At 40.5% G+C, this 57,671-nt stretch carries 52 protein-coding genes (1 of these 52 cut by a window edge); 21 read left to right on the top strand and 31 right to left on the bottom strand.

All coding sequences use genetic code 11. The features are described 5' to 3' along the window. Positions 1 to 120: 120 nt before the first annotated feature. Both GLIP_RS14960 and GLIP_RS14955 read left to right on the top strand, forming a co-directional pair. Positions 121 to 2,079, top strand: coding sequence for a putative bifunctional diguanylate cyclase/phosphodiesterase (locus GLIP_RS14960; protein ID WP_008845502.1), 1,959 nt, complete (start codon positions 121 to 123; stop codon positions 2,077 to 2,079). 74 nt (positions 2,080 to 2,153) lie between these two features. After that, entirely contained in the window at positions 2,154 to 2,729 is a 576-nt protein-coding gene (locus tag GLIP_RS14955; protein ID WP_008845501.1) for a thymidine kinase, read from the top strand. 77 nt (positions 2,730 to 2,806) lie between these two features. Here the strand turns inward: GLIP_RS14955 and prsR are convergent, their stop codons facing one another. From prsR to GLIP_RS14890, 13 genes are all read right to left on the bottom strand, one after another. Then, a complete protein-coding gene (prsR, locus tag GLIP_RS14950) occupies positions 2,807 to 4,168 on the bottom strand; it encodes a PEP-CTERM-box response regulator transcription factor (protein ID WP_008845500.1) in 1,362 nt (453 codons plus the stop codon). 26 nt (positions 4,169 to 4,194) lie between these two features. After that, positions 4,195 to 6,219 carry an XrtA/PEP-CTERM system histidine kinase PrsK gene (gene prsK / locus GLIP_RS14945; protein WP_008845499.1) on the bottom strand — a complete coding sequence of 675 codons (2,025 nt, stop codon included), beginning with the start codon at positions 6,217 to 6,219 and terminating at the stop codon, positions 4,195 to 4,197. Positions 6,220 to 6,310: 91 nt separating this feature from the next. Beyond that, entirely contained in the window at positions 6,311 to 7,435 is a 1,125-nt protein-coding gene (locus GLIP_RS14940) for a beta-ketoacyl-ACP synthase III (RefSeq protein ID WP_008845498.1), read from the bottom strand. Between the two features lie 169 nt (positions 7,436 to 7,604). Next, the gene (locus tag GLIP_RS14935) at positions 7,605 to 8,561 is read right to left on the bottom strand and encodes a hypothetical protein (RefSeq protein WP_008845497.1); all 957 of its coding nucleotides are present in this window, start codon (positions 8,559 to 8,561) and stop codon (positions 7,605 to 7,607) included. 13 nt (positions 8,562 to 8,574) lie between these two features. Further along, positions 8,575 to 9,243 carry a hypothetical protein gene (locus tag GLIP_RS14930; RefSeq protein ID WP_008845496.1) on the bottom strand — a complete coding sequence of 223 codons (669 nt, stop codon included), beginning with the start codon at positions 9,241 to 9,243 and terminating at the stop codon, positions 8,575 to 8,577. Beyond that, on the bottom strand, positions 9,236 to 9,778 hold the full coding sequence (locus tag GLIP_RS14925; RefSeq protein WP_008845495.1) for an RNA polymerase sigma factor: 543 nt from the start codon (positions 9,776 to 9,778) through the stop codon (positions 9,236 to 9,238). Before GLIP_RS14925 ends, GLIP_RS14930 begins: the two co-directional genes overlap by 8 nt. A gap of 78 nt (positions 9,779 to 9,856) precedes the next feature. Further along, complete coding sequence (locus GLIP_RS14920) at positions 9,857 to 10,762, bottom strand: hydrogen peroxide-inducible genes activator (RefSeq protein WP_008845494.1); 906 nt, start codon at positions 10,760 to 10,762, stop codon at positions 9,857 to 9,859. Between the two features lie 123 nt (positions 10,763 to 10,885). Beyond that, positions 10,886 to 12,154 carry an inorganic phosphate transporter gene (locus GLIP_RS14915; RefSeq protein WP_008845493.1) on the bottom strand — a complete coding sequence of 423 codons (1,269 nt, stop codon included), beginning with the start codon at positions 12,152 to 12,154 and terminating at the stop codon, positions 10,886 to 10,888. A gap of 17 nt (positions 12,155 to 12,171) precedes the next feature. Then, complete coding sequence (locus GLIP_RS14910) at positions 12,172 to 12,849, bottom strand: TIGR00153 family protein (RefSeq protein ID WP_008845492.1); 678 nt, start codon at positions 12,847 to 12,849, stop codon at positions 12,172 to 12,174. A 191-nt stretch (positions 12,850 to 13,040) separates the two neighbouring features. After that, positions 13,041 to 13,718, bottom strand: coding sequence for a phosphate signaling complex protein PhoU (phoU, locus tag GLIP_RS14905; RefSeq protein WP_008845491.1), 678 nt, complete (start codon positions 13,716 to 13,718; stop codon positions 13,041 to 13,043). Positions 13,719 to 13,724: 6 nt separating this feature from the next. After that, positions 13,725 to 14,531: a phosphate ABC transporter ATP-binding protein PstB gene (gene pstB, locus GLIP_RS14900; protein ID WP_008845490.1), complete on the bottom strand. Its 807-nt coding sequence runs from the start codon at positions 14,529 to 14,531 to the stop codon at positions 13,725 to 13,727. 13 nt (positions 14,532 to 14,544) lie between these two features. Next, positions 14,545 to 16,104 (bottom strand): phosphate ABC transporter permease PstA, encoded by a 1,560-nt coding sequence (pstA, locus tag GLIP_RS14895; protein ID WP_008845489.1) that lies wholly within the window; start codon positions 16,102 to 16,104, stop codon positions 14,545 to 14,547. Continuing rightward, the gene (locus GLIP_RS14890; protein ID WP_008845488.1) at positions 16,097 to 18,154 is read right to left on the bottom strand and encodes an ABC transporter permease subunit; all 2,058 of its coding nucleotides are present in this window, start codon (positions 18,152 to 18,154) and stop codon (positions 16,097 to 16,099) included. The genes pstA and GLIP_RS14890 overlap by 8 nt, the downstream gene beginning before the upstream one ends. A gap of 346 nt (positions 18,155 to 18,500) precedes the next feature. On the opposite strand from GLIP_RS14890, the gene GLIP_RS14885 reads away from it, so the two are divergent. From GLIP_RS14885 to ppx, 3 genes are all read left to right on the top strand, one after another. Then, the gene (locus tag GLIP_RS14885) at positions 18,501 to 19,004 is read left to right on the top strand and encodes a glycine cleavage system protein R (protein ID WP_040523156.1); all 504 of its coding nucleotides are present in this window, start codon (positions 18,501 to 18,503) and stop codon (positions 19,002 to 19,004) included. A gap of 96 nt (positions 19,005 to 19,100) precedes the next feature. Continuing rightward, complete coding sequence (ppk1, locus tag GLIP_RS14880) at positions 19,101 to 21,164, top strand: polyphosphate kinase 1 (protein ID WP_008845486.1); 2,064 nt, start codon at positions 19,101 to 19,103, stop codon at positions 21,162 to 21,164. 46 nt (positions 21,165 to 21,210) lie between these two features. Then, on the top strand, positions 21,211 to 22,737 hold the full coding sequence (ppx, locus tag GLIP_RS14875; RefSeq protein ID WP_008845485.1) for an exopolyphosphatase: 1,527 nt from the start codon (positions 21,211 to 21,213) through the stop codon (positions 22,735 to 22,737). 23 nt (positions 22,738 to 22,760) lie between these two features. Here ppx and GLIP_RS14870 read toward each other — a convergent pair whose 3' ends face one another. The 5 genes from GLIP_RS14870 to tkt form a co-directional block, all read right to left on the bottom strand. Beyond that, positions 22,761 to 23,099: a hypothetical protein gene (locus GLIP_RS14870; protein WP_008845484.1), complete on the bottom strand. Its 339-nt coding sequence runs from the start codon at positions 23,097 to 23,099 to the stop codon at positions 22,761 to 22,763. An 80-nt stretch (positions 23,100 to 23,179) separates the two neighbouring features. Then, positions 23,180 to 24,079 carry a fructose bisphosphate aldolase gene (locus tag GLIP_RS14865; RefSeq protein ID WP_008845483.1) on the bottom strand — a complete coding sequence of 300 codons (900 nt, stop codon included), beginning with the start codon at positions 24,077 to 24,079 and terminating at the stop codon, positions 23,180 to 23,182. 86 nt (positions 24,080 to 24,165) lie between these two features. Then, positions 24,166 to 25,347, bottom strand: coding sequence for a phosphoglycerate kinase (locus GLIP_RS14860; RefSeq protein ID WP_008845482.1), 1,182 nt, complete (start codon positions 25,345 to 25,347; stop codon positions 24,166 to 24,168). A gap of 80 nt (positions 25,348 to 25,427) precedes the next feature. After that, positions 25,428 to 26,435, bottom strand: a complete 1,008-nt coding sequence (epd, locus tag GLIP_RS14855) for an erythrose-4-phosphate dehydrogenase (protein ID WP_008845481.1) — start codon at positions 26,433 to 26,435, stop codon at positions 25,428 to 25,430. Between the two features lie 111 nt (positions 26,436 to 26,546). Further along, complete coding sequence (gene tkt, locus GLIP_RS14850) at positions 26,547 to 28,538, bottom strand: transketolase (protein WP_008845480.1); 1,992 nt, start codon at positions 28,536 to 28,538, stop codon at positions 26,547 to 26,549. A 362-nt stretch (positions 28,539 to 28,900) separates the two neighbouring features. Between tkt and metK the strand changes: the two genes are divergently transcribed. Then, the gene (gene metK, locus GLIP_RS14845; protein WP_008845479.1) at positions 28,901 to 30,046 is read left to right on the top strand and encodes a methionine adenosyltransferase; all 1,146 of its coding nucleotides are present in this window, start codon (positions 28,901 to 28,903) and stop codon (positions 30,044 to 30,046) included. Between the two features lie 39 nt (positions 30,047 to 30,085). Here the strand turns inward: metK and GLIP_RS14840 are convergent, their stop codons facing one another. Then, a complete protein-coding gene (locus GLIP_RS14840) occupies positions 30,086 to 30,556 on the bottom strand; it encodes a hypothetical protein (protein ID WP_008845478.1) in 471 nt (156 codons plus the stop codon). 105 nt (positions 30,557 to 30,661) lie between these two features. On the opposite strand from GLIP_RS14840, the gene GLIP_RS14835 reads away from it, so the two are divergent. Then, on the top strand, positions 30,662 to 31,468 hold the full coding sequence (locus tag GLIP_RS14835; protein WP_008845477.1) for a M48 family metallopeptidase: 807 nt from the start codon (positions 30,662 to 30,664) through the stop codon (positions 31,466 to 31,468). Between the two features lie 84 nt (positions 31,469 to 31,552). Here GLIP_RS14835 and GLIP_RS14830 read toward each other — a convergent pair whose 3' ends face one another. Then, positions 31,553 to 32,374 (bottom strand): mechanosensitive ion channel family protein, encoded by an 822-nt coding sequence (locus GLIP_RS14830; protein ID WP_008845476.1) that lies wholly within the window; start codon positions 32,372 to 32,374, stop codon positions 31,553 to 31,555. A gap of 897 nt (positions 32,375 to 33,271) precedes the next feature. Here GLIP_RS14830 and GLIP_RS14825 point away from each other — a divergent pair. Beyond that, complete coding sequence (locus GLIP_RS14825; protein ID WP_008845474.1) at positions 33,272 to 34,000, top strand: 16S rRNA (uracil(1498)-N(3))-methyltransferase; 729 nt, start codon at positions 33,272 to 33,274, stop codon at positions 33,998 to 34,000. A gap of 92 nt (positions 34,001 to 34,092) precedes the next feature. After that, positions 34,093 to 35,562, top strand: coding sequence for a GAF domain-containing sensor histidine kinase (locus GLIP_RS14820; RefSeq protein ID WP_008845473.1), 1,470 nt, complete (start codon positions 34,093 to 34,095; stop codon positions 35,560 to 35,562). Here GLIP_RS14820 and GLIP_RS14815 read toward each other — a convergent pair. From GLIP_RS14815 to GLIP_RS14805, 3 genes are all read right to left on the bottom strand, one after another. Next, the gene (locus tag GLIP_RS14815) at positions 35,533 to 36,183 is read right to left on the bottom strand and encodes a response regulator transcription factor (protein ID WP_040523088.1); all 651 of its coding nucleotides are present in this window, start codon (positions 36,181 to 36,183) and stop codon (positions 35,533 to 35,535) included. The genes GLIP_RS14820 and GLIP_RS14815 overlap by 30 nt on opposite strands. Beyond that, positions 36,180 to 37,319 carry a sensor histidine kinase gene (locus GLIP_RS14810; RefSeq protein WP_008845471.1) on the bottom strand — a complete coding sequence of 380 codons (1,140 nt, stop codon included), beginning with the start codon at positions 37,317 to 37,319 and terminating at the stop codon, positions 36,180 to 36,182. Before GLIP_RS14810 ends, GLIP_RS14815 begins: the two co-directional genes overlap by 4 nt. Positions 37,320 to 37,445: 126 nt before the next feature. Continuing rightward, the gene (locus GLIP_RS14805) at positions 37,446 to 38,621 is read right to left on the bottom strand and encodes a XylR family transcriptional regulator (RefSeq protein WP_008845470.1); all 1,176 of its coding nucleotides are present in this window, start codon (positions 38,619 to 38,621) and stop codon (positions 37,446 to 37,448) included. A gap of 184 nt (positions 38,622 to 38,805) precedes the next feature. On the opposite strand from GLIP_RS14805, the gene xylB reads away from it, so the two are divergent. Together xylB and xylA are read left to right on the top strand one after the other, a co-directional pair. Next, the gene (xylB, locus tag GLIP_RS14800; RefSeq protein WP_008845469.1) at positions 38,806 to 40,260 is read left to right on the top strand and encodes a xylulokinase; all 1,455 of its coding nucleotides are present in this window, start codon (positions 38,806 to 38,808) and stop codon (positions 40,258 to 40,260) included. Positions 40,261 to 40,413: 153 nt separating this feature from the next. Then, positions 40,414 to 41,733 (top strand): xylose isomerase, encoded by a 1,320-nt coding sequence (xylA, locus tag GLIP_RS14795; protein ID WP_008845468.1) that lies wholly within the window; start codon positions 40,414 to 40,416, stop codon positions 41,731 to 41,733. 60 nt (positions 41,734 to 41,793) lie between these two features. Here xylA and GLIP_RS14790 read toward each other — a convergent pair whose 3' ends face one another. Next, on the bottom strand, positions 41,794 to 42,567 hold the full coding sequence (locus GLIP_RS14790; RefSeq protein ID WP_008845467.1) for a ThuA domain-containing protein: 774 nt from the start codon (positions 42,565 to 42,567) through the stop codon (positions 41,794 to 41,796). Positions 42,568 to 42,793: 226 nt separating this feature from the next. After that, positions 42,794 to 43,246, bottom strand: a complete 453-nt coding sequence (locus GLIP_RS14785) for an Lrp/AsnC family transcriptional regulator (RefSeq protein WP_008845466.1) — start codon at positions 43,244 to 43,246, stop codon at positions 42,794 to 42,796. A 123-nt stretch (positions 43,247 to 43,369) separates the two neighbouring features. Here GLIP_RS14785 and cysK point away from each other — a divergent pair, with 123 nt between their 5' ends. Then, positions 43,370 to 44,350 carry a cysteine synthase A gene (gene cysK / locus GLIP_RS14780; protein WP_008845465.1) on the top strand — a complete coding sequence of 327 codons (981 nt, stop codon included), beginning with the start codon at positions 43,370 to 43,372 and terminating at the stop codon, positions 44,348 to 44,350. A 61-nt stretch (positions 44,351 to 44,411) separates the two neighbouring features. Here cysK and GLIP_RS14775 read toward each other — a convergent pair whose 3' ends face one another. Next, positions 44,412 to 44,936, bottom strand: coding sequence for a GNAT family N-acetyltransferase (locus GLIP_RS14775; RefSeq protein WP_008845464.1), 525 nt, complete (start codon positions 44,934 to 44,936; stop codon positions 44,412 to 44,414). Positions 44,937 to 45,065: 129 nt separating this feature from the next. Between GLIP_RS14775 and gshB the strand changes: the two genes are divergently transcribed. Genes gshB through ruvX form a run of 3 tightly spaced genes read left to right on the top strand, consistent with a single transcriptional unit; the run spans position 45,066 to position 47,014 of the window. Beyond that, on the top strand, positions 45,066 to 46,031 hold the full coding sequence (gshB, locus tag GLIP_RS14770) for a glutathione synthase (RefSeq protein WP_040523085.1): 966 nt from the start codon (positions 45,066 to 45,068) through the stop codon (positions 46,029 to 46,031). Continuing rightward, on the top strand, positions 46,018 to 46,575 hold the full coding sequence (locus tag GLIP_RS14765) for a YqgE/AlgH family protein (protein WP_008845462.1): 558 nt from the start codon (positions 46,018 to 46,020) through the stop codon (positions 46,573 to 46,575). The genes gshB and GLIP_RS14765 overlap by 14 nt, the downstream gene beginning before the upstream one ends. A 16-nt stretch (positions 46,576 to 46,591) precedes the next feature. Beyond that, positions 46,592 to 47,014: a Holliday junction resolvase RuvX gene (gene ruvX / locus GLIP_RS14760; RefSeq protein WP_008845461.1), complete on the top strand. Its 423-nt coding sequence runs from the start codon at positions 46,592 to 46,594 to the stop codon at positions 47,012 to 47,014. Here the strand turns inward: ruvX and GLIP_RS14755 are convergent. From GLIP_RS14755 to GLIP_RS14745, 3 genes are read right to left on the bottom strand one after another with little or no spacing between them, the layout of a single operon-like run. Then, the gene (locus GLIP_RS14755; RefSeq protein WP_008845460.1) at positions 46,998 to 47,333 is read right to left on the bottom strand and encodes a putative signal transducing protein; all 336 of its coding nucleotides are present in this window, start codon (positions 47,331 to 47,333) and stop codon (positions 46,998 to 47,000) included. The two genes, ruvX and GLIP_RS14755, sit on opposite strands and share 17 nt — an antisense overlap. Positions 47,334 to 47,346: 13 nt before the next feature. Further along, entirely contained in the window at positions 47,347 to 48,459 is a 1,113-nt protein-coding gene (locus GLIP_RS14750; RefSeq protein ID WP_008845459.1) for a PilT/PilU family type 4a pilus ATPase, read from the bottom strand. A gap of 9 nt (positions 48,460 to 48,468) precedes the next feature. Further along, positions 48,469 to 49,512, bottom strand: a complete 1,044-nt coding sequence (locus GLIP_RS14745) for a type IV pilus twitching motility protein PilT (protein WP_008845458.1) — start codon at positions 49,510 to 49,512, stop codon at positions 48,469 to 48,471. Positions 49,513 to 49,541: 29 nt separating this feature from the next. On the opposite strand from GLIP_RS14745, the gene GLIP_RS14740 reads away from it, so the two are divergent. The 6 genes from GLIP_RS14740 (at position 49,542) to GLIP_RS14715 (ending at position 56,152) form a co-directional block, all read left to right on the top strand. Continuing rightward, the gene (locus tag GLIP_RS14740) at positions 49,542 to 50,234 is read left to right on the top strand and encodes a YggS family pyridoxal phosphate-dependent enzyme (protein ID WP_008845457.1); all 693 of its coding nucleotides are present in this window, start codon (positions 49,542 to 49,544) and stop codon (positions 50,232 to 50,234) included. Positions 50,235 to 50,247: 13 nt separating this feature from the next. After that, on the top strand, positions 50,248 to 51,069 hold the full coding sequence (gene proC / locus GLIP_RS14735; RefSeq protein WP_008845456.1) for a pyrroline-5-carboxylate reductase: 822 nt from the start codon (positions 50,248 to 50,250) through the stop codon (positions 51,067 to 51,069). 14 nt (positions 51,070 to 51,083) lie between these two features. Next, positions 51,084 to 51,605, top strand: coding sequence for a YggT family protein (locus GLIP_RS14730; protein ID WP_008845455.1), 522 nt, complete (start codon positions 51,084 to 51,086; stop codon positions 51,603 to 51,605). Between the two features lie 9 nt (positions 51,606 to 51,614). Continuing rightward, positions 51,615 to 52,037 (top strand): DUF4426 domain-containing protein, encoded by a 423-nt coding sequence (locus GLIP_RS14725; protein WP_008845454.1) that lies wholly within the window; start codon positions 51,615 to 51,617, stop codon positions 52,035 to 52,037. Between the two features lie 100 nt (positions 52,038 to 52,137). Then, on the top strand, positions 52,138 to 53,421 hold the full coding sequence (locus GLIP_RS14720) for an ABC transporter substrate-binding protein (protein WP_008845453.1): 1,284 nt from the start codon (positions 52,138 to 52,140) through the stop codon (positions 53,419 to 53,421). Between the two features lie 22 nt (positions 53,422 to 53,443). Next, complete coding sequence (locus tag GLIP_RS14715; protein WP_008845452.1) at positions 53,444 to 56,152, top strand: ATP-binding protein; 2,709 nt, start codon at positions 53,444 to 53,446, stop codon at positions 56,150 to 56,152. Positions 56,153 to 56,191: 39 nt separating this feature from the next. Here the strand turns inward: GLIP_RS14715 and GLIP_RS14710 are convergent, their stop codons facing one another. Together GLIP_RS14710 and GLIP_RS14705 are read right to left on the bottom strand one after the other, a co-directional pair. Beyond that, on the bottom strand, positions 56,192 to 56,587 hold the full coding sequence (locus tag GLIP_RS14710) for a DUF3718 domain-containing protein (RefSeq protein ID WP_008845451.1): 396 nt from the start codon (positions 56,585 to 56,587) through the stop codon (positions 56,192 to 56,194). Positions 56,588 to 56,746: 159 nt separating this feature from the next. Continuing rightward, positions 56,747 to 57,671, bottom strand: partial view of a lytic murein transglycosylase gene (locus GLIP_RS14705; protein ID WP_008845450.1) — the 3' portion only. The gene runs 326 nt beyond the window's last position; only the last 925 of its 1,251 coding nucleotides appear in the window; the start codon falls outside the window, past its right edge; it ends in the stop codon at positions 56,747 to 56,749.

Raw genomic sequence — 57,671 nt, 5'->3', positions numbered from 1 at the left:
CAAATGCCGTGCAGTTTCGAGATGTTAAGTTGATATATTACAAGGGGTTCTACTATTAAAAAGGTTTTTGAGATCACCCAAGCAAACTTACGTGATAAAACTGATTTAATTTACAGAAACGTGCTATTTGGTTTATTTGGTAGTTTTTGTACTGCCGCTTTTTTGGTTTTTGCTTTAGAAGCCCCTAATACCTTTAGTCTAAAAGTCATTTGGTTTATAGCTGTATCCATTCTTACAACAATCAGATTAGCTGATTGGTCTTACTGGTACTTCAAACTGAACAAGACCCGCTATGATGCACGTTCGGCTAAAAATCGGGTAGTGTTAGGAATAACCGCAGTGGCATTGATGTGGTGTATCTACTCTGTCGGCTTTTATGACAGTATGGATACATTGGAATTAGTTGTCACTTTCACTGTATTGTGTACGCTCTCAAACGGCGCAATAACTGTCATTGCGGGTGATAAAAAAGCTGCAATATTATTTTCAGTGCTACTGTTAACTCCCGTCTCATTAATGGCTATTTTCTCTGGCGAAAATCTGCACTTTTATATTGGTTGTTTGGGCTTGCTATACAACGTTGTAATTGTCGTCTCAGCATATAGAGCCGCAAGAATGACGGAAGACACAATAAAACTGCGCAATGAAAATACTCAGTTAATTGAGAAAATGCACGAAGAAATAGCGCAAGTTGATGAAGTCCATGGAAAATTATCTGAAGCCTATAGCCGGTTAAATGTGACTAACGAATCGCTAGAAAAAGAAGTGGTTCGACGCACGGAAGAAATCCGGGCCTTATCCAGTCTTGATCCCCTTACGCAACTCTTTAACCGTTCTGCATTCATTGAGCAGTTATCCACAATATCAACTAAAAGCATACAAAGCGGACACTCGGTCGCGTTGTTATTTATCGATCTTAATGGCTTTAAGAAAGTAAATGATACCCTTGGCCACAAAATTGGTGATGCGGTTTTAGTTGAAATAGCGGGACGTATTGGTGCGTTCGCAAATGACTATCAAGCAGGTCGCTGGGGAGGGGACGAATTTTTAATGGCGTTACCTTACGCCGACAAAGAAACCGCTGTTTCGGTGGCAAATGCGCTGCAAGCACGAATATCGCAACCATTAGACATAATGTCCAACCAGCTTCATTTAAGCGCGACTATTGGCATAGCCATGTTGCCTGAGCATACATCGAACGAAACTGAGCTAATTCAATTGGCCGACTTCGCCATGTTTGAGCAAAAGAAATTGCATTTAACGTCGCCAAGAATGTTTACCCACGACTTATTTGAAAATCTTAAAAATATCGAAAATTTGCGTGATGGTTTGCAAAATGCGATTAACAATAAGCAGCTTTACTTATGCTATCAACCTATTGTGCAATGTAAAACCAAGCAACCCTGGTCATTCGAAGCACTGTTGCGTTGGCAGTTTGGTAGTGAGTTAATTCGCCCTGATATATTTATCCCGTTAGCAGAACAGTCAGGCTTAATCCATGAGATTGGAGCGTGGGTGTTAAACCGCGCATGTATTGATGCCAGTCAATGGCAACATAGCCCTAATGCGTCAGTTTCAGTAAACGTTTCAATCATTCAATTATTAGATGATGACTTTATTTATATCTTGGACAAAGCACTGAAAACCAGCAAATTAGCACCTGAGCGTTTGCACCTTGAAATTACCGAATCTATGTTTGCCGATAATAAAGTGAAGGTAAAAGAGCGCTTAAATGCAATTAAGGATAGAAACGTTCAGGTTTCAATAGATGATTTTGGCACCGGCTATTCATCACTCAGCCAGCTGCAAACATTAAATTTTGATACGATAAAAATAGACCGCTCCTTTGTACTTAATATGTTGCAAGGTGGTGAAGCTATTATTAGAGCGACTCTGTTTATTGCTAACGAATTTGGCAGCAAGACAGTAGCTGAAGGCGTAGAGTCTCTGCACGAAGCCGAAAAGCTAAGTGAGATGGGAGTGGATTATCTTCAAGGTTTTCTTTTTGCAAAACCTATGATAAATGATGATTTACGCCAATGGGTAGAAAGAATAGATACCCAACAACCGCAAGATTAAGCACCTAAGTTAATATGTAATAACTCGAGTATTTAACCAAACTATTTTTCAATTATAGCGATTAGAGCAGCGTTATGGCCCAACTATATTTTTACTATTCAGCGATGAATGCAGGTAAATCGACCTCATTATTGCAGTCCGCTTACAACTACCAAGAACGCGGCATGCGTGCTGAAATTTTCACCGCTGCGCTTGACGACAGATACGGTATTGGCAAAGTAGCTTCAAGAATCGGATTAAAAGCTGATGCACACCTTTTTAATCAACAAAGTGATTTATTTGAACGTATCAGCCAACTGACAGAGCAGGGAAAAATAGATTGTTTATTCATAGATGAGGCACAATTTTTAACCAAGTCCCAAGTAAAACAGTTAACCAAAGTAGTGGATCAACTCAAAATCCCCGTACTAGCCTATGGTCTGCGTACTGACTTTTTAGGTGAAACATTTGAAGGCAGTCATTATCTGCTAGCGTGGGCTGATAAAATGTTCGAACTAAAAACCGTCTGCCATTGCGGTAAGAAGGCAAACTTTGTTGTTCGCTGGGACGAAAATGGAAACCCGGTAAAACAAGGAGCGCAAGTTCAGGTTGGTGGCAATGACACCTATGAGTCTATGTGCCGTAAACACTTTACCCAATTAGTTTGGTGATAAGAACAGCGTTTGAATTAAGCCAGATCCCCTCAGAATGGTATTACTGAGGTAATCTAGTTAATCGTTTTTAATGCTTACGCACCTGTTTTAATATCATCTAAATGGTATTTATCAATCAATGAATACAAGGTTGGTCTAGTGACACCGAGTAATTCGGCGGTTCTCGACATATTCTTTTCTGATTGATAATAAGCTCGACGAATTGCACGACTTTCGGCTAGCTCCCGTACTTCTCGAAGATTCAAACTATCTACCGCGTCATCACCATCTTCACGAACCATTAAGCCAAGATCATCAGCTTGAATTGTGCTCCCTTCAGCTAAAATGACGGCAGACTTAAGTTTGTTTTGTAATTCTCTGATATTTCCTTTCCATTTGTGCTGCAACATAGCTTTCACTGCACCATCACTTAACCCTTTTACCTTAGTTCCAAACTCTTCGTTGTATTGGTTTAAAAAGGTTTTCGCGAGCAGAATTACGTCATTTTCCCGATCTCGAAGAGGCGGGATACTAATGATAATTTCCCCCACACGGTAGAATAAATCTTCTCGGAAAGTTTGCTCTGTCACCATGTCTTGTAGATTGCGATGGGTTGCACAAATAACGCGAATATCGACCGGAATTTCACTTCTTCCCCCTACTCGTTCAATTACTCGCTCCTGCAAAAAACGTAACATTTTGGCTTGTAAACCAAGTGGCATATCTCCGATTTCGTCTAGGAAGACTGTCCCACCTTGGGCCGTTTCGATTTTACCAAGCGTGGTTTTGTTTGCGCCGGTAAATGCCCCTTTTTCATATCCAAACAATTCACTTTCTAACAAGTTTTCTGGAATCGAAGCACAGTTAATCGCAACAAAAGGTTTGTCTTTGCGTAAACTGTGATCGTGAATACTGCGAGCAAATACTTCTTTACCAGTACCACTTTCACCCAATAGAAGCGTACTAATATCCGTTTGTGCTATTTTTTCCGCTTTACGGCTAACCAATTGGATACATTCACTATTGCCAATAATTTTGCTCATCGAAGATGACGTTTTGGCAAGTTGTCTGTTTTCCAATTCGAGATTATATAAATTTGCGGCACGGTTAATTAATATCTGGATCGTGTCAGAATCGATTGGCTTCTGATAAAAGTCGTATGCGCCTAAAGCTACTGCTTTAAGCGCGTTCTCTTTGTCATTATTACCTGTGACCACGATGACTTTTGTTTGCGGGGACAGCGCCAGAATTTCCTCTAAGGCCGCTAGTCCCTCCGAGGCATTAGCCGGATCGGGTGGTAAACCTAAATCGAGTGTCACTACTTTGGGTTCGAATCGGCGCAATTGGTTGATTGCTGATTGACGATCTTCGGCAAAAACTACTTCGTAATCGCTTAAGCTCCATTTAAGCTGTTTTTGGATACCTAAGTCATCATCAACTACTAATATTCTATCCACGTATTTTGGGTCCCTTTTTTAAATGATTATTCTGCAGGAAATTTCAGTGTGAATACTGTTCCTTTTTGCTCCTCACTTTGGACTTTAATACTGCCGCCCAATTTTTCTACGAAATTTTTGGCATCGTAAGCACCAATTCCCATTCCGGCATTACCTTTGGTGGTGTCGAATGGTTTAAATAAGCGATTTTCAATGAATTCTTGACTCATCCCTTCACCCGAGTCTTCAATAGTAACAACAAGAAAACGTTGGTCAACGCTCATATCAACACTAATGTTAACTTTCCCGTCATTACTAGTTGCTTGCTGTGCATTACTGATAAGGTGATACATAACATTACAGAATTTTTCTTCATCTATCACCAGTTGTTTTTCGTCAATGACATTTAATTTAGGTGTGGGTAAATTTCCTGCACATTTTTTATCAATTACGGTACTGATGCTGGTAGAAACGTCACACAGTCTTTCGCTACTTCTTTGCGCTTCTTTCTTATCAGTAAGTTGACGAAGCATCTTGTCCATACGTGCTTTAGTGTGCCATAAGGTTTCGAATGTATCGTCGATAAACTCAGGATTATCTTTATGTTGCTCAGCATTAGCTAAAATTAAATCGATTTGCGCTAACACATTTTTCAAATCATGCAGGACAAATGCAGACATTCGGTTAAATGCCGCAAACTGCGCATTCTCTGCTACCTCTTTACTGGCCTCATGATGGAATACATAACTGGAGATTTGTGCTGTTACGGCAGTTAAATAATCACGTAACTCCCAATTTAGCTTGCGTACCGATTGATCGCTATTCATCACCGCTAGACCCCAAAGCGCTTCAGCTTTATATATGGGCAATACGATTTGAAATGAACACTCATTTAATAATGCATGATTTAATTTGAGACCTTCGTAAATAAATGGCTGATAACGTAACTCTTCAATATCGATTACCCAGTCTTTTTGTTGACAATAAATAGCAAGCTCATCTAGTAGTTGACACTCTCTAGGCGTTAAATCCGGATGATTGATTTGCGCCTTAATATTCAGTGAATGCCCTTCTTTTTTTAACAGAATACCAGAGTGATATTCGATTGCCTGAATCCACCCCTTGATGGCATTTTCATATACTTTAGGGATACTAGATTCGTTGGAAGCGAGTGCATCTGTTAATTTTAACCATTCGATTCGATAGTCAAATTGGTTAACAAAAAAATGTTTGGTTATAAAGACCCTAATTTTAATCCGCAAGCTGTTAGACAAGAATAAGGTCATCAAAAGCGCTGTCGACAACACAATCAACAGAATCTGAATGGTGACGCCCCACTCTCCACCAACAAATTTCACGAAATAGCCTAACATGGCCATGATAAACAGATAAATTCCTGCAACCATTAACAAGGAACTGTGCAACACGATTTCTCGCGAAATGAATATATCCACTCCCCAATGTTTGATACGTCTGATCGCCAACACTAAAAATGGCAACAACGCGGTATAGACATATCCCCTAGCAGCAATGTAATTAACTTCTAATCCACCGACCATAGTGGCATTGGCATAAGTGACAAACTCGAATAAATTGGTTGCCCCTAAGTACAGTACCAATGGTTTATAAGCCCATTTATTTTCTCCCGCTTGCCTGTATAGTAATTCCAGAATGACTAAGACTTGCAGCGCAATTATTGTCTGTGCCAAAAAACGCCAACTTACATCAATAGGCACTAAATATGGCAATAAAATAGATGCAACGGGAACTGACAACATCACAATTGAAAACGGACGAACTAAGACGTCCTTTAGACTACGAAAATCGTGTTTAATGCAGGCAAGTAAGAATATGAGCCAGATACTTTGTTTGATAGAGTCAAACAAAAATAAGTTTTCTAACTCTATTGGGCCGAACAACAAATTGATATGAAATAAAGACCAGGCAGCCGTGCCAGCAGTCGCCAAAATGAGTAGATATTTGACAAGCCCAGCCTTTCGAACAGTAAATAACAGCAACAACAACAAGCTGTAGCTAACGACACCTAATCCAAACCCGAAATCAGCAATCATGATTTATTAACTTCCATGCACGCATCTCACCATTTAACTAATTGCAACTACAGCTTCGCTATGAATGCTGACTATTTAATGTTTTGCGTTATTAACGTTTCTTCAATACCAGACTACCAATTGAATATCCTGCGCCAAACGAGCAAATTAAACCATAGTCGTCAGGCTGTAAATCTTGATGATATAAATGGAACGCTATGATTGATCCCGCAGAAGCGGTATTGGCGTAGCGATCTAAAACGATAGGGGCTTCTTCTAACTGCGCGTCTCTGCCTAACAACCGTTTGGTAATTAGAGTATTCATATTGATGTTTGCTTGATGCAGCCACCAGCGTTTAACATCAACTGGCGTCAATTCGTGTTGTTCTAAATGATCGGCAATGTGCGCTGCTGCCATCGGACAAACTTCTTTAAATACCTTACGACCTTCCTGATGAAATAACTTATCAGGACCATAAGGTGATGTATCAAACGCTCGGCTCATGTAACCAAAATTAGAACGAATATTACTGGAAAAATCAGTCACCGCTTTTGTGCTTAAAATATTAAACTGGTGTTCACTGGTTGCAGTATTCTGATGTTCGACGACCAAAGCAGTGGCAACATCACCAAAAATAAAATGACTATCCCTATCCTGATAATTAATTTGCGGAGAAACTAACTCAGGATTAATAACCAATACACATTTTGCGGTTTCAGCCGCAATCATTTCGTAAGCTCTATGCACGCCAAAAGTCGCCGCAGAACACGCCACTAACATATCAAATCCAAACCCTTTGATTCCCAAAGCTCCCTGCACTTCAATGGCAATGGCGGGATATGAGCGTTGGGTATACGCACAGGAAACAATAACTGCATCGATATCAGCAGCGGTTTTATTTGCTGCCTTCAAGGCTTTTTTAGCTGCATCTAGGGCAATTTCAGCTTGATGGGAAATCTCATCATCTTTGCGTTCAGGTATATTCGGTCGCATCCGTTCAATGTCTAATACACCGTCTTTAATATAAATATGGCGACTTTTAATGCCAGATGCTTTTTCAACAAATTCTGCGCTAGAAAATGGTTTTGCATCTACCTCTCCGGCTTCAATTTGGGCGGCATTATCTCGATTAAATTTTTCTGCATATGCGTTATAGCTATCTACTAATTCGCTATTAGAAATACTGTTAGGGGGTGTCCACAACCCTGAACCACTGATCACGATCTGTTTAGTCATGTAATAAAATCCAATGTCTTGCTACTGCAAATATAAACTGTCTAAGCTTAGCGTTTTCACAGTCAAATGTCATTGTACATAGGTGTGCAATTTGTGTGATGGATTAAAACGCAAAAAAATACCGCTTCAAGTGCGGTATTTTTAGACAGATTATAGACTCGCAATGAGTTTAGAACATGTACGCCTCAGCATTAGATAGTAGTTGCTTAGGGCTCATTTTATCTTTTACGCAAGACTGTATATCTTTATTTTTAAATACATAGATACGGTCTTCAGCTCCGCTTTTTTCAGCTGAGCCAAGTTTCGACAAAATAAAGCTGACATTTTCATCATCTGGCAGCGCTTTAATACCGTTCCCATACTTACATAACGTGCTCGCTACATTGTCTTCAAAGTGACTCAAAAAAGCACTGTACTGCTGTTTTCTTTGGGCTAGTTTTTGTTCAGCTTGTTGCTTTTGTTCAGCCTCTAATTGCTTAGAATATTTATCCACATCTTTTTGACGTTTTTTAAGTTCGGCAATTTCTGCTTCTAGCTCCGCTTTTTGTTCATTTAATCTTTCTTTGTGTTCAGCGTCAGCACTGCGCATTTCAAACTCGATATCACGTAATCGGCGTTTGTACTCGCGTTCCTCCCAAGCAAACTCGCGTTCTTGATGGTGTAACTCACGTAACTTCTCTCTTGCTTCGCTTATTGCGCCATTGGCTAAGCGCAAAGACTCTTCAACCACTTCACTCCATTGCTCATCATCAAATTCAATAAACACATTCTGATCATGATCGCCAGCAATAGGCAACGGTGGCAAAGGAGGAATTGGTGCAATTTCAGGCATCCCCCCATCTGAGTTAAACGAAAATGCAAATTCTCGATGGTGCGCACTGCTTGTAAGTTCAAACACAACGCCTTGACCTGAAAGATACGTCACGTCTATACCTCTTAGCTTGATGCCTTTCTTATCAGTGCTCTGAAGCAGAGACGTCTGCATGATACTACTCATAATCTGCAATTCTTTTTGCAGTTCAGGTAAATTGGTTTTTGCCCAAACATTACTTGAAGATGCGCCTAACAAAGCTGTCGCAATCGCCGTTAGCAAACTCAATTTTTTTACTCGATATTTAATGTTCATTATTGATTACCTCTTAATCTTGCAAATTTGTGTCGTTGTTAATGGGTAGCCACGGCTTATCATTCGGACCTTGATAAATAGCGTTTTGCAGTTGGTTTAGTTGCCGTGTATAGAAAATTTGGTCGTCGTTGCGCTGTTCGTTAATAAATTTAATCAATTCGCCAAAATCTTCTTTACGTTCTTGCCGACTAGAAGCCAACAGATACTTGGTTAATTGCGTGCTAGCATCTAATTGTTGCTCTCGCAACGACATCGCGTAGTGGCTAAGTGCTTCATTTTGCTCAGACTTAAACTCCGCCAATCGTTGCGCTACTATTTGTTCCACATCGGTGTTTGTAGATTGAAAACCAAACGTGACTTTGCCATTTTCCACACTCGCTTCAAATCCGCTAAACACCAATAAAATCGCCACTATTGACAGCGCACTTGAAAATGCCGGCAGCCCTTGCCATTGCCACCATTTAGGAGGAGCTTGATAATCAAAGCTGGCATTTCTATTCCAATTAGGTACTTCAGCTGCGGGGTAATCTTGGGCTAACAAGCTTGTCTGATTCGCCACTTCCACCTGAGATGCAAACTCAGCATTTTCGGTACATAATTTTTCAAATTGCTGTTGTTGCTCAGCGGTCAATGTCCCTTGCATCCAGATAGCGAGCAACTCAGATTCGTTTAACTTAGGCATATTCAACCTCCAATAAATTTTTTAGCTTTGACAAAGCACTGTACATCCGAGATTTTGCAGTATTGGACGAAATCCCTAACTGCTCAGCTATTTCTTCGAATGTAAATTGACCAAAAAATTTCAGTTCAATCACAGCTTTTTGTGCCAATGGCAAGTGTTGCATGGCGTTTACTAATTGATTCGCGTTCTGAGAAGTGACCATTGAGGACTCTAGACACGGATCTGCACTTTCAATTTCAGGACTATCTTCCAGGGCCTGATTGGGTTTCTTACGGCGATAAAATTCAATACAACGATAATGGGCAATTTTAAATAACCAGCCTTTAAAACTGCCTTCTCCACGGTAATGACTTAAATTACGAAACACCGAAATAAACACTTCTTGCATCAAATCTAAAGCATCTTCACGCGTACCCGTCATTCGAATACCGTAATTAAACACTTGTGATTCATAGCGTTTTATCAAATTGAGCCAGGCACGTTTACTTCCTTTCAGTGCGCTAGCTATCAACTGCTCGTCGCTTTTTTCAAACACTTATTTAGGTTCCATTTATCTACTTGTTATTAAAGTCGTTGTAACGTTTTAAATAGTTTGAATAAAATGAAATTTATTTTATAAGGTGGGAATCGGCATTAATGGTGCTAGCAACTCTGCTAACATTCGGAATAATCGAACGCGTGTTGTTCCTGTGCGCCAAACCAAACCAATTTCTCGATATGCGTTATCTTCTGCGGGCATAGACACTAACTGCGAAGTATTCAAAATGTGATGTTTAATTGCTAGCTCTGGCATGAATGTAAACCCTTGTTTGCTATTTGCCAGTTGCACTAGTGTATGCAAACTCGAGGCGGCCAACGAATTTACTTGTTCTGAATTCTGCAAACGACATGCGCTCACGGCATGCCCTGTCATGCAATGCTCGCGTTGTAGAAGAAACACACTTTCTTTAGGTAACGCCGCCACATCCATGGGCTGAGGAAGAGAGCTGACAAGATCACTATGGGCAATTAAATGAAAAGGATCATGCCCAATTACAAGCTGCTTACAGCCTGGGGTTTCCATAGGTAAAGCCAGAATAAGCAGATCCAATACACCGTCATTTAATTGCCTTAGTAAGTTTTCAGTTGTGTCTTCCTGCAGCTTTAATTGCAGGTCCGGAAAGTTGGTCTTCACGACATCTAACACGCCCATAAAGATAAATGGTGCGATAGTTGGAATTACGCCGAGTTTTAATTTTCCTGCTTGCCAGTTGCCTGCGGTCTGCGCAAAGTCTATTAACTCATTCGTATCATTTAATATCTTTTTACTGCGTTCAACTAACTCTAAACCAAAGGGTGTAAAGACAAATGTTTTGTGATCTCGTTCTAATAACTGACAGCCAAATTGTTCTTCAAGATTTTGAATCGCGGTGCTTAATGTAGATTGGCTAACGTAACACAGCTGTGCTGCTTTATTAAAATGCTGAACTTCGTGTAAAACGACTAAATAATGGAGGTGTTTTAAATTAGGCCACTTCATATTTTTCTACTAAAAAATTGATTACAAAATCCAGTTTAAATCAGTTTTTTTAATATTCAAGTCAATAAAAAACGGCATTGATGCCGTTTTTCAAAAAGATTATATGTTCAAAACAAATTTTGGCTAGCCAGCAAAAATTCCTTTGAGCATAAAGAAGAACACGATAGATAGCGCTGCACCCGCTGGCAAAGTGACCACCCATGAAATAACGATGTTACGCACTACGCCTAGGTTTAATGCAGCAATACCTCTTGCCATGCCCACTCCCAATACTGCACCCACAAGAGTTTGCGTAGTTGAAATGGGTAAACCTGTACCAGAAGCAAGCACAACCGTGGTCGCTGCAGCAAGCTCTGCCGCAAATCCACGGCTTGGGGTTAAATGGGTAATACCGTTACCTATGGTACGGATAACTCGGTGTCCGAACAAAGCTAACCCAGAGACAATACCAATCGCCCCTAAAGGTAAAATCCACCATGCTAGTGCTGCCTTTGCAGCAATTTCACCACCGCTATTAACGACAGATACAACTGCAGCCAGAGGACCGATAGCATTTGCAACGTCATTTGAACCATGCGCAAAAGCCATACAACAAGCAGTTACAATCATCAAAATTGCAAACACTCTTTCCACATTACTAAAGTGCATTGATCTGTCTAAGCTTTCGTCAAATTTAATTCGATTAATATAAACACGGCCTATTATTGCAACAACAATAGCGATAATGACTGAAATAACATTTGCTTCAAGCGTGGTAAAATTTAACCCTACGTGCTTTAAACCCTTGGTAATAGTAACAAGAGACATGACAAAGCCAGCAAATGCCATATAAAAAGGAACATAACGTTTTGCATTTTTAAACGGATTATCAGTATCAAAAATCAGACGTTGTGCACTCATAAAGATCAGAAACGCGATAAACCCGGAAATCGCAGGAGTTACAACCCAACTTCCGACGATACCACCGACTTTGGCCCATTCCACTGATTCAGAGCCTACACCTACAGCTGCAAAACCGACTATCGCGCCAATTATTGAATGTGTGGTCGACACAGGCCAACCAAGATACGATGCGACTGCTAACCAGACACCGGCTGAGAATAATGCTGCTATCATCCCAAATACGAGTAAATCTGGCGTATCTATAAAGTAACTTGTATCTATAATGCCTTTACGAATGGTTGAGGTTACTTCCCCTCCCGCGAGATATGCACCAGCAAATTCAAACACCATAGCGATAAATATTGCTTGTTTAATAGTCAGAGCTTTAGAACCAACAGATGTTCCCATCGCATTTGCGACGTCATTGGCACCAACCCCCCAAGCCATCAAAAATCCCACAACAGCCGCCATAACAATTAGGACAAAGCCGTAGTCATTAATTATTTCCATAGAGGTATACGCCTTATTTAACCTGCTAACATCAATTCAAGTCTCGCTCCGACACGCTCTGCGGTGTCAGCTAATTGACCGACCCATTCAATGATGCTGTACAAAAACATAACATCTACAGGATTTATGCCTGACTCAATTTTCAGTAGAGAACTGCGAATCTCGCGCTGCATACTATCAGTCTCATCTTCTATTTGATCTAGATGCGAAATCATTTTTTCGACTAAATCAACTTCTCTGCCTTTAAAACCCGCTTCGAGAAGCTCATCTAACTCGTTGATGACTTCCTTTGCTTGGGTTGACGCAGCTAAACATTTTAATAAATACGCATTAAACGATTCTTGCAATACTTCAGGTATCTGCAATTGTCGACCAATGATACGTCCAGAAATATCTTTAGCCTTATTAGCCAATTTATCCTGTTCGGTTATTAACGTCAGAATATCCTGACGTTGAATTGGCATAAACAACCCAGTCGGCAAATTAGCGCGAAGCTCTCGCTTAACATTGTCGGCCTGTTTTTCCAATTGCGATATTTGTTGTTGCACTTTTTCAGCTTGCGTCCAATCACATTGAAAAACGCATTCGAAAAAAGGAGCAAGGAGTTGAGTGCACTGATCAACCAGATCTATATGATCTTCTATGGGCTTCAGTGGTGACTTAGCAAACACACCAAGAAAAGAGTTTGTTGACATTATATTCTCGTAATAAATTGAATTAGCCATTTCTGAAGCGTAGATCATACGCGAAAGACTATCCTGTTTATATGACATTTTTATGACTACTTTCAGCCCTTTATATTATTGGCTTCCAAGCAAATCGTCACAAAATCGAAAGTGCTCAAATAAGCACCTAAAAAAGCGAAAAAATTACCCGTTTATTTCGACTAGGTGTGTCGATTATCTGAACCATTAACTAAAAACATAACGTACTCACATACGTTTTTACAGCGATCACCGATACGCTCAAAAGAACGCAACGCCCAAAGCACTTCAAGCCAGTTTTCTAACTCATCAGAATGCTGTTGCATTTCTAAAATAGTGATACTTAGTAAATCTTTGTATTGCGCATCAATCTCTTCGTCATTTTGATACGTTTGTTGCGCGGCTTCTAAATCTAGTCGCGCAAAAGCATCTAACGTATCTTTTAGCATAGCCAGTACATGTTCGCCAATTACCAACATATTCGATTTAAGACTATCAGAATCAGGGACTTTTGAACTTGAAATTAATTTCGCTATCCGTTCAATTTCATCGCCCATACGTTCTATGTCTGCAATTGCCTTAGCAATAGTCATAATCAAACGTAGGTCACTAGCAGTTGGATGACGACGAGCAATGATGCGCATACACTCTTCGTCAATCTGTATTTCCATAGAGTTAATTTCTTTATCGTTGATGACCACTTTTTCGGCAAGGCCAGCATTATTGGTTTTTAATGCCTGTAAAGTGTCGTTGAGTTGCTGTTCAAGCAATCCCCCCATGGTCAACACAGAGTTTTTTAAATTCTCTAACTCTTTATTAAATCCAACAGAAATATGGGTATTAATTTCAATATAGGCCATAAACTTCTATCCGTAACGCCCGGTTATGTATGATTCTGTGCGTTTCTGCTTGGGCATAGTAAATAAACTGTCGCTGTCTGAATATTCAATCACCTTACCCTGATGGATAAACGCAGTATAGTCTGATACACGTGCGGCTTGCTGCATATTATGGGTAACAATAATCACAGTGTGCTGAGCTTTCAATTGATTCAATAGCTCTTCAATATGCAAAGTTGCTAACGGATCTAACGCGGAAGTGGGCTCATCCAGCAACAATATTTCGGGCTTTAAAGCTAAAGCGCGAGCGATAACCATACGTTGTTGTTGCCCACCAGACAAAGTCAGAGCTGATTCAAATAATCTATCCCTTACTTCAGTCCACAAACCAGTTTCCCTTAAAGCTTGTTCAACTGCATCATCAAGTTTACGTCGCTCATTTACACCTTGCAGTTTTAACCCATAAGAAACATTGTCGAAAACAGACATAGGGAACGGATTCGGTTTTTGGAACACCATTCCAACTTGTGTCCGCAGCGTCGCGACGTTTTGCTTACGATGATAAATATCTTGCCCTGAAATAATAACCTGTCCACTGACTTCGCAATCATGAAGTAAGTCGTTCATACGATTAAAACAACTAATAAGACTCGACTTTCCGCAACCACTTTGACCAATTAGGGCAGTAACTTGATTTTTAGGGATCGCCATATTGACATCTTCAAGCACCTGCTTTTGACCAAAATGCAAATTGAGTTGTTTAACTTCTATTGCGATTTGTTCCGGTTTCAGATTATTGACATCTAACTTGTCATGTTCAAATAGTTTTAACATGCATTCCTACATTCTAATTTTGTGCGTATTGTTTACGAAGTCGGTTACGAATAAAAATCGCGATTAAGTTCAGGCTCAACACAATTAACAGCAACAACAAACAGCATGCAAATATAAATGATGAGCCATTTCCAATATTCTGACTATGAAAAGCACCGTCATATATTAGGACGCCCAAATGCATAAACTGCCGCTGTAAATGTACAAAGGGGAATTCAGTGTCTACAGGCAAAGCTGGTGCAAACTTTACCGCCCCGACCAACATTAAAGGTGCAACTTCCCCCGCTCCTCTGGCGATAGCCAAAATGACGCCGGTCATGATGCCAGGACTTGCGATGGGTAAAATCATCTTAAATATTGTTTCGGCTTGAGTCGCCCCTAAAGCATAACTGCCATCACGCAATGACTGAGGTACTCTTCGTAATCCTTCCTCAGTGGCTACTATCACGACCGGTAGTGTCAATATAGCCATTGTTAATGACGCCCAAAAAATGCCAGGCGCGCCGAAAGTCGTGGAATTGAGATCGTCGCCAAATAAAATGTTATCGATACTTTCGCCGACAACAAAAACAAAAAAACCAAGTCCAAATACACCATAAACGATAGAGGGCACACCCGCCAAGTTATTGACTGAAATTCGAATCAGTGCAGTTGTTTTATTCTGTGGCGCGTATTCATATAAATACACTGCTGCTAATACACCAAAGGGTGTGACTAAAATAGTCATCAGCAGAACCATGACAATGGTCCCAAACAGCGCCGGAAAAACCCCACCCGAAGTGTTATTCAATTTTGGAGCGTCACTGATAAACGAACCAAATGCGGACAACGCAAAAAGGAATTTTTCTCCCACATTCATTTCATTCGGATAGTAAAACTCACTAACGTTCTGCATGAATAGTGGATAAGACGTGTTGTCTGCGAATTCGACTGATAACACGTAGCCATCCAACTTTCGTTCAACATTCTCGATCACGTCCTGCAACTGATAATAACGCTTGGCTAACTTTACTCTGGCGGGAGCATCTTCATCTACACCACGTTTATCCATTGCAGCAAGGCCACGGTGAATATCTGCCAATTCGCCTTGGCGCACAAAATTTATGGTTTGAAGATACTCATCAATCTGCTCAGTGACTTTAGCAAATTGCTCTATACCGACTCGTTTGCCTTGAAAATCAGTTATCGAGGTAACTTTTGCGATTACCGAACCACCATTTTTTAACGCAACCACCGCCACGCTAGGAGCCGCTTCACTACTAATAATGTTAGATTCATTTAAAGTAAGCTGCCCATCAAAGAGCTGTTCGGGTGAGGAATAACGAAAATGCAACAGCTCCTCGTCTACACGCATGGTTTTCGCGTCTAACCTAACAAAATGAGTTTGCAAGGTTTCATCTTGCCTCTTGTAAACAATAGTATGAATGTTTTGCGGCCAGAAAAAATTCCCACCTCGAATAAAAATGAAAAACGATAGTGCCACCAGCACCAGCACTAAAAACGCGGCAACCGCTGCAGTTGCACTGGTTATCATCGATTGTTTTTGTGCTAGGTTAAACTTCCACTTATCCATGCTGATAATTTTTCCGTAACCATTGGCGTAACAACTCGGCCAGCGTATTCAAAACAAACGTAAACGAAAACAACACAAGTGCCGTTAAAAATAGAATTTGATAGTGGCTGCTACCCACTTCAGATTCAGGCAGTTCAATCGCTAAATTAGCTGTTAGCGTGCGCAGGCCAGATAAAAAATCCCAATTCGCCACCGGCGTATTTCCAGTTACCATAAGTACTATCATGGTTTCCCCAAATGCGCGTCCTAAGCCTAATGCAACGGCGCTCAATATACCTGGGTAAGCCAGTATCAACACCACATTTCGAAGTGTTTGTAACTTAGTCGCACCTAACGCCAAAGAGGCCTGTTTCAAACTGTGTGGTACCTCATATATCGCATCTTCAGCAAGAGAATAAATACTCGGAACTATAGCAATACCCAGTGCCAAGGCGACCACGATGGTACTTTTATTCATATTTTCCAGTTTATCGATGGGGATTAACCAATGATCCTGCAAATTGCTTGAAGCTACAGTTATCGAGTCGGTCACCATATAAACGAAGAAACCTAATGCGACGAGTAGAATAGAAGCAATAGGTAATTCCCAGCCTTGTTTAAACTGCTGAGGCAAACGCTCTACCAGAGGATGGTGCAGTAGAGCGAATAAAAACAGTACCAAAGGAATCATCACTACAAATAAAAGCAGCGACAGAATAAATTGCTCTGCTAACGGCGCTAACCAAATTGCTGCAATAAAACCTAAAACAACTGATGGGATAGCCTCAAGTATTTCAATGCTAGGCTTTATCCAGTTACGTAATTTTACCGGTGCAAAAAAAGCAGTATAAATTGCGGCGCTTAATGCCAATGGAACGGCAATGAGTAGTGCGAGTAATGACGCTTTTAAACTCCCTATGACGAGTGGCACCAAACTGTATTTGGTTTCCTGATAATCGCCTGCAGAGGTAGTTTGCCAAACGTAATCCTGCTCTGAGTATCCTTCATAGGTGTTTTTACCCCACAAAGATTGAAACGTATTCACGCCAGAAATTGATTCAATCTTCCAAGTATCAATTGCATTGCGATTATTTGTGTAAACATAATTCTGACTCAACTGAATCAATGATCCCATGTTGTTTATGAAACCATCACTAACTTGTTCTCCGGTTACATGATTCATTATTTCCAGTTGATTTTTTTCATTGAGGATAAAGGCGGCATTCTCAGTTTGATGGATTAAAATATGACGAGCATAAGTTTCTTTAGTTATGAAGTAGATGGGCTGAAAAACTAATGTTCCTTGATTATTTACAATCCCCCACTTTTGCAAAGTCTTATCCTTCAGTCCAATAAACAAAGAACGTTGACTCGGAAATACATTTAGGTTCGCTATCTCTCGATTGAACGCAATATTATTTACACTACCGGTTAAGACATCCTGAGTAGTTAGTTTTTTATCTTTTACGTAAATAAATTTAGCAATTCGAGGCAGCAGTTTTAGATGCTTCGCATCACTGATTTGAGTGCTATTAATTTCTTCTTTGCTACGACCATCGACACTATAAACTTTCCAAGTATTCTCCTGTCTGACCGACAACATAATTAAATTAGTAGATAACTGAAAATCAAACTGACTAATTGTCGATGACAAAGAAGCTTCCGCGACCGCCAACGTCATTTCCAGTTCAGGAAAAAGTTGTTTATCAACTTGGTTGAGTTTTTCGATTCGCAAAATACCTGCGTGGCTTAAAATCGCTAAATATAATTGCCCTTCGTAAACTTTCACTTTTACCTGATCAGTGCAAAGTAATGGCATTATTTTAGTTTTTGTTAGTTTAGGGGAGGGATCATTATCAGCCTGCGTATAAAAATTTACCCGGCAGTCTTTGTCTAACGTTATGACAGGTACGCGATTAATGACATCCCCCAAATGCAAAATAGTTTCATCGGAGGCAATAGCAAATTGATAATGGGGCTTAACTGACACATCGCGAGTCAATGGTAGAACTTGTGCGATTAAATGCCAAACCAACAACGCCAAGGTCAGCAGAACTAGCCAACCGGACATGGTGATAGCACCAGCAACTAGGCGATTCTTAAATTTCCTTAAACGAACGTTCCTCGCCGTTTGGGAGTTGCTAGATGTTGATTCATCAACAGATGATTGACTCACAAAACTAACCCTGCTTTTGAAATTGTGCTTAGTGTAATGGATATAGACAATCTAGCAAGCGACAATCTGTATAGTCGTATCTACGCTTATTAGTGATATGCTGAAAAATCAACGCTATGATTAATACACGAATTATCAATTGTTTGAGCTATGAAAACTTGCCACCTCCCTCTAGTTGGCGCAATAGAAATAGTTTAGGCTTATTAGAATTAACAGGCAGAAGGTGAAACCAATGAAACCAATGAAACCAATAATTTTAACGTTGATAGGAAAAGATAAACCTGGCTTGGTAGAATCGCTAGCTCAGAAAGTATATTCGTTAGGTGGTAACTGGTTATCCAGTAATTTTTCTTATATGGCTGGTCATTTTGCTGGCTTCGTTGAAGTAGATATTCCCGAAGACAATCATCAAATATTAATAGATTATCTGCACAAGCACCCTCACCTAACCATACATTCGGTCAGTGCCGATGTGGATGCTAACCAAAAATCCGATATCGTGGAAATTGATATCATGGGCAATGATAAACCCGGCATCGTACAAGAACTTACTTCAACCTTGAGCCGTTTTAATATCAATATTGTTAAATTTGAGTCTAGTTGCCAGAGCGCTCCAAATTGGGGGAGTTTGCTATTCAAAGCCCATGCTATTGTGGCTATTCCGGAAGGGTTTCATCTAGATGAACTTTCCGATGCATTAGAAAATATTGCCAATGATTTAGTGGTGGATGTGGATTTACGTTAGTAATTCGCAATGAAATTGCGAACTTTAACAAAACTGTCATACAAACCATGGAACATTCCATCCTATTGAAAAAGCGTGAGAAATATCAGGTAACAAATGTATCCAGAGCAAATCTATTATCCAAAAGAGTTAAGCTGGCTTTCGTTTAATGAACGAGTTTTGCAAGAAGCAGCGGACAAACACAATCCGATTGTGGAACGAATCCGATTTTTGGGCATATTCTCGAGTAATATGGACGAGTTTTATCGAGTTAGGGTTGCAGAAGTAAAACGGCAAATTTATATTCATCTGGAAGAAGGGAACGAACAAGCAGCAGTAAATACCAAACTGTTGATGGAAAAAATCCAACAAAAAGTCATTACCCTTACAGAGTCGTTTGAAAAAGTGTATGACGATGTGTTGATTGGCTTAAAACGATACAACATCCATATCGTAGACAAAAATCAATTAACCCCTTACCAACAAGAGTGGTTAATAAACTATTTTAAAAACAAAATATTACGTCATATTGCGCCAATTTTACTACATAAAAAAGTAAACCTGGTCGATCGCTTAAATGACTTCGGTACCTACCTTTATGTGGCAATTCATAAAAAAGATCGCGCCACTAAATATGCCACGATCGAATTACCCACAGAAGCCATGTCGCGATTTATTCAAATTCCACCTGAAAAAAGTCGCAAGAAAAAGCACATCATCTTAATTGATGACGTAATTCAGCTTTGTTTGAATATCATTTTTAAAGGCTTTGTTGAATTTGATGAAATGGAAGCGTATTCATTCAAAGTGACCCGAGATTCTGAGTACTCGATTAACGACGAAATCGATGAAAGTTTCGTTGAAAAAATGTCGGAAAGTATGAAGCAGCGTTTGATAGCTGAGCCAGTCAGAGTTATTTATGATGCGGATATGCCGCTTGAAATGCTAAAGAACCTGAAAAAACGACTCAAAATAAGTTCATTCGACAGCTTAATTGCAGGCGGTGCATATCGAAACTTCAAAGATTTCATTGGCTTCCCAAATGTAGGGCGAAGTTATTTAGAAAACCCCGCATTACCTGCTATTAATTCTCGTCATTTTACCGATTTTGATACCGCATTTGATGCCATCGCTCACAAAGATATCTTGCTTTATTATCCGTATCATCGCTTTTTGCATTTTACTGAATTTGTGCGCCAAGCGGCATTTGATCCAAGCGTAAAACACATACGCTTGAATATATATCGGGTTGCAACTAAATCGCGTATTGTTAGCTCACTAATTGACGCTGTGGACAATGGTAAAACCGTAACCGTTGTAGTGGAACTGCGTGCTCGCTTTGACGAAGAAGCGAACATTGAGTGGTCTAAAACCATGACAGATGCGGGAATACGCGTAGTGTTAGGTTCTCCATCATTCAAAATTCACAGTAAACTTTGTGTCGTCAGCCGAGAAGAAAAAGGCGAGTTGGTACATTATTCGCACTTTGGTACCGGGAATTTTAACGAAAAGACCGCTAAAATTTATACTGATTTTAGTTTATTCACCCGCAACCAAGAATTGGCACAAGAAGCCATTTGGGTGTTTGACCTCATTCAATTACCTTACAGACGAAATAAGTTCCAACATTTACAAGTATCGCCACTGAATGCACGGACAAAGATACAAATACTGGTTCGTCAAGAAATTCAAAATGCCAATGAAGGATTACCTTCTGGGATTACGTTGAAGGTAAATAACTTAGTTGATCAACAGCTAATTGATGATTTGTATCGAGCCAGTCAAGCTGGGGTAAAGGTTAAAGCTATTGTACGAGGCATGTGCTCACTTATCCCAAACATCCCGGGCATTAGTGAAAATATTACCATTACAAGTATCGTTGATCGTTTCTTAGAGCACCCTAGAGTCATGGTATTCACAAATGCTGGGCAACCTAAAGTATTTATTTCTTCCGCAGACTGGATGGGACGAAATATGGATAATCGAATCGAAGTTGGCTGCCCCATTTATGATAACGATTTAAAACAGCAAATTATTCATATTCTCGAAATTCAACTAAAAGATACGATTAAAGCTCGAGTCATTGATGCAGAGCAAATCAATAAATATGTCAAACGCGGAAATCGCAAAAAACTGCGTTCTCAAGTTGAAATTTACCACTATCTAAAATCATTAGAATAATACACTATATAGGGTGAGTGCCGTCGCCAAAGGATGAAAGTTAACCATGCCAGAATTCAGTGAAGCCTTCAGTAACATAGAAGGACGTCCAACAATGCAGGTGGCTGCTTTGGATATTGGCTCGAATAGTTTTCATCTTGTCATTGCTAGAATTGTTGCTGGTAGCGTACAGATTTTGCATCGAGTAAAGCAAAAAGTGCGTTTGGCAGACGGTCTTGACGCGCAAAACCGATTGTCCGAAGAAGCCATGCAACGCGGTTTAGATACTTTGCAGATAATCGCAGAAAGCCTCAAAGGTTTTGAGCCAGATACGGTCAGAATTGTCGCCACTTATACCCTTCGTAAAGCCAAGAATGCCAAAGACTTTATTCGCGCGGCTAAAAAAATCCTTCCTTATCCAATTGAAATAATCTCTGGCATTGAAGAAGCACGATTAATTTATTCAGGCGTTGCCCACACGGTGCAAAATAATGGTCAACGTTTAGTCGTTGATATAGGTGGTGGTTCAACTGAATTTATTATTGGCGATGGTTTTGAAAGTAAAATGATGCGTAGCCTTCAAATGGGTTGCGTGAGCTATACCAAGCGCTTCTTTGAGGATGGCGTGTTAAGCAGTGTCGCGTTTAAAAAGGCGGCAACGGCAGCACAGCAAGAATTGGAATTAATTGACGCCAAGTACTTAAAACTTGGCTGGCGACATTGCATAGGCACGTCAGGCACTATCAAAGCGATTGTGCTGTTGGCACAATCGTTAAGCGAGGGTAACCCCGAAGGGTTTGTGACCTTAGACAATTTAAAAGAATTGCGCAATAAATGTATTTCCGCAGGGCATATAAAAGATCTAAAGCTGGCAGTGACTGAAGATAGAGTTCCAGTACTGGCAGCAGGTCTTTCCATTTTAATCGGGATTTTCAAAAGCCTTAAAATTCAAACCATGGAGTACTCTGCAGCAGCATTGCGTGAAGGTGTGATTTACGAAATGGAGGAGCAATTAGCGCACCATGATATTCGTGAACGAACAGCGCAAAGTTTAGCAACCCGGTATGACGTAGACGTTGATCAGGCCAAACGTGTCCATGACATCACCATGCTTGTTTACGAGCAATGCAAAAAAAGTTGGAAAATCAGCGGCCGGGAGCACCGCAATATGCTCAGTTGGGCGGCACTTTTACATGAAGTCGGCTTGCAGATAAACTCGCGCGGCGTCCAGCGTCACTCAGGTTATATATTGCAAAATGTGGATTTACATGGATTCAACCAAGAGCAACAGATTCTACTGTCTGTTTTAGCACGCTTTCATCGCAAAAAATTACGACCAGAAGAGCTACATGAATTTTGGCAGTTCGACAGTGATGCAGTGAAAAAACTGATCATAATATTAAGAATGGGTGTATTACTAAATATCAAGAGGCAAGACAATATATTGCCTGAATTTACGATTTCAGTAGATGAGCAATTTATGCAAATCACCTTCCCTAAAGACTGGCTAGAGGGGAAACCCATATTTAGCGCAGATTTAGCGAGTGAGGCTGGTTATTTAACTGCATTGGATTATAAACTATCATTTAGTTAGTCAGCTTCGGCAATTGCACTGCGCTACCGTCCCAGATAGGTATCGATTAGCTCCGACAGTTTATCTTGTAAATGCTCTTCAAAATCATCCAAACTTTTACCAAAAGCACTTAAATATAATGCGGCTTGTTGCTGGTTTAGTCGTTTACCATTGGTTCGATATTCAGTTTCCAATAATGATTTGTCAAAACGCGGAGTAATGACCCACCGTACAAAATCAGAATCTAACCCTGCAACGGCTTGCTTAGCATGCTTACAAAACCCGACTATATGATCTGCACCATCAGGGCCTAAACACCCAGGTTCAACTCGGAAAGTGACGGTAAGTTTTTTGTATAGAGGTAACGGTAGGTCATATTCCATGGAAGCCCCAAATTCAAACAATAAACAAACATTAACAAAAAAGCCGGACAATGCCCGGCTTTTTAAACTTCACACTTTAATTATGTAATTGAGGCTTGATAAATACTCTCAATTGACGCATCAAGGGTTTCAGTAAACTCTTGATCTGACAATTGTGCAAATAGTCCTTCAGACAGCGCTCGCGAGAAACTAGCAATAATACCGTTATTAGCGGCTAAACGTGCATTTGCTTCTTCTCTAGAATAACCGCCAGACAAGGCGACTACTTTTAATACGCGAGGATGCGCTACGAGTTCAGAGTAAAATCCTTCAACCTCAGGTAACGTCAGTTTTAACATGACAACCTGAGTATCCGGTAAGGCATCAAGCTGCGTTAAGATTTCAGCTTTAAGCAACGCTTCTGCTTCTTCTTTGTCAGGTGCATGAATATCTACTTCAGGTTCGATAATTGGAACCAAGCCTTTAGCCAATATTTGCTTCCCAATTAAAAACTGTTGTTCAGCTATAGCTTTAATACCAGCGGCATTTGCAGATTTAACCACAGAACGCATTTTGGTACCGAATACATCTTTCGCATTGGCTTTATCAAGGACGTCATCCAATCCGGGCATTGCTTTCATCAGTTGTACGCCATTTTCTTCAGCTTCCAAGCCTTTATCTACTTTAAGAAAAGGAACAACTTGTTTCTCTTGCCACAGATAATGTGAACTAGGTTTTCCTTCAATATCTCTATCTAAGGTATTTTCAAATAAAATAGCACCTAGTACCCGTTTACCATTAAAAGCACTGTTAGTGATAATTCGTGTACGCATTTCATGTACTTTACCGAACATTTCTTCGTCACCACTATATTGGTCTTCAGTCACACCATATAGTTTCAATGCTTTTGGGGTACTCCCCCCACTTTGATCTAACGCAGCGATAAATCCATTATCAGTTTCAATCTTTTTTAGCATGTCTAGTTGTGCTTGTGATGCCATTCGCAACACTCCTTAATTTTTTAGTAGAATACAAAACTTAGCGGTGCTTAATAGCACTTCTTATATGTAGAGCTTTAATCTGTCGATTATGACTCTTTTGCCCTTGCTTCCAACATTGCTACCGCAGGTAAAATTTTACCTTCTAAAAACTCTAAGAAGGCACCACCACCTGTTGATATATAAGATACTTTATCAGCGATATCATATTTGTCTACGGCTGCCAAAGTATCACCACCTCCAGCAATTGAAAAAGCTTCGCTTTGTGCAATTGCTAACGAAATTGCTTTAGTTCCTTCACCAAACTGGTCGAACTCGAAAACGCCTACAGGTCCATTCCAGACAATGGTGCCAGCTTGTCTAATTAACGCCGCCAATTGATTGGAGGTTTGTGGGCCGACATCAAAAATCATATCTTCATCAGTCACCTGAGTAACTGATTTCAAGCTCGCACTAGCAGTTTCTGAAAACTCAGTACCGGTAACGACATCTACTGGCACGGGAATATTGCCACCATTGTCTTGTGCTGCTTGCATGAGACGTTTTGCTTCTGGGATTAAATCTTCTTCATACAAAGATTTACCTACATTATAGCCTTGTGCTGCAATAAATGTGTTGGCGATGCCACCACCCACAATTAATTGATCAACTTTACCCGATAGGGATTCTAATACTGTTAGTTTAGTGGACACTTTAGAACCACCAACAATCGCCAACAATGGTCTTGCTGGGTTATCTAATGCCTTGCCTAACGCATCTAATTCGTTCACCAATAAAGGGCCCGCACAAGCTACAGGAGCAAATTTACCGACACCATGCGTTGATGCTTGCGCTCTGTGAGCCGTACCAAAAGCATCCATAACGTATACGTCACATAAGGCTGCATATTGTTTTGCGAGGGTTTCATCATCTTTTTTCTCCCCCACATTAAATCGCACGTTTTCTAACACTACGACTTCGCCTGATTCGACTTCTACACCATCGAGATAATCACCCGCTAATCTAACTGGGCAATCTAACGCTTGGGTTAAATAATCCACTACAGGTTGCAACGAATATTGTGCTTCGTACTCGCCTTCTGTAGGTCGGCCTAAGTGAGACATCACCATGACTTTTGCCCCTTTTTCAAGGGCTAATTTGATGGTAGGTAACGCCGCCTTAATTCTCGCATCAGATGTAACTTTTCCATCTTTAACCGGGACATTAAGATCTTCTCTGATCAACACTCGCTTCTCCGTGAGCGTCAAATCAGCCATACTTAGTACTGACATATAGGTTCCTCTAATCTTGCTATTATTAATTGTTTATCTACAAAGGCATTAAGTATATTTACGTTAATTACCTTTATAGTTCAAATGCGAAACATAGCCTCGGCAGTGTCTAACATTCGATTCGCAAAACCCCATTCGTTGTCACACCAAACCAAGGTTTTGACAAGCTGTTTATGACTTACTCGAGTTTGGGTGCCATCTACGATACAAGAATGCGGATCATGATTGAAGTCTACCGACACTAAAGGTTCTTCAGTGTAACTTAAAATTCTACTCAATCTGCCCTGACCTGCTTGTTTGAGCACCTGATTGATATCATTAATTGACACTTTTTTGTCGACAGTGACACTTAAATCCATTGCCGTTACATTGATTGTAGGTACTCTGACTGCAATTGCTTCAAATTTTCCTGCAAATTTAGGTAAAATTCGTTCTATCCCTGCTGCTAAACGAGTATCTACTGGAATAATTGATTGGCTAGCTGCACGCGTTCTGCGTAAATCTGGATGGTAAGCATCTATCACTTGTTGATCATGCATCGAAGAGTGAATTGTCGTTACTGTGCCACTCAATACATCAAATGCTTCATCCAAAACCTGAATGACGGGCACAATACAATTTGTTGTACATGAGCCGTTGGAAACAATTCGATCATCACTTTGCAGTAAATCATCGTTGATACCAAAGATGACTGTAGCATCCATATCAGGGGTTGAAGGATGTGAAAACAATACTTTTTTTGCACCTTGGGCGATATGAATTTCAGCGTCAGCTCTGTCGTTGTGTACCCCAGTGCATTCCATCACCAAATCAATATCTAATTCAGTCCAAGGAAGTTGGTCTAAGTTGGCGCAATGTAATAACTGGATTGCATCTTCGCCAACGCGTAAACAATTTCCATCTAAATTAACAGGAAAACCAAAGCGACCGTGTGCAGTATCGTATTTGAGTAAGTGTGCTATGCCTTCTGGGTCGGCAATTTCATTAATTGCGACAACTTTAATATGATTGTACCGAGCACTTTCGTATAAGGCGCGTAAAACATTGCGTCCGACTCGGCCAAAGCCGTTTATTGCGATTCGAATCATGTCACTCTTTATACATAAATGGGCGCAACCTTTAAAGATTGCGCCCGTCTTTATTGAGTAGGTGAGTTTATCTGACTTACTGATTACTCACACTATTAGGTTAATGCTAGTTTACAATGAATTGGCTGCTTCAACGATGGCATCCGCAGTTAAACCAAAATGTTTCAGCAACGCGCCACCTGGGGCAGATTCACCAAATGTGGTCATGCCCACAACTTTGCCTTCAAATCCAACGTATTTATACCAAAAATCGACATGTGCAGCTTCAACAGCTACCCGTTTTGTCACATTTCTAGGTAGTACCGATTCACGATATTCAGCATCTTGGGCATCAAAAATAGTCGTACTTGGCATAGAAACCACACGCACAGCTTTACCTTGAGCACTCAGCTTCTCGGCCGCTTCTACTGTAATCCCCACTTCTGAACCCGTTGCTATTAAGATAACCTCTGGGGTTGAATTACAATCTACAAGTATATAAGCACCCTTAGCAATGTCGGCCAGTTGTTGTGCATTGCGCGATTGTGCCGGCAAACCTTGGCGACTAAAGACTAGCGCGCTTGGTCCGTCTGTACGTTCAATTGCCGCTTTCCAAGCCACTGCCGTTTCAGCGCCATCACAAGGACGCCATGTAGTTAAGTTAGGGGTTAAGCGTAAGTTTGCTACTTGCTCAATCGGCTGGTGTGTTGGCCCATCTTCGCCTTGCCCAATAGAGTCATGGGTATAAACAAAAATATTGGGAATGCCCATTAAAGATGACATACGAACCGCATTACGTGCATACTCCATGAACATCAAAAATGTTGCGCCATAGGTTCTAAACCCACCGTGCAACCCGATGCCATTCATAATCGCGCTCATGCCAAATTCGCGCACACCATAGAAAATATAGTTACCACTGGCATCATCAGCTGTAATCCCTTTTGAGCCAGACCATAAGGTTAAATTTGAACCCGCTAAATCAGCTGAGCCACCCACCACTTCAGGCAATAAACTAGCAAATGCTTCGATAGCGTTTTGCGACGCTTTACGGCTTGCAATGTTTTCTGCTTTTTGTTGGGTTTGTTCAATATATGCTTGCGCTTTTTGACTAAAATCTGCCGGTAATTCACCCTTCAATCGACGCTTTAATTCACTAGCAAGTTGCGGGTGAGCTTGAGAATACTTTTCTAATTGCGCGTTCCACTGCTGTTCTAATTCCTGACCAGATTGTTTTGCATCCCACTGAGAATAAATATCTTCTGGAATAACAAAAGGTGCATGGTCCCAGTTAAGTTGTGCACGAGTTGCAGCTATTTCATCATCGCCTAAAGGTGCACCATGACTCGCATGACTACCTGCTTTATTAGGAGAGCCAAAGCCAATCACAGTTTTACAGCAGATCAATGTAGGTTTCGAAGTTTCCGCTTTCGCCGCTTCGATTGCCGCCTTTATTGCTTCGGGATCATGCCCGTCAACGCCCGCAATTACGTGCCACCCATATGATGCGAATCGTGCTGGAGTATCGTCAGTGAACCAACCTTCTACTTCACCGTCAATAGAAATGCCGTTGTCATCCCAGAATGCAACTAATTTGCCTAATCCCAAAGTGCCAGCCAAAGAACAAGCTTCATGGGAAATCCCTTCCATTAAACAACCATCACCTAAAAAGCAATATGTGAAGTGATCGACTATATCGAAATCCGGCTGATTAAATTGCGCAGCTAACATTTTTTCCGCAATGGCCATACCTACAGCATTGCTGATACCTTGTCCAAGTGGACCGGTAGTGGTTTCAACACCTGGTGCGTAACCATATTCTGGGTGTCCAGGGGTTCTAGAGTGTAATTGGCGAAAGTTTTTTAATTCCTCTATGGGTAAATCATAACCACTTAAATGCAACAGCGAATAGATCAACATCGAGCCATGGCCATTTGACAACACGAAACGGTCGCGGTTTGCCCAATTTGGGTTGGTGGGGTTGTGATGCATAAAATCCCCCCACAATACTTGGGCAATATCGGCCATTCCCATTGGTGCTCCGGGATGTCCCGAATTAGCTTGTTGTACTGCATCCATTGACAAAGCGCGAATGGCGTTGGCGAGTTCTCGACGTGAAGGCATAGTGTCTCCTGCTATAAATAGTTGCCTAAAGCATGCTCAAAGCCTAACGAAACGAGTAAGACATTGATTCAATTGCTTGTATTCATTTGGGGCTGGTCATTTTCCATCAGCCTACGACGAACTGCAACGCTTATTCATTATTGATTATGCTTTTTTTGGTTATGTTCTATTCTTTTTGAGTTGCACCTTCTGGAATTAGTTGCGCATCGTTGTGACTGGAAAGCATTTTGAACATATAGCCATTTGGACGTCTAGACGGAAAGACTGGTATTTTCAGAAATATTGGTTAAAATGTACCTATTGCCGATGAAGATAGAAATTTGGCGCAAGTTTTTAGTGCGAATTTAAGTAAGGATAAATACATGACATCACACCTGTTTACTTCAGAATCTGTTTCAGAAGGACATCCGGATAAAATTGCTGATCAAATTTCTGATGCGGTATTAGATGCTATTTTAACTCAAGATCCAAAAGCACGCGTTGCCTGCGAAACCTTTGTCAAAACCGGTATGGTTTTGGTTGGTGGTGAAGTCACGACGTCAGCTTGGGTTGATATTGAAGAATTAACTCGTAAAACCGTACGCGAAATTGGTTACACTCATTCTGATATGGGATTTGATGCAGATTCTTGTGCCGTGCTTAATGCCATAGGCAAACAATCGCCAGACATAAATCAAGGTGTAGACCGTAGCCGTCCAGAAGAACAAGGTGCTGGTGATCAGGGCCTCATGTTTGGTTATGCAAGTGACGAAACCGACGTATTAATGCCTGCTCCGATTACTTACGCACATCGTTTAGTTAAGCGTCAAGCTGAAGTCAGAAAAAATGAAACGCTTGCTTGGTTACGTCCCGACGCTAAAAGCCAAGTCACATTCATATACGAGAATGATCAACCTGTAGGGGTTGATGCTGTAGTTTTGTCTACCCAACATTGCGATTCAATCAGCACGGCTGATCTCAAAGAAGCCGTAATGGAAGAAATCATTAAGCCAGTATTGCCTGAGAAATGGCTAACTGCCAAAACGAAGTATTTTATTAATCCAACGGGTCGTTTCGTCATCGGTGGACCAATGGGTGATTGTGGATTAACTGGTCGAAAAATTATAGTGGATACTTATGGTGGCATGGCACGTCATGGTGGCGGTTGTTTTTCAGGTAAAGATCCTTCAAAAGTAGACCGCTCTGCTGCATACGCTGGCCGCTATGTTGCGAAGAACATTGTCGCGTCAGGCCTGGCAAAACGCTGTGAAATCCAAGTTTCATACGCGATTGGCGTGGCAGAACCAACATCAATTAGTATCGAAACGTTTGGCACCGGAGTTATATCTGATCAAAAACTGACTGAACTGGTCAGAGCGAATTTTGATTTACGACCTTATGGCCTAATTCAGATGCTTGATCTTGAACGTCCTATTTATCAGAATACCGCCGCTTACGGTCACTTTGGACGTGAAGAATTTCCTTGGGAAGCGACAGACAAAGCTGAGCAGTTAAAAGCCGCGCTTTAATACTAAGAATAGTTACGTAGCGTCTTTAGGGCGCTGCGTTTATTTTCTAACTACTGACAAATCAGAATTGCGACAAAACGCTGGATTTGCAGAAAATACGTCAACCTGACTCGCCATTCTTACTCTTACACAATCCCCTTCGTCAGCCGGAAAATAATCTAACACCACAACGAGATATTCACCATCTGTAGCCGTTAAGTGATATTCATACCCTTGGCTTGGCCCCTCTTCAATAGCCATCAATAGACCACCAAAAAATGCCCCCACTAGCGCACCCGCTATAATCTGACGATCACTACCGTAGGCATTTTCCAGCGCTCCCCAAAGCCCCCAAGTAGCCGCAGCCTCACCCACATGAGATTCAAATTCAACATCATATATTTGGTCTACACTGGCATATAGTTCGGTCACAAATTGGTTACGATCAGAAAATCGCGTATGATGAGTGGCACAAGATGAAAGCAAAAATGGCAAGCCTATTGCGGTTAAAATTACATAGGTCATTTTCATTTGGACATATCTCTTTGTGGAGTTAATCAAGCATACTGATCCAAAACTGAATTTAAGCTTAACAATATTGATAATGCAAAATTAATAGGAAATCGGAAATTATTTATGTTTAAAAGCATCTCAAAAACATTTCTAGCAGCAACTATCGGTGCGTTGTTAGTGACAGGTTGTTCGACCTCGCCAACGGGAAGATCACAATTAAAACTCTATTCTAAAGATCAGTTGGCAGATATGGGCGCACAAGCCTTTGATGGCATGAAAACTGAGTTAAAAGTATCTCAACAAGGCGTAGATAACCAGTTTGTTTCATGTGTGGCACAGTACATCACCAAGCATGTCCCCAATAGCGTATTTGATGGTCAATGGGAGTTGGTAGTATTTGAAGATGAGCAAGTCAACGCCTTTGCTTTACCCGGTGGTAAAATTGGCGTTTACACTGGTTTATTGAACGTGGCCCAAAATCAAGATCAATTAGCAGCTGTAATAGGCCACGAGGTTGGACACGTAATCGCTGAACACGGTAACGAAAGAATGTCTAACTCTGCGCTGATAGGTATCGGAATGGAAGCGACAAATCAAATTCTCAGTGCGAAACAAGTTGCTAATAGCAATATGATAATGGCCGGAATTGGCTTGGGCGTGCAAGTGGGCGTGCAACTTCCTTTTAGTCGTACTCATGAGACTGAAGCTGACCTAATCGGTCTAGAATTAATGGCAAGGGCTGGATTTGATCCTGCACAATCTGTTGAATTATGGAAAAATATGGATAAGGCTAGCGGTGGTGAAAGGCCGTCTGAGTTCATGTCTACTCACCCGTCTCCTTCAACTCGTATAGAAACGCTCACTGCGAATATGTCGTCGGCCCAAGCGCTTGCTAATCAGGCATTGGGTAAACCAAACTGTAAAATGTAGTCAGTTGCTTAAAAAGCAATGTGCTGAAAAATAAAAAGCCGCAATAACAATTGCGGCATTTTTTTAGCTTACACTTTTTGAAAATTACTCTTCAGTTTTGTGTAAATGTACATCCATTTGAGGGAAAGGAATGCTAATACCTTCTTGATCGAAGCGCAATTTAACTGCTTCAGTAAAGTCAAATTTAACTGCCCAATAGTCAGCAGCGGCAACCCAAGGACGAACCACAAAATTAACACTGCTATCGGCCAATTCTGATACAGCTACAGTAGGCGCAGGATCTTTCAAAATACGCTCATCGGCATTGACCATTTCAAGCAATACTTCTTTCGCTCGTTTCAAATCTGCGTCGTATCCAATGCCAACAACCATATCAACACGACGAGTTTCTTTGGCTGATACGTTAACAATGTTACCACTGTAAATAGCACCATTTGGTACGATGATTTCTTTGTTATCTGGCGTCGTCATAACGGTTGTAAAAATAGTAATGTCTTTTACGACACCAGCTGTTCCGGCTGCTTCAATGAAGTTTCCGCGAGTAAATGGGCGGAAAACAAGTAACATGACACCAGCGGCAAAGTTCTGCAATGAACCTTGTAATGACAAACCTATGGCTAAACCTGCAGCACCTAAAATTGCGACTAGCGAAGTTGTGTCTACCCCTAATCGGTCTAATGATGCAACGATAACAAACAGCATCAAAATTGCGGCTAGTATAGACTTCAAAAAGTCGACTAACATATCATCATATTTAGAGCGCGCCATGACCTTGCCAAATAAATTAACAAGAATCCCCACAATGATTTTACCAACGATATAAATAATGATGGCGAACAAAATGTTCAGCCCCCATGGAATTAAATAAGTTTCAACTAACTCTGAAACATTAATATCTTCAAGCATGTTTTTTCTCCGGGAAGTTTTTCATTCTTTGAATAGCGATAGTCCTACACCAAACGAAAGCCTTTTCATTTTGTTTTGGCCATCATCACTACTTAGGTAATCAGTGGGACATAGAAATAATAAATGAATCAACAATATATGCACCCTTTTTTTTGCCAAATTATACTAACGTATATGTCTCAATTTTGCGTCACCGACGAATGTCTATACCCAGCGTTAAAATTCAAAATTTTTTGTTAGTTGTCATTTAATTGTCAAAAATTCAAGTTAATTTAAGCCTCGCTTGTTCTGCTTTGCAGCACATATCTGTTTATAAAAGTTAATGATCAGACGGTTTTCAATTTCAAAACAGGCTGACTTTTATTTAGGTGACACTTGCTTTTTAAGTAAGGTTTATTGCGTACAGACAGAAAAGTACTTCTTTGCAGTTTTAACTTTTTACAAGCGACTGAATTTAATAGAGTTTTGATAATGTTTATTTTTTAGTCACATTAAACTCTACTTTATTTAAAAGAAGTGCTATTCTTATTGGCCCGATTAAGGGGTTTTACGTAATATTTTTAAAGGAATTGAAAATGTTAATTCTCTCGATAATCTTCGTTAGTTTGATAATTCTATTAGTGTTTTGCCTTTCTAAAGATACAGGTGAGCATACTGCACATGCGCGCAAGGATGGCTTCAATGCAAGCTCACATGACTCTCTAGATATCAGCACAAGTCACAATAGCATTAACTCTTCGAAAACTTTGAATGCGAACTGAATAATCAATTGCATTTAAAAAGTTCGTTTACAGAGTCAAATGCCGTGATACATTCACAGCATTTGACTCTTACTCGTGATTTTATCTAATTAATTGTTATACCATAGCGGATATTGTTAACTGACTTTATCTGAACATGCGCATTCCAAGAATTTATCATCCTGACTTATTAATTGTTGATCGTACTATCGATCTTACCCCTGATGCTGCGAATCATATCGTCAGTGTATTACGCCTATCTGAAGGCCATCCATTAGTATTGTTTAATGGTGATGGCAATGAATATAGTGCAGAATTAGTTTCTGTGAAAAAACGCCAAGCCAGCGCATTAGTAGACGCTAAGTTGTCTATCAGCGTTGAATCCGGTTTAAACATTCATTTAGGACAGGGGGTTTCTCGCGGCGACAGAATGGATTTTGCGATTCAAAAAGCAGTGGAACTTGGAGTAACAGAAATAACACCTTTAATCACTGAAAGGTGTGGTGTGAAATTGTCTGCTGAACGATGGGAAAAGAAATCTATTCAATGGCAGAAATTGATAATTTCAGCTTGTGAGCAATGTGGAAGAAACCAAATACCTATTTTGCACCCTTGCATGTCTATCCATGATTGGACGAGGCAATCCACCAACCAACTTCGATTAACGTTGCACCCAAAAGCAGATAAAAGCATCAAAGATTTAGCAATTCCTCCGGCAGGTGTGAAATTGCTCATTGGCCCTGAAGGCGGTTTCTCAGAAACTGAAATATATGCAACGGAACAAGTTGGGTTTCAAACCGTGCAATTAGGCCCTAGAGTGTTAAGGACTGAAACTGCCGCTATTGCCACTATTGCGGTATTACAAGCGATCCATGGAGACCTATAGGTAAATATATTGCCGTAGACAGCAGTTTATTTTATGGTAAATTGGTGATGGAATTTTAAACATACTTTCAACATAAAAATAACAAAAATAATATGAATTCATCGAATGTCGTCAACATCAATGAAGCAAGTAAATTTGCTCATTTAAAACGCCACAATGCTATTGAGCATGGTCGCGTTAATGCCCTAGAGTTGATGGTTAATGGCAATCCCTTGGATGAAGTGTTGTGTGAATTGATCGCGAGTTTAGAATCTTCCACGCCAGGATTAAAATGTTCAATTAACTTACTAGATGATACGCAAACAGTGTTAAACCCGTTTGTTGGTCCTAGTCTACCAGAACCTTTTTTAACCGCATTAAAGAATCAAAAAATTGTTCCTGCTGTTTCAACTTGCACTGCGGCTATAGCAAATCGAGAACTGACGATTTGTGAAGATGTTATGCAAGATGCACGTTGGCATGAATTCAGAAGTATCGCATCTGCATGCAGTATACGTTCGTGTTGGTCCCAACCTATAATTTCTCCTGATGGAGAAGTGTATGGCACTTTTTGTATGTTTTTCTCTACCGCAGGTGTTCCCGATCAAGATGATATAGATTCACTTAATTACGAATCGCAGATTGCGTCACTTATTTTAGAACGCTTCAATAATATCAGGCAGTTAAAAGAAGCTAATGCCAACTTAGAAAAGCGCGTTGAAGAACGCACCCAAGCACTAAGTAGCGCCAACTTGATGCTCAAAAAAGCATTAGAACAACGTAACGATGTGCAGACACAGTTAGTTGAATTGGAAAATATGGCGGCATTAGGCACCATGATGTCTAGTCTAACTCACGAAATCAATACGCCAACAGGTGTGGCTATTACTGCCATTTCTTACCTTCGTAGCATTTTGGAAACAACCACGAAAGCGTTTAAGGATGACCAACTTAAACGTTCGCAATTGCAAAAATTTCTGGAAGAGACTGAAGAAAGTGTCGATATTGTTGAACGCAATTTATTTCGTTCTACGCAATTAATAAAAACATTTAAGCAATTATCTTTAGATCAGCATAGCCAAGAAGCACGAAAAATTAACCTAAGTGGTTATTTAGACGAAATTTTACTTTCTTTAAAACCTCGTTTGAAACGAACAAAGCATCATTTTTGTGTTGATGTTGACCCTGATTTAGAAATTTATAGTAATCCAGGGGCGATAAGCCAATTATTGATTAATCTGATTATGAATTCTGTCCAACATGGCTTTGAACAAGATCAATCCGGTCACATCTTTTTTAAGTTTAGAGTCATCGAAAAAGTAGCAGGACACCCGACACTAGAGATTAAATACAAAGATAATGGCTGTGGAATGACAGAACATACGATTGAAAATCTCTATAAACCCTTTTTTACCAGTGCTAGAAATTCAGGCGGAAGCGGTTTAGGAATGCACATTTGCTACAATATCGTAGTCAAAGTTTTATCTGGCCATATAGATTGTAAATCTAAAGTAGGTAAAGGTGTCGAGTTTATAGTGAAGTTTCCAATAAGTTTAGATAAACCCAAGCTCGATAGCTTTTAAAACCGCACGCGTTCGATCTCGCACACCTAGCTTGTCTAACACATTCGATACCTGATTTTTTACCGTCCCCTCTGACTTAAACATCATTTCAGAAATTTCGCGGTTGCTGCATCCCGCTGCAATTAATCGTAAAATTTCTACTTCTTTAACACTTAATGGGATTGGTTCTGCAGAGCTTTCAAAGTCACTTTTTTTGTTTTGCAGTGTCGTCAATACTTTTTGCGTTAAGCTAGGTTGAATCAGCGTCTCGCCTCTATGTACAGCGACGATAGCGTCCACTAGCCTTTCTAGTGCCACATCCTTAAGCAAAAACCCCTTTGCTCCTGCTTGTATCGCCTGCAAAACCAGTTGATGATCGTCAAATGTGGTTAGCATTATCACCGGTGGGATATTTTCCAAATGCGATGCATGCATCGCTTTAACGGCTTCTATTCCATTCATCACCGGCATACGAATATCCATTAATACTATGTCTGGTGAGTGTTTGCTTATAATATCAACCACCTCCATTCCGTCACCAGCTTCTGCCACAACAGTTAATTCAGGCGCTAAAGACAACAAGCTTTTGATGCCTTCACGGACCAAGGTCTGATCGTCGACTAACATAACTTTTATCTTCATATTAGCTCCGGCAACTCAATGAAAGTGCGAAAACCGTTATCTGTAAATTCTGCTTTCACCGCGCCACCTAAATTATGAATTCTTTCTTTTATTCCTAACAAGCCATTACCTTCGTTTAATGCTTTGTATTTTTTAGGTGTACCATTGTCATACATAGTTAACTGAAATTTTTCATTTTCTTGCTTGAGCCCAATATGAAAGCATGTTGCATCACTATGCTTCAATGTATTAGTAATTGACTCTTGAACGCAACGCAAAATAGCCTCCGCCATATTAACGTCAACTATATTCAAATTTGCTTCTAATTCCATTTCAATGTGTAAATTGGGTACGTTGTCAGACAGTGCATGCAGTGCGTGATGCAGTTTAATATGCGATTTTTCTCGAATTTCAGATACTGCTTCTCTCACGTCACTTAACAATAATTTGCTTAAATCGTGACATTGTTTGATTTTGAGTTGAGCTTCACCTTCTGAGATTCTAGCCGCAACCTGTAAATTAATAGTCAACGCCGTGAGATGATGACCGAGAAGATCGTGAATATTGCGCGCAATTCTCACTCTTTCTGCTTGTTTTGAGGCTTCTCCTAACAAAGCCTGCGTTGCCATTAACTCGCGGTTTAACTCCATTGCTTGTTCTGTCGCACGCTTTTCTTTTATGTTCCCGTTTACCATCACTAATGCAAAGATATTAAATGTCCAGAACAGCAACGCTGATAACACTGAGGAATCAATTTGCCAATAAAAATACATAATTATCCAAAATGGCGCAGACCAAATTGGCGAGGTAATAAGCGTATTCTTAAAGGAAGTAAAATAGGGTAATTGCGCACTCCAAATTGTCACTAAAATAGCTAAAAAGCCAAAAGGCGCAAGCAAAGCGGCTATCAAAACGGCAAGGTATTGAATCGCAATCAAAACAAGTCTTAAAGGCAGGTCATAACGATATTTGTTATCTGATATAGCGACAATAAAACAAACAATGTAAATGACCAAAGCAATTGCGGTCCCTGCTATTGCTTCTGCTGAATAACGATTTGACTGAGTCATCAAATACATGACGACCCCGGTCACAACAGCCCAAGGAAAAATAGCAGATAAATTTTCAATACTAAAAAAGCTTTTTAGGGTTTGCATTAACCACCAGGTGTTTATCTAAATAGTCGAACGTGCGCTTAATCGATAAATCGAGTATCGCTAATTTTCGGCATGAACACTATATGCCAAAAGTCATTGGTCTACTGACTAAATTGCTAAATCGTTCTAACTATTCGGCACATGCTTTTCTCGGTACTGTTTTGGCGTTAAATCAAAGTGCTTGCGAAATACAGCATACATATATTGCAAAGAAGGGTAACCGCAGATTAGTGCAATCTCAGAGGTTTGCATGTCTTCCGTTTTAAGTAAGTTGCAGGCTTTGGCAAGTTTTTCGTTATGTATTTCAAGGTGAATACTATGCCCCCTCTCTTGAATAAACCTATTCTCCAAGTTTGACCTAGAAATTCCCACATAATCAAGAACTTGATCAACTTTTATACCGCGACACGCGTTTTGACGAATAAAATGCATAGCTTGAATAACATAGGGATCTTTTAGCGCTTTAAAATCGGTAGATTGACGTTGCGCTACGCCAATTGGAGGTACCATTACAATTTTATTTTTTAACTTTGGATTCTCTAAGCGGCGATGCAAGAGCTTCGCTGCTTGATAGCCCATCTCAAAGCAACCTTGTGTGACTGAACTTAGGCTAATTCGGCTTAAATTACGGGCGATATCATCATCGTCAATGCCAACAATAGAGATTTGGTCTGGCACCAATTTACCGATGTGATCACAGGCCTGCAGCAAATGACGAGCACGCGCATCCGTTACCGATACGACACCAACAGGATTAGGTAGCCCTTGCAGCCAGTCAGATAGCCGGTTCATTGAATATTGCCATGTTTCCGGGCGAGTAGGATGACCACGATATACCGCACAATCATAGCCATCTTCTTTGCACAACTTTATAATCGCCTTCTCTCGTTCAGTCGCCCAGCGGTGATTATCGTCAGGAGGAAATCCATAAAACGCAAAGCGTTCTATGCCTTTCTGCTTTAGGTGTTCGTAGGCACATTTAACCAATGCGTAATTGTCTGTAGCAACATAAGGCACATCTGGATAATCTTCAGCGTTTTCATAAGAGCCGCCTACTCCCACTATTGGAATACTGATATTTTCTACGGCGTTTTGAATAGCAGGTGCGTCAAAATCAGCAATAATGCCATCACCTACCCAATCTTGAATATTATCGATTCGCGTTAAGAAGTCTTCTTCGAGGTAAATATCCCAATCGACTTTGGAAGACTGCAAATAATGACCAATGCCTTCTATAACGTGGCGATCGTACACTTTATTCGCATTGAATAATAACGAAATACTGTGCTTTGCTTTAAACATGAAACACCTTTTGTTCTACAAAAACCTGAATAAGGAGCTAGTAAAGTGAACGTATCTTAATCGCTTATCGGGTTAATAAAACCAAGATAAAAAATTACGAAATTAAATAACTAAATATCATAATTGATAGAAAATTGTCAGTCGTAAAAGATAAATAATCATTTATTTACGGTTTGAGAACGACATGTATCTTGGCGTTGATTTAGGCACATCTAGTATAAAAGTCATCCTAATGGATGATTCGGGTCAGATTTTAGATAGTCAATCCGAAGCATTACATATTTCTCGTCCACACCCTTTATGGTCAGAACAAAACCCACAAGATTGGTGGAACGCATTTGACAAAGTGATGTTGCAACTGACGAATCGAAATGATTTACAGCAAGTTTGCAGTATTGGACTGTCAGGACAAATGCATGGTGCGACCTTGTTAGATAAAGATAACGAGATTATTCGTCCAGCCATATTGTGGAATGATGGCCGTTGCCAAGCGCAATGCGAAGAAATAGAGAATCAGGTAAAAGATTGTCATCAAATTACCGGCAATTTGATAATGCCGGGATTCACTGCTCCTAAACTGCTGTGGGTTAAACAAAACGAACCGGAATTATTTTCTCAGATTGCAACAGTATTATTACCTAAAGACTACTTACGCTTTCTACTCACAGGCGATTTCGCTACTGACATGTCTGATGCCGCAGGCACTATGTGGCTTGACGTCAACGCCAGAGCTTGGGATCAGCGTATGTTGGCAGCCTGCGGCTTAACAATCGAGCAAATGCCAACATTGTTCGAAGGAAACGCCATTTCTGGGTACGTGAGCAATCACTTGTGTGAGCGTTGGAATATCAAAAAAATACCGGTTATCGCAGGAGGTGGTGACAATGCTGCAGGTGCTATTGGAGTCGGCTTAGTAAACCCCGGTCAAGCAATGATTTCGTTAGGGACGTCAGGTGTTTACTTTTTGGTTTCTGAAGGATTCAACGCTAACCCCCAGATGGCGGTGCATAGTTTTTGTCATGCGTTACCAAGCACATGGCACTTAATGTCGGTGATGTTAAGTGCAGCAAGTTGCTTACAATGGTTCGCTGATGAGATCGCTAAATTGGACGTACCTGATTTACTTGCTCAGCTGGAATCAAGCTCTTTTGCAGTTGCAGATGCACCTATTTTTCTTCCCTATTTAAGCGGAGAGCGAACGCCTCATAACAACCCTCACGCAAAAGGTAGTTTCTTTGGTTTGACTCATGCCAGTGACCAAGCAAGTTTAACTCATGGGATATTGGAAGGCGTGAGTTTTGCGTTTGCCGATGGCGTTGACGCAGTGCATGCCTCAGGTGCGGTAGCCAACGAAATCACCTTGATTGGAGGTGGTGCAAGAAGTCCTTATTGGCGACAGTTATTAGCGGACGTTTTAAATACCAAAATTACCTTTCGACAAGGCGGTGACGTTGGACCGGCACTTGGTGCAGCTAGATTAGCCAGATTGGCGGTGAACCCAGAGCTTAATGTAGACGATGTTTGTCCCGAGCCTGAAGTCGTCCAAATCCACCAGCCTAACCAGGACATGGTAAAAGTTTATAAATTGCGTAGAGAAAAATTTAGGCAGCTTTACCCTTTATTGAAGAGTCTGTTTTAGATGTCACTCTTCAATACACGCTTTGTTGTTCAAGGTCAGAAAAAAGCACAATGACCTAAGCATAAATCGTAATTGTTGCGAATGTTCTAAACATTCACTATCTCAACCTTTCATCAATCGCGGGTCTAAAATAGTCCGCTGCAGGAGACCTTAATGTCCCAATATTTCGAAAACATTGAAAAAATTAAATTCGAAGGTGTGGATTCTGATAATCCACTTGCATTTCATCATTACAATCCGGAACAGATAATCCTTGGCAAAAGCATGAAAGATCATTTGCGCTTTGCTGCGTGCTATTGGCATAACTTCTGTTGGGATGGTGCTGATGTATTTGGACAAGGCACGTTTGGCCGACCTTGGTTAAAACCTGGGGATCCCATGGAACGCGCTAAACAAAAAGCCGAAGTCGCATTTGAGTTCTTTAGCAAACTGGATATTCCGTTTTATTGTTTCCACGATATCGATGTAGCCCCAGAAGGCAATTCAATTAAAGAATACATCAATAACTTCGCACAAATGGTGGATGTTTTAGAGGCCAAACAAGAAGAATCTGGTGTTAAATTACTGTGGGGAACAGCAAATTTATTCAGTAACCCCAGATACGCAGCTGGTGGTGCAACCAACCCAAATCCAGAGGTATTTAGTTACGGCGCAACTCAGGTATTCAATGCCATGAATGCGACTAAACGATTAGGCGGCGAAAACTATGTTCTTTGGGGCGGACGTGAAGGTTACGAAACCCTATTAAATACCGACTTACGACAAGAGCGTGAGCAATTAGGTCGCTTTATGCAAATGGTAGTTGAGCATAAACATAAAATTGGATTCAAAGGGACCTTGCTGATTGAGCCCAAACCTCAAGAACCGACTAAACATCAATATGACTATGATAGCGCTACCGTTTATGGATTCTTAAAACAATATGGTTTAGAACAAGAGTTCAAAATGAATATTGAAGCGAACCATGCGACATTAGCTGGTCATTCTTTTCATCATGAAATTGCCACTGCCGTGTCACTCGGCATATTTGGTAGCATAGATGCTAATCGCGGCGACGCGCAAAACGGCTGGGATACTGACCAGTTCCCCAATGCTATAGAAGAATTATCCTTGATTATGTACGAAGTACTCAAAGCGGGCGGATTCACTACAGGTGGCTTAAACTTTGATACCAAGTTGCGTCGCCAAAGTGCAGATCCTGTTGATTTATTTCATGGTCATATTGGCGGAATGGATCATATGGCCTTGGGCCTTAAAAAAGCCGCAGAAATTATTAATAATGACTTCTTAGCAAGCAAGGTAAAAGAACGATACGCAGGCTGGAATAAACCGTTAGGAAAAGACATCATCGGTGGCGATCATACACTTGAGTCACTAGCCAAATACACTGTTGATAATTCGCTAGATCCAAAACATGTTAGTGGTCAGCAGGAATTATTAGAAAATAAAGTCAATCGCATTCTTTACGGTTAAATTCTAAAAATTCAATAATTAGGCCTCGTACGAGGCCTTTTTTATTGGAGATAATGCCAGTTAATTGCGGATACCTTTGCCTGTAGCCGCCCAATAGATACCGCCATACAAGTGCTCTTGAAACGCAGTATTCTTGTACATCGCAGCGAGGTGACCAAGACCTGTGTAAAATGCTCGCCCGCCGTCTATCTCTTGGTACCAAGCAATAGGATGAAAATCCCCCATTCCTTCCCCTTTTACTCGTCCCCAATCAGCTTGAGCAGAATAGGTTTTTTCATTGATACTCAATATATAATTCAGATTAGGACTTAGTTCGGGTCCAAATTCATACCACTCGTCAGTCCACAAAGATACGTCGGGAATTGTTTCTACCCCCGGAAATGAACGGTCAATCACTGATAATTCAGCGGTTTGAATTTTTGGATGAATATGAAATTGTCGCCCAACCAACTTGCCATACCATGACCACTCATATTCCGTATCGCTGGCACTGTGGACTCCTATATATCCTTTACCTGATTTAATAAATTGCTCAAACGCTTCCTGTTGTTGTAGGTTGAGCACATCACCGGTGGTGAGTAAAAACATAACAGCGTCATACTTAGCTAAATTGTCGGGGTTAAAAACCTGAGCATCTTCTTGCCAATCCATAGCAAAATGATGTTTTTCAGACATATCTTTTAAACTCGTGATTGCCTGATTAATTGAGACATGATGGAAACCATCGGTTTTGCTAAATACTAATATTTTAAACTGCTTGGCTTGCAGCGGATAACTGAACACCAACGACACGAATATCGCTACCATCACATTTAGAAAATAGTGTTGTTTCATCTAACTTTCCTTTTTAAAAAATACCTAAATCAGTACGCGGGATATGCCGAGGCAAACAAAGCCACAATCAAAACCTAACAACATACCTTGAATAGCCGTTCCACAATCCACGCTAATTATAAACAAGATGTTATCTTTTTCCCGCTTGGTAAAATGGAGCGCGCTTTTATAGTTAAATCGATGAAATAGCAGCTAGCGGAATATTATCAGCGGTTTTAAAGCCGTTTTATGTCACTGGCAACACCGTTGTATATTTAATTTGCTCCATCGCGAAGCTCGATGTGACGTCAGATAAGTCGATGCCTGATACCAACTTTTTGTAAAAAATATCAAAGGCTTTTAAATCTTTGACCATTACCTTGAGCATGTAGTCATATTCACCGCTCATCCGGTAAAACTCCACCACTTCTTCTAGGTTGCTGGCGTGAATAGCAAACATTTTCAGCCATTTGTCATCATGTTTACCCGCTTTCACTTGCACAAAAGCCGTCACGTTCAGCCCCACTTTTTCACTATTTAATAAAGCGACACGACGATCTATGATGCCCTGTTTCTCCAAAAGCTGAATTCGTCTCCAGCAGGGGGTGCTGCTCAACCCCACTTGCTCTGCTATTTGGTTTACCGACAAGGTCACGTCTTGTTGTAACAATCGCAAAATACGCTTATCTATAGCATCCATACATTCAGCCTAACTCATTTATTAGAATATAATTCTAATATATAGCAAAATTACAAAATTCTTTAGAATTTTTCACCATTTATCTCTGGCAAGCTAGTGAAAACATTTAAGGGCGGAAAGATTATGCTTGCTAGACAACATCCAATTTCTTCTGACATTCTAACTAGTGAGAAGATTCATACTGACATTACGCAGACCATCGGCAATACCCCGCTGGTGAGATTGTCTCGTATAATCGAAAATTATCAGCTCGATTGTGACCTAGTTGCCAAAGTTGAATATTTCAACCCTGCTGGTTCGGTTAAAGACCGACCTGCCTTAGCAATGATCGATGCACTGATGGCGTCAGATAACTTTAATCAGGACACCCACATAATTGAGGCCACTTCCGGTAACAATGGGGTTGCTTGTGCATGGATTTGCGCTATTCGAAAAATTCCGTTAACCATTGTGATACCTGAGCATATGTCGATAGAGCGTCGAAAACTTATTCGCTTATACGGTGCTGAAGTCATAACAACACCAAAAGAATTGGGCACCAAAGGTGCAATTGATCACGCTGCAATGCTCGTAGCTCAGCGTAAAAATGCGGTGTCTTTGAATCAGTTTTCTAACCAAGCTAACGTCGACACCCACTTCAATACTACCGCCCAAGAGCTGTGGCGTGACTCAGGTGGCCATATCGATGTATTTGTTGCAGGAGTGGGCACCGGTGGCACCATTACCGGCATAGCAAAAGCATTGAAGACGCTGAATCCCAACATTCAAATTGTTGCTGTAGAGCCAAGTGCCTGTCCAGTGTTGAGCGCTGGCAAAAGTGGCGTGCACAAAATTCAGGGACTAAGTTCGGGTCATATTCCTGATATTTTGGATGTGAAGCTAATTGATCAAATAGAAACGGTAACCGATGACGATGCGGTTGAACATGCAAGAATGCTGGCAAAATCAGAAGGCATACCTGTGGGAATCTCTTCTGGAGCAGCCGTTTGTGCCGCTATTCGATTAGCACAACAGCCTAACTATAAAGGTAAGCGTATTGTGACTTTATTTGCTGATACTGCAGAACGTTATTTTAGTACTGATTTATTTTCTGAATACGAATAATCTGTCATCACCTTAACTTTTACTTTACCGCGCAAAGCCACGATGAGTATCACTTAATATCTCAAAGTGTAAACTGTAGCTGCGGTAAAGTGCGTCCTGCAATTGAGTTTGATTGACTTAGCCCTATTTGTTCACAGCCTTGTTTAAGATAAAAATCCAGCGCATATGGATCACTTTGAATGAGGATTCGGTTGCAGTTTAATTGTTCTGCCGTATCGATAGCATGTTTAAATAAAGCTTTACCAACTCCCTTTCTAAAGCTGGATGGATCTACAAATAGAGCCTCCAGCTCAAATATAGTCTCAGTTTCAAAATCAGCATTATCTAACTTTAAACTCGCTTTGCACTTTGTAGACAACTGTGGCTGAAAACTCAGCGCACAAAACCCTTCAATGACATTATATGGATTAATTGCAATTTGGTAGTCGAAAAGTGGCGATAATAATGCCTGTTCTGTAACTAAAAGTTCCTGTGCGGCTAATTGCATAAACTCGGCGTCATATCCCCAATAGGATTTAGATAACATAGCGAGTTTAGTTAGACTGGCAGCTTGATTTAACGCCGCCTTTTGAATCTTAATGGCCATTTCACTTCCTAGATAGTCCTATTTTTCGAGCATAGCAGTTATTTTTTGCGATCGCCCTACCTTGAAAATTTTAGTCGTACCACAAGATCTTAGGTATGATAAGACATTGAAAAACAGCAAGGATTCATTTTGGCTATTAAACTTGGGATCGTGATGGATCCAATTAAATCGATTAACATCAAAAAAGACACTAGTTTTGCGATGTTATTAGACGCTCAACAACGCGGCTACGAAATCACGTACATGGAAATGTCTGATTTATACATCGATAATGGAGCGCCTATGGCGCGAATGCGTCCCCTTAAAGTCATCAAAGATCCCCAGAATTGGTTTGAGTTAGGTGAAGAATCAAACGCTAGTTTAGCTGAGTTGGATGTCATCTTAATGCGCAAAGACCCGCCTTTTGATCGTGAGTTTTTATATGCGACACATATATTTTCACTCGCTGAGCAAGCCGGTACCTTGGTCGTTAATCGCTCACAAAGTTTACGTGACTTTAATGAAAAACTATTTACTTCATGGTTTCCAGATCTGATTCCAGATACCCTGGTCACTCGAAATCCCGCACTCATCCGCGAGTTCCATCAGAAACATCAAGACATTATATGCAAACCCCTAGACGGAATGGGTGGCACATCTATTTTCAGAGTGACACCAGATGGCACTAACCTAGGTGTAATCATTGAAACCTTGACCGAAAATGGCGAAAGTTATGCTATGTTTCAGCGCTATATGCCGGAAATTAAAGATGGAGACAAACGTATCTTGATTGTGGATGGACAAGTTGTCCCCTACAGTTTGGCGCGATTGCCATCAAAAGGCGAAACCAGAGGTAACTTAGCCGCTGGCGGAACTGGCAGACCACAACCACTTTCAGATACAGATAGACAAATTGCCGAAAAAATAGCGCCTCTGCTGGTAGAAAAAGGCTTAATATTTGTTGGTCTTGATGTGATTGGCGACAAAATTACTGAAATAAATGTTACAAGCCCAACATGTGTACAAGAAATAGAAGCGGCTTTTGACGTAAATATTACCGGTATGCTATTTGATGCCATAGAAAAACGTTTAGGTGAAAACTATGCAAAGCTTTGAGCACCATTTGTTAGTCGCAATGCCAAGTCTAGATGATCCATATTTTGCCCGTTCTTTAACTTATATTTGTGAGCATAACGAAAAAGGCGCGATGGGACTCGTCATCAACCAACCCATTGGTATGAGTTTGCAAGAATTGATCTCGCAAGCAGATAAAGACGCGATTGTGTTAAAAGAAAAAGCGGATGATATTGTTTTAGCTGGTGGCCCTGTGAGTCAGGATAGAGGGTTCATATTACACACGACGCAATCCGGTTGGAGCTCAAGCTTACAATTAACATCAGAAATTATGATCACCACGTCAAAAGATATATTGTCGGCTTTAGGAAATGAAAACGCACCTGAAAAAGCATTGGTAACACTCGGTTACGCAGGCTGGACCGCGGGACAACTTGAAGAAGAAGTCCAAAATAACGCATGGCTAATCGTCGAGGCAGACGAAGCACTCTTGTTTGATGTACCTATTCATAAGAAGTGGGAGGAAGCCGTTCGCAAGTTAGGCATCGATGTATGGCAACTTGGTCCAGATGCAGGTCATGCGTAAAAGGCGATAACATAAAATGGTTTCTACTTCTAAAACCTTATTGGGCTTTGACTTTGGTACAAAAAGTATTGGCGTTGCCATTGGTCAGGAAATTACGGGGACTGCCTCTCCATTAGAGGCCATTAAAGCCAAAGATGGTATTCCAGATTGGGACTTGGTCGCAAAAGTTTATGCGCAATGGGGCCCGAGTTTGGTCGTTGTGGGATTACCACTAAATATGGATGGCAGTAAGCAAGAAATGACTTTCAAAGCGCAAAAGTTCGCCAACAGACTTCATGCCAAATTCAAAGTACCAGTACAGACCTTGGACGAACGTCTGACGACCGTAGATGCAAAAGCCAGATTATTTGAAATGGGTGGGTATAAAAAACTTAGCAAAGGCAAAGTGGATAGTGCTTCCGCATGTTTAATTCTAGAAAGTTTTATGTCTTTTGAATAGCGTTTTCATCCGCATTTGCGCTATTGCCACAGTTCCAACACAAGCTAAAATTTCCTTCGTTTTCTTCGTGGCATTGCTCACATACCCAGTTACTCGTGTTACTGGGCTGTTGATTAAACTGCTCGATAAGTTGCGTGGCTTTCCCTTGCCAGCTTTCATCAGTCAGCCACACTTCTGGCATCACTTCTAAAGGAGATAATTCGCCAATAGCACCGATGGCAAACTCATTCTTAATAAAATTCGGCACCTGATTATCATCTAACAATTGCTTAATTTGATAAATTCTAAAACGATCATTGTGCCAGTAAATTTTCATCATATTGAATGATGCCTTAATCCATATCAATTGAGACATTAGACAACGAACCTAAGCCAGTCCCTTCTTCTGTATCCAGTTTTATCATTAATCGAAGGTCATTTGGCGAATCCGCGTGATGGATTGCTTGTTCCATGGTTATACGTTCTTGTTTATACAGTTCGTATAAGGCCATATCAAAACTTTGCATACCCATTTCCCTGCCTTTTTTCATGGCTTCTTTGAGCGATCCAATTTCATTTCGTTGAATCAAATCAGTGACTAATGGAGAGTTCAATAAGATTTCGATAGCAGCAACACGCCCCTTTCCATCAACCGTGGGGACGAGTTGTTGGGCGACAATTGCGCGTAAATTTAAACTTAAATCAAAACGCAGCTTTTCGTGTTGTTCGGGTGGGGCTAGATGCATAATACGCTCAATCGCTTGGTTGGCATTATTAGCATGTAAAGTAGCCACACATAAGTGTCCAGTATCTGCAAAAGACATCGCATATTCCATGGTTTCCATAGAGCGGATTTCACCAATTAAGATCACATCAGGCGCTTGTCGCAATGAACTTTTTAATGCGTCATCAAATGAGCGAGTATCAATTCCGACTTCGCGTTGTGTCACCACACAACCTGCGTGTTCATGCACAAATTCGATGGGATCTTCGATAGTTAATATATGACCCCGGGAATTTTGATTGCGATGCCCCATCAGCGCCGCCAAAGAAGTCGATTTACCTGTGCCGGTGGCCCCTACAAACAGCAACAAACCGCGCTTAGACATAATCACATCTTTAAGCACGCTCGGAAGACCAAGGTCATCCACTTTAGGTATTTGTGTAACAATCCTTCTGACCACCATCCCAGCCATGTCGCGCTGCCAAAAAGCACTGCAACGAAAACGACCAATACCATCTCTGGCTATCGCAAAGTTACACTCTTTGCTGTTGTCGAATTCATCACGCTGCTTTTCGCTCATAACATTATGTACTAATGCTAACGCAGCTTCTTCGGTTAATCGCTCATCCGTAATCGGCGTCATTTGACCATTTATTTTTGCACTAATGGGAAAACCCACCGTTATGAATAAATCAGAGGCACCTTGTTCCGCCATCTTTCTCAAGTAAGGATTTAAGTCCACAGATGACTCCTAGAAACCAATTTTAGGTTGTTTGTCGACTGACTTAGCAGCTGCATCCTGAGCGGTAATCACACCCTGAGCTACTAAGCGTTGTAAGCATTGATCCATGGTTTGCATACCATGCGCTTGACCAGTTTGGATCACTGAATACATTTGTGGCACTTTGTCTTCACGGATAAGATTACGAATGGCTGGAATACCGATCATAATCTCATGTGCAGCGATACGCCCGCCCCCCACTTTTTTCAATAATGTTTGTGAAATTACCGCCCGCAACGACTCCGACAGCATCGAACGTACCATGGATTTTTCTTCGGCAGGAAACACATCAATAATACGGTCAATGGTTTTTGGCGCTGAATTGGTATGCAAAGTAGCAAATACTAAGTGTCCAGTTTCAGCCGCAGATATAGCCAGTCGGATAGTTTCTAAATCACGTAATTCACCCACCAATATAACATCAGGATCTTCACGCAGAGCTGAACGCAGCGCATTATTGAAACTATGGGTATCTCGGTGCACTTCCCGTTGGTTTAGCACGCACAGCTTATTTTGATGTACGAATTCGATGGGGTCTTCGATGGTGAGGATGTGCTCACGCTTACTGGTATTAATATGGTCAATCATCGCTGCCAATGTGGTACTTTTACCCGACCCCGTTGCCCCCGTAACCAATACAATTCCGGTCGGCTGATTGATGATATCTTTAAAAATCGCTGGTGCACCTAAATCATCTAAGGTAAGCACCTTGCTTGGAATGGTACGTAACACCGCTGCCGCTCCGCGATTTTGCACAAATGCATTGACACGGAATCGGGATAAATCTTTTACTTCAAACGAAAAATCAACTTCTAGATTCTCTTCATATTCTTTACGCTGTTTATCGTTCATGATTTCATATACCAATGCATGAACTTGTTTATGGTCAAGCTCTGGTACATTTAGACGGCGGATCTCACCGTCTACACGAATAATCGGTGGTAAACCGGCGGATAGATGTAAATCTGATGCATTATTCTTAACACTAAAAGCTAAAAGTTCGGTAATATCCAAAACACTATTCTCCGTCTAAATAATGGCTTATGGAAACAATAGCAGAACGTCTCAAAAGCGCACATGAAAGCCTGAATATGGCATTAAAAAAAGCTAATCGTGCGCCAAATTCAATTCAATTACTAGCTGTAAGCAAAACAAAGCCGGTATCTGATATTGTTCTTGCGTATGAAGCAGGACACCGTCTATTCGGTGAAAACTATGTTCAAGAGGGTGTCGAAAAAGTTCAAGAATTGCAAGAGCTTAACGATATACAGTGGCATTTTATTGGTCCCATTCAATCGAACAAGAGCAAACTTGTCGCTGAAAACTTTGATTGGGTTCACACAGTAGACCGTGCAAAAATAGCTAAACGGTTGAGCAATCAACACACTCCTCATAAAAAACTAAATGTATTAATTCAGGTGAATATCAACACAGAAGAAAGTAAAGCTGGCGTTTTAGTTGATGAAATTGAGACACTAGCGGCGCTAATTGATACACTACCTAACTTAACGCTTAGAGGATTGATGACAATTCCTAAAGCTTCACAATCTGCACAAGAACTGGTTAACACCTATCAGCACATGCATCAACTCTTCGTCAATTTGCAGCATTCTTTCGAAACAGTTGACACTTTATCAATGGGCATGAGTGCAGATATTGAACCGGCAGTACTGAATGGAAGTACTATGGTAAGAGTCGGGACGGCCATCTTTGGTCCCCGCAACACAACAACATGAGAGACAATAATTTATGAGTGAAAAAACCATCGCGTTTATTGGCGCAGGTAACATGACCCGTTCGATTATCTCAGGACTAATAAATTCAGGCTATAACCCAAATAAAATTATTGCCAGTAACCCATCTGTGGGCAAGTTAGATAGTTTGCGCGCAGATTTAAATATTAAAACGACACAAAACAATCACCAAGCAGTAAAAGAAGCAGATGTGGTTGTGCTTGCAGTAAAACCGCAGTTAATGGAAGGCGTTTGTCAGGATCTTGCTAGTCAGCAAGCTTTAGATGGTAAATTATTTGTCTCTATTGCTGCTGGCATTAATCATGCTCGACTGTTGGAAATGCTTGGTGGTCAATACGATTTGGTTAGAACTATGCCTAATACGCCTAGTTTGCTTAGCAAAGGGATGACAGGGTTATATGCGCCTGACTCTATGTCATCTGAAAACAAAAAGCTCGTCGAGCATATGATGGCAAGCGTCGGTGATACATTGTGGGTTACCAAAGAATCAGATATCGACATAGTCATCGCTACCGCAGGGAGCAGCCCAGCTTACTTCTTCTTGTTTCTGGAATCTATGCAAAACCACGCCGTTGAACTTGGCATGAGCAAACAAGATAGTCGAAAACTGGTACAACAAGCCATGTTAGGTGCAGCAGAAATGGTTTGTCACAATGATCATCTTGAAATTGGCGAGTTAAGAGCCCAAGTTACCTCTAAAGGTGGCACTACTGCGCAAGCTGTTGAAAGCTTCCAAGCCAGTGATTTGCAATCAATCGTTGCCAAAGCAATGGATGCGGCGATTAGCCGTGCTCAACAAATGTCTAAACAATTTTAAAGGTAACAATATTTATGGAAGCCGTGGCTTTTTTAGTTGAAACAATATTTAAACTGTATTTAATGGTTGTCATGTTACGTATTTGGCTGCAACTGGCCCAAGCGGATTTTTATAATCCATTGAGTCAATTCGTGGTGAAAGTAACCCATCCTGTGGTTGGTCCGTTACGCAGAGTCATCCCTTCGATAGGAAAACTAGACACGGCAACTCTATTATTCGCATTTATTATCGCGGCCGCAAATGTTTGGGTTGTCACCTTTATCAAAGGATTTATGCTTACAGATATTTTCTGGATTCTAAAAAGTGCCTTGTTGTTATTGTTAGTTGAAGGGATTCAATTAGTTATTTACGTTCTGATTATCCGTGCAATTTTGAGTTGGGTTAGCCAGGGAAATAACCCATTGGAATATTTATTCCATCAACTAACCGAACCAATGATTGGCCCAATAAGACGCATAGTGCCCCCGATTGGTGGTCTTGATTTATCACCAATGATTTTGATCATCTTTTTACTGTTTTTGATGCGCTTGTTTTAAGGGATAAAGATGTTTTCAAAACTGTTATGTAGTTTACTTTTGCTTACCAGCTCTATGGCGTTTGGTGAGCAAAAGCAGGTAAAAGGTGATTGGGATGTGCATTACATCGCCTTCAATACCACATTTTTAACGCCTGAAATTGCCCGCGCGAACAATATCGTTCGCAGTCCTAATAATACATTGATCAATATTTCTGTTATTGACAGAAACACGAAACAAGCACAACACGTCGATATCACAGGGACAGCCAGAAACCTCCTAGGTACAACAACCGAATTACAATTTAAACAAGTAGTTGAAGGGGACGCTATTTATTATTTGGCGGCAATGCCTTTTGAACACGAAGATCACTATCGGTTTAGTGTTGTAATTACACAAAGCACAACGACACAAACCCTCAAATTCGAGCAAAAGTTATATCGAGAGGAATAAATACGATTACAGGTTAGTATGAATTTTATACCAATGACTAATGGTAAATACAGTTAATCTGCTTTAGTGTTGGTTCTACTTTTCTGATGGATTAGTCTTCATGCAAAACGCGCATAAGCTTGTGAATTCAAGCAAACGTAATACTTTAAAAACACTCGCCGTAGGCGGTGCGACTGCTTTACTAGCAGGCAAAGCACCGTATGTTTTTGCGCGCAAAAAAGTAACCCTTCGTATTCTCGGCACGCACGTAACATTGCAAGAAGAGTTACGCAAACAAGCTATGCAAGACTTAGGTATCGAGCTTCTTTTTGAAGCCAAAGGCAGTGCAGCTGTATTGCAAAAAGCATCTATGGCTCCTTCTTCTTTCGACTTATACGAACAATGGTCGAATAGTATCAATGTGCTTTGGGCCGCAGGAGCTATTCAAGCAATAGACAAAAACAAACTGACTTATTGGGATGAAATAAATTCACTGACCAAAACAGGTAAAGTATCAGAAAACGCCAAAATTGGCGCTGGCGATGCTCCCTATAAAATTTTGCATGTCCAAGAAAACGGTAGTTTAGGGGCTGACCACACAGACCAACTGAGTTTTCTACCCTATGTACACAATGTTGATTCGTTTGGATATAACACCGAAATCATTCCACGGGGTATACCTTACGAAACGGAGAGCTGGGGTTGGTTATTAGATAGTAAACATCGTGGTAAAGTAGGTATTGTCAATGCACCTACCATTGGCCTATTTGATCTAGCGCTTGCTGCACAAGCTCAAGGCGTTGTTACTTTCAATGATATAGGTGCAATGACCAAACAGGAATTAGATACCTTATTTAGTTATCTAATTGACCTCAAACATCAAAATCATTTCAGTGGTTTTTGGACATCGGTTCCTGAGTCAGTAGATTTTATGCGTTCCAACCGAGTTCACATCGAGAGCATGTTTTCACCCGCTGTGTCAGCATTAAATGGTCAAAATGTACCAGTAACTTTTGCAGCGCCTAAAGAGGGTTACAGAGGATGGCATGGCGTAATGTGTTTATCATCAGCCATTGATAAATCACGCTCTGATGCGGCTTACGATTACATGAATTGGTGGTTATCTGGCTGGCCGGGTGCTTTTATTGCCAAGCAAGGCTATTATATTTCTAATCCTCAACGCTCTGCTGATTATTTGAGTCAGGCTGAATGGGATTATTGGTATCGTGGTAAAGCAGCTGCGGAAGATTTACGCGGCACCGATGGAAAATTATCGGTGAAAAAAGGTGATATACGAACAGGCGGAAGTTATGAAACGCGATTTTCCAATGTCGCGGTATGGAATAGTGTTATGCCCACTTATGACTATAGTCTACAAAAATGGTACGAGTTTATTAGCTCTTAGACACATTTAAGGTTTAACAATTTTGTTTAAGTCGTTGAAGTTCCAAATCATCTTGGTTTTAACTGCACTGATAACTTTTCTAATCGCACAGGCTTATCAGTCTAAACAAAACCAAGAAGCCTTTTTCTCTGCTATCTCGCTCACGCAGCGAACCGTAGAAAAAGTTGGCTTAGTGCGAGATCTTGAAAAAGATGTGCTTGATATTCAACGATACGTACTAATCTTCAAACAAACCGCGAGTAACTCAGTTATTACGCGCTTTAATTCTTTACACGACAAAATTAATGCTAATTTAGAAACCTTAAGCACCTTAGTTGAAGCGGATGAGCAGGCAGAAAAATATTCCAGCATAATGATTCGTATGCGCAACCATTTGGCTGATTACAAAAATAACTTTGAAGGTGTAGTACAAGGACGCAGCCGCAGAGAGACACTTTTTAACGACAATATAGAAAGAAAAATTGTCGATTTGCAAACCCGATTACAGCAATATCAGCAAGACCTTACCTTTCCTAAAGCGACGCGCGAAGATGTTTTAGCAGCCAATTTATATTTATCGTTCGCGCATTCTAAATCGTTGGAATACTTAATCAATCCAGACCCCAAATACACGGGTGAATTCAGCCAGTTTATATCGCAAGTACAAACTAAATTAAAAAGTATCTCTCATGAACATGCTCAATTTAGTCAGCTAAATGATGAATTAGATGCATTAAATAGGGACTTTATGCAACTTTCGCAGGTGACACGAGGTTATTTATTTTTAATTAATGTAGTTATGGCAGGCTCTGCAAATGAGTTTTTATATCTGACTCGTGAGCTGAATCAATTAGTCACCAATAATCAGCAAAATACCAATCAGCAAGTGATTCAAAACAGTAAAGATGCACAAAGTAGAAACAGTCTTTTTGCTTTTATCAGCGTAACGTTAGCGTTTTTAGCGGCATTGTTTTTCACCTACCGGGTTATGTTACCTATATCGACTATGACAGAGCTATTTCGAAATCTAGCAAGTGGAAAAGATATTGAAAAGAAAAAGCTAAATCAACGCAATGACGAAATAGGTGCCTTAGCAGATGCGGCACAAGTGTTTCATGAAAAAAACATTCAAACTCAAGAGTTACTTGAGCAATCAAAACAATTAAATGCTAAACAAGAAAAAATGAACCATGAGTTGGCATTATCGTCGCAAAAAGCGGAACAAGCACTTGCCACTAAAAGTATCTTTTTGGCTAATATGAGCCATGAAATACGCACACCAATGAACGGTATTATCGGTTTAGTAGACATTGTTTTAAAAACAGACCTAGATAAACATCAAAGAGCTAATTTAGAGAAAGTAGCTTATTCAACCCACATATTATTAAACCTAATTAATGACATTTTGGATTTTTCTAAAATTGAAGCAGGTAAGCTTGATATCGAAAATGTAAGATTTTCGCCTAAATCGATGTTTGAAAATTTACTTGCCAACATTGCTGTAAAAGGCAACGAAAAGAATCTTAATTTACAGTTCATAGTTAATCCCAACTTGCCTGTAGAACTCATTGGCGACCCAATGCGGCTAAACCAAGTTTTACTAAACTTATGCACCAATGCAGTCAAATTTACCCGCAACGGAGCGGTTATAGTTGAAATTGACTTCACGCCAATGGAAGCAAGTAAAATCTGTTTAAAAATCAGTGTACGGGACACAGGCATTGGCATGAGTGAAAGCCAATTAGAAAAAATTTTCTCTCCCTTTACACAAGCTGACGGCACGACCAGCAGAAAATATGGTGGCACCGGTTTAGGTCTATCCATAGTTAAACAACTAGTCGAATTAATGGGTGGACATATTCGCGTTGAATCAACAGTAAACCAAGGCAGTCAGTTTTATGTCGATATGATGCTGGAAACACAAAGCGACGCGAAATCGATAATGGATTTGGAATTACCCGTAAAAATTGGCTACGTCTCAATCTGTGAATCGGGTCTCACTCCAGCGTCTTATTTGCACAAATTAGATCCCCAATATGCCACGTTATCGTTAGCAGAAATCGATAATTTCAACACGCAAAATGCTGAAAATGCAATCTTGCTGTTGGACGTAGATAACATTGAAACGCATAAATCGTTAAACGAACACATTGCTAAAGCAATACAAAACGGGGTTAGAGTTGGTTTAGTCACTAATACACAACCAAGTACACTGCCTTCCTTGTTACGACAAAAATGGAATATTCCAGTTATTTCACATCCCTTTACGCCAAGGCAGTTTAAATTGTTCATACTGCAAACCTTAGATATCGAATTGCATTACAATAAAGAACTCATTGCCAAAAACGAATATGTACCGCAAAAGCTGGATGGACATGTGTTGTTAGTAGAAGACAATCACATTAACCAGATTGTGGCGTGTGAAATGCTGGATAACCTAGGACTCACATATGATATTGCAGAAGATGGCCAGCAAGCAGTCACTAAGATAATCAACTCTCCGCAATATGATTTAGTGTTGATGGATATCCAAATGCCGATTATGGATGGATATGAGGCGACTAAATCGTTACGAAAACAAGGATTTGATGATCTTATTATTTGTGGTTTATCAGCTAACGCAATGAATTCCGATTACGACGCAGCCTATGCAACAGGTATGAACGACTACATCACCAAACCAATTAAACCAGAAACGTTAGGAAATGTTCTCAGTAAGTATCTACCTAAAAACCAAAAAACAGCCGATTGAGGCTGTTTCTTGGTTTTTAATTTGTTGAACCTAGTTAATTTAGATTCGGTCTTTTAGTACCGCAGAAATAGGTGACGCATCTAAGCCATTTTCAGCAATCCAAGCCTGTAATGTCTTTCCGTCTTGCTCTGGGGTAGTAAGGTCACTTTTTGGCATTTTTTTAACCAATAAAGTACCGGTTTCTACTGCATTGTTAAGCATTGCTGTACGAATTAAACTGTTACCACCGCAGGTTACACCTGAATAATAATCCTTCAGTTTCATACGGTAGTCAGACTGCACCTTTTTCATTTTTTTGCGCAGCTCACCCTTGTCATCAGTTTGCACTATGGTACAGATATTTTGTAAAGCATCGTTAATATTGGCGTGAGCTACATTGCTAATAGCAAGAGAAGCTGTGGCTACAAGAATTGAAGTTTTAACAATTTTCAACATGGCTAATTCCTCATTAATTTTATCTAATTGAAAAAAATATCAGCGGCGTTCGCTGTTGAGGTCATTAGACTAAAGTTTAATCTTGGTTAAAATCTGCGCATCAATACTTTGGTATGGAAATTCATACCATATAAATTATCAAGCTTTTCAATGGTAATTCTACTTTTGCGTATCAATTACCGCCTCTTTAACGTTGGTAAATACGCTTTCATCTGGATAACCATCAGCCAATAGATTTTTGGAAAGTTGAAACTGACGGATGCCTTTTCGGGTAGCAGGTCCCATAATCCCATCCGCTTTACCCACATCAAAACCAAGTTCATTTAATCCATTTTGCAAATCAACCATGTCGCTAATCGGGTAATTGGGTAAATCAGGTAACGCTTTATGCCACTCAGGTTTACCAATGATACGATCTGCTAAATAACCTACTGCAAGGGCATAAGATTCTGAGTTGTTCCAACGCATAATCACATCAAAGTTATCATACACGAGAAATGCTGGACCTTTTGCTCCGGTAGGTAAAATTAAGGAAGCATCGATATCGCTTTTTGGTATTTGCGCGTCATTAACTTTAAGAACGCCAAACTCAGACCAGGTTGTGAGTGATTTAGAACTGTCTTTTCCAGCATAGCTATAATCAAAATTCTCTGGGAGAGTCACTTCTCGGCCCCAAATAAACCCCTTTTTCCAACCTAACTTGTTTAGAAAATTGGCAGCAGACGACAACGCATCAGGTTCACTATCCCATAAATCAATCAGGCCGTCGTCATCACCATCGACCGCATAGTTGATGTAAGCTGAAGGCATAAACTGGGTATGTCCCATCGCTCCTGCCCAAGACCCTAGCATTTTTTCTTTATTGAGATTTTCTCTTTGCATTAACTTTAAGGCAGTTAATAATTCTTCGGTGAAAAACTTACTGCGGCGTTGGTCACACGCCAAGGTAGCTAAAGAATCAATAATAGGCATCTTACCTTTGTAGCTTCCGAAGTTAGTTTCTAAGCCCCAGAAGGACACCAAATAATGTGCAGGTACTCCGTACTTATCAGTTAACTCATTCAATAGTGCTTTATGCTTTTGC

This window comes from Aliiglaciecola lipolytica E3 (genome assembly GCF_000314975.1).
In the GTDB taxonomy this organism is placed as follows: Bacteria; Pseudomonadota; Gammaproteobacteria; order Enterobacterales; family Alteromonadaceae; genus Aliiglaciecola; species Aliiglaciecola lipolytica.
Note: the sequence above shows the minus strand (reverse complement) of the source record. Positions and strands in the feature narration are given on the sequence as shown.

Excerpts from the sequence above, each read along its gene's own strand:
- GLIP_RS14805 (WP_008845470.1), bottom strand. The coding sequence starts at position 38,621 with ATGTTTAAAGCAAAGCACAGTATTTCGTTATTATTCAATGCGAATAAA.
- GLIP_RS14940 (WP_008845498.1), bottom strand. The coding sequence starts at position 7,435 with ATGACTAAACAGATCGTGATCAGTGGTTCAGGGTTGTGGACACCCCCT.
- GLIP_RS14730 (WP_008845455.1), top strand. The coding sequence starts at position 51,084 with ATGGAAGCCGTGGCTTTTTTAGTTGAAACAATATTTAAACTGTATTTA.
- GLIP_RS14820 (WP_008845473.1), top strand. The coding sequence starts at position 34,093 with ATGAATTCATCGAATGTCGTCAACATCAATGAAGCAAGTAAATTTGCT.
- GLIP_RS14870 (WP_008845484.1), bottom strand. The coding sequence starts at position 23,099 with ATGGAATATGACCTACCGTTACCTCTATACAAAAAACTTACCGTCACT.
- GLIP_RS14860 (WP_008845482.1), bottom strand. The coding sequence starts at position 25,347 with ATGTCAGTACTAAGTATGGCTGATTTGACGCTCACGGAGAAGCGAGTG.
- GLIP_RS14720 (WP_008845453.1), top strand. The coding sequence starts at position 52,138 with ATGCAAAACGCGCATAAGCTTGTGAATTCAAGCAAACGTAATACTTTA.
- GLIP_RS14810 (WP_008845471.1), bottom strand. The coding sequence starts at position 37,319 with ATGCAAACCCTAAAAAGCTTTTTTAGTATTGAAAATTTATCTGCTATT.
- epd (WP_008845481.1), bottom strand. The coding sequence starts at position 26,435 with ATGATTCGAATCGCAATAAACGGCTTTGGCCGAGTCGGACGCAATGTT.
- ppk1 (WP_008845486.1), top strand. The coding sequence starts at position 19,101 with ATGTATCCAGAGCAAATCTATTATCCAAAAGAGTTAAGCTGGCTTTCG.
- GLIP_RS14755 (WP_008845460.1), bottom strand. The coding sequence starts at position 47,333 with ATGATGAAAATTTACTGGCACAATGATCGTTTTAGAATTTATCAAATT.
- GLIP_RS14920 (WP_008845494.1), bottom strand. The coding sequence starts at position 10,762 with ATGAAGTGGCCTAATTTAAAACACCTCCATTATTTAGTCGTTTTACAC.
- GLIP_RS14840 (WP_008845478.1), bottom strand. The coding sequence starts at position 30,556 with ATGAAAATGACCTATGTAATTTTAACCGCAATAGGCTTGCCATTTTTG.
- ppx (WP_008845485.1), top strand. The coding sequence starts at position 21,211 with ATGCCAGAATTCAGTGAAGCCTTCAGTAACATAGAAGGACGTCCAACA.
- GLIP_RS14775 (WP_008845464.1), bottom strand. The coding sequence starts at position 44,936 with ATGGCCATTAAGATTCAAAAGGCGGCGTTAAATCAAGCTGCCAGTCTA.
- GLIP_RS14930 (WP_008845496.1), bottom strand. The coding sequence starts at position 9,243 with ATGCCTAAGTTAAACGAATCTGAGTTGCTCGCTATCTGGATGCAAGGG.
- cysK (WP_008845465.1), top strand. The coding sequence starts at position 43,370 with ATGCTTGCTAGACAACATCCAATTTCTTCTGACATTCTAACTAGTGAG.
- phoU (WP_008845491.1), bottom strand. The coding sequence starts at position 13,718 with ATGGCCTATATTGAAATTAATACCCATATTTCTGTTGGATTTAATAAA.
- prsK (WP_008845499.1), bottom strand. The coding sequence starts at position 6,219 with ATGATTGCTGATTTCGGGTTTGGATTAGGTGTCGTTAGCTACAGCTTG.
- GLIP_RS14815 (WP_040523088.1), bottom strand. The coding sequence starts at position 36,183 with ATGAAGATAAAAGTTATGTTAGTCGACGATCAGACCTTGGTCCGTGAA.
- metK (WP_008845479.1), top strand. The coding sequence starts at position 28,901 with ATGACATCACACCTGTTTACTTCAGAATCTGTTTCAGAAGGACATCCG.
- pstA (WP_008845489.1), bottom strand. The coding sequence starts at position 16,104 with ATGGATAAGTGGAAGTTTAACCTAGCACAAAAACAATCGATGATAACC.
- GLIP_RS14740 (WP_008845457.1), top strand. The coding sequence starts at position 49,542 with ATGGAAACAATAGCAGAACGTCTCAAAAGCGCACATGAAAGCCTGAAT.
- pstB (WP_008845490.1), bottom strand. The coding sequence starts at position 14,531 with ATGTTAAAACTATTTGAACATGACAAGTTAGATGTCAATAATCTGAAA.
- GLIP_RS14725 (WP_008845454.1), top strand. The coding sequence starts at position 51,615 with ATGTTTTCAAAACTGTTATGTAGTTTACTTTTGCTTACCAGCTCTATG.
- GLIP_RS14890 (WP_008845488.1), bottom strand. The coding sequence starts at position 18,154 with ATGTCCGGTTGGCTAGTTCTGCTGACCTTGGCGTTGTTGGTTTGGCAT.
- GLIP_RS14835 (WP_008845477.1), top strand. The coding sequence starts at position 30,662 with ATGTTTAAAAGCATCTCAAAAACATTTCTAGCAGCAACTATCGGTGCG.
- GLIP_RS14935 (WP_008845497.1), bottom strand. The coding sequence starts at position 8,561 with ATGAACATTAAATATCGAGTAAAAAAATTGAGTTTGCTAACGGCGATT.
- GLIP_RS14830 (WP_008845476.1), bottom strand. The coding sequence starts at position 32,374 with ATGCTTGAAGATATTAATGTTTCAGAGTTAGTTGAAACTTATTTAATT.
- GLIP_RS14710 (WP_008845451.1), bottom strand. The coding sequence starts at position 56,587 with ATGTTGAAAATTGTTAAAACTTCAATTCTTGTAGCCACAGCTTCTCTT.
- GLIP_RS14785 (WP_008845466.1), bottom strand. The coding sequence starts at position 43,246 with ATGGATGCTATAGATAAGCGTATTTTGCGATTGTTACAACAAGACGTG.
- GLIP_RS14790 (WP_008845467.1), bottom strand. The coding sequence starts at position 42,567 with ATGAAACAACACTATTTTCTAAATGTGATGGTAGCGATATTCGTGTCG.
- xylB (WP_008845469.1), top strand. The coding sequence starts at position 38,806 with ATGTATCTTGGCGTTGATTTAGGCACATCTAGTATAAAAGTCATCCTA.
- GLIP_RS14915 (WP_008845493.1), bottom strand. The coding sequence starts at position 12,154 with ATGGAAATAATTAATGACTACGGCTTTGTCCTAATTGTTATGGCGGCT.
- proC (WP_008845456.1), top strand. The coding sequence starts at position 50,248 with ATGAGTGAAAAAACCATCGCGTTTATTGGCGCAGGTAACATGACCCGT.
- GLIP_RS14765 (WP_008845462.1), top strand. The coding sequence starts at position 46,018 with ATGCAAAGCTTTGAGCACCATTTGTTAGTCGCAATGCCAAGTCTAGAT.
- GLIP_RS14825 (WP_008845474.1), top strand. The coding sequence starts at position 33,272 with ATGCGCATTCCAAGAATTTATCATCCTGACTTATTAATTGTTGATCGT.
- GLIP_RS14955 (WP_008845501.1), top strand. The coding sequence starts at position 2,154 with ATGGCCCAACTATATTTTTACTATTCAGCGATGAATGCAGGTAAATCG.
- ruvX (WP_008845461.1), top strand. The coding sequence starts at position 46,592 with ATGGTTTCTACTTCTAAAACCTTATTGGGCTTTGACTTTGGTACAAAA.
- tkt (WP_008845480.1), bottom strand. The coding sequence starts at position 28,538 with ATGCCTTCACGTCGAGAACTCGCCAACGCCATTCGCGCTTTGTCAATG.
- GLIP_RS14865 (WP_008845483.1), bottom strand. The coding sequence starts at position 24,079 with ATGGCATCACAAGCACAACTAGACATGCTAAAAAAGATTGAAACTGAT.
- GLIP_RS14885 (WP_040523156.1), top strand. The coding sequence starts at position 18,501 with ATGAAACCAATAATTTTAACGTTGATAGGAAAAGATAAACCTGGCTTG.
- GLIP_RS14910 (WP_008845492.1), bottom strand. The coding sequence starts at position 12,849 with ATGTCAACAAACTCTTTTCTTGGTGTGTTTGCTAAGTCACCACTGAAG.
- xylA (WP_008845468.1), top strand. The coding sequence starts at position 40,414 with ATGTCCCAATATTTCGAAAACATTGAAAAAATTAAATTCGAAGGTGTG.